Below are 57,671 nucleotides of genomic sequence, written 5' to 3' on the forward strand. Positions count from 1 at the left end.
CCCCCCCCCCCCCCCGGTGGAAGGGCGGCGTTTTATTTATTTCGAAATGGTAAAAAAGAACAGATAAAATGGTATACGCAGGCCTCAGAGGTCGAATTTGAGCTTTTTCAGGATGGTTTATATTATGCTGCTGCCTTTATAAAATATAAAGAGGAGCAACAGCCGATAATAATACATAGCAAGCCTGTACAGGTATTGCATACGGCTATACCGGCGCGATTGCAAAGCAAGGCTACAGTCAGCATATTTGGAAGTTGCGTTTCAAGAGATTTATTTTCATTAGGACAAGCTAATGATTTTGAGCTCCGATGTTATATAGCTAGACAGTCCATTGTTTCAGCCGTATCGCTTCCCGTAACAAAGTCACTCGAACCGATCCAGGGCGTCTCTGCTTTTGAATGGCGACAGGTTCTTAATGATCTAAGGAAATCCGCGTTTTCACAGCTGCGGGATAAGCCCGCGGATTACTTACTGATCGACTTGGTAGATGAGCGGTTCCCGCTTGTTAAATACGAAGACAGCTTGGTTACAATGAGTAACGGTTTTCGAAATAGCAGACTATACGTTCCTTCGTTACCTGTCTTAAAGAAACAGCGACTTGAACTTGAAAATGGAGAAATTGAATATAATGTAGATGGAAGAAGTTTGCGTGAATATGTGCAAAGATTTTGCGAAGAAATCCTATCTATATTTTCGCAAAAACAGATTATTCTGCATCGCGTCCGTTTTACAAATTATTATCAAAATAAAGATGGAGAGATTTGTGAATTTGAACCCAATGTAAAATCATTTAATTGTTCAATCAATCTGCAATTAGATTATTTATATAAGTGCTTTCAGGAGTTTTGGCCTCAAAGTTATATGATTGATTTGAGCACAGGCTATTATGCTGTTGAAAACCATAAGTGGGGGCTGGCAGCCATACATTTTCAAAAAGAATACTATCTAGCTGTATTAGGTGCTCTTTGTGATATAGTGAATTTAAGATATAATACTGAACACTGATTTAGGTGGATCGATCATGTTCTCAAAGGTGGTAACATTTTGAAGAAAATTCCTAGAGGAAAGCAAACACTGCTTTTCTTTATGACGGGTTTAATTGTTATAGTATTGGGCGGATTATATCTGTTTGTCTGGCGCCGCTTTTATCTGTATGACATGGAGGATCCTTTTTATCGGCGTGGAAATTGGCTGTTATGTGCGATCTATATTGCAATATTGTATATTTTTAATCGAATTTATGGAGGATATCGGATCGGTTTTTATCGGGTAACCGAAATCATTTATTCTCACCTTTTATCTTTGGGGTTTGTTAATGCAGTCACATATTTCCAAATTAGCTTAATTGCGCGCCGGATGGTCAATGTTATTCCTATTATCCTTTTGCTTTTTGTTCAAGCTTTGATAGCAGTTGTTTGGGCATTGACCACCAATAAGCTTTATTTTTGGCTTTATCCGCCGCGGCGCATGATTCTGATTCATATTGGTTCTTATTCAGAGTCAATTTTCTGGAAAATGAATACACGGAAGGAAAAATTCAATATTACTCACAGGCTGCGCTTTGAAGGAGAAGTGGAGTCTATTCTCCCATTACTTTCTGACTATGAAGCAGTCGTTTTCAGTGGAATCCCAAGCTATGCGCGAAACAAGCTGGTCCGCTTCTGCTATGAAAATTACATAAGGGTATATATTGTCCCGACAGTAATTGATATCATCAGTGGAAGCAGTGAATATTTAACACTGTTTGATACACCGCTTTTGCTGCTGCGCAATCGCGGTTTGAGTCTGGAAGATTGTGGAATCAAACGAACGCTTGATTTATTAATTTCTTCGATAGGATTATTATTGGCAAGTCCGATTATGTTGATCGTATCAATTTGTATAAAGATTTATGATGGTGGACCTGTTTTGTACAAACAAACACGTCTTACGATTAATGGGAAAAAGTTTCAAATTTATAAATTTCGCAGTATGATTGTTGATGCAGAAAAAGATGGAGTGGCGCGTTTGGCCAGCCACAAAGATGATAGAATTACGCCTATTGGACATATCATACGTAAACTGCGTTTAGATGAGCTTCCGCAACTTATCAATGTCTGGAAGGGCGATATGTCTATCGTAGGCCCGCGTCCCGAGCGCCCGGAAATTGAACAGGAATACGAGAAAATATTGCCGGAATTTCGATATCGTCTCCGTGTAAAAGCAGGGTTAACCGGTTATGCGCAAATCCTGGGAAAATATAATACTACTCCGCAGGACAAGTTGTTGTTGGATTTAATGTATATAGAAAATTGGACGATTCTACTTGATTTGAAATTGATTTTCATGACTCTGAAGGTTCTGTTCATGCCGGAGAGTACGGAGGGGGTACGCCCTGGAAGCGTATTGCCGATTGAAGTATGTGTTCCAACAAAGGAAAAAGAGAAAAAAAATCAAGATTTTGAATCAACCGATAATCAATAAGTTTTATTATTATTTTTTATAGATTGCGCTTTGCAATCTATAAAAAATTGGCCATCCGCGCCGTCTCTGGCGCGGGGCCGCTTGATTAAAATGCGCCTGCCCGCAGAGCGGGCAGATGCGCAAAAAAATAGCTGCCTTGCAGCTATTTTTTATAGATTGCGCTTTGCAATCTATAAAAAATTGGCCATCCGCGCCGTCTCTGGCGCGGGGCCGCTTGATTAAAATGCGCCTGCCTGCAGAGCGGGCAGATGCGCAAAATAAAAATCTCCCATGCAAATTTGGATTTGTATGGGAGATTTTTGCTTTCTGTTCGTATATCGATTAATCAATATAAACATACGTCCGGTAAAGGGGAAGATCCCATTGAACGAATGTTCCATTGAGTCGCCGGCGACATTTATGCGGCAGGACGGGCGATTTCTGCGAGGCGTTTTCAATCGGTTTTTGTTCCCAACGGTTTTGTCCGTTTTGGGCGGGACGGTCAACGTCCTAATCGACAGCGCGATCGTTGGCAATATGATGGGAGCGCAGGCGTTGGCGGCGATCAATCTGTGCGGCCCCATTTTTCTGCTTTGTTCGACGATCGGATCGTTGATTGGCTCTGGAGCAGGACTTTTGGCGGCTGCGCAGATTGGGCGGGCAGAAAGCGAAAAAGGCTGTGTTTGTTATACGCTGTGCGTGGCCTTGCAGCTTTTGTTCGGGACCTTTTTGACAATAGGCGGCCTTTTGTTTTTGCGGCCTGCCGTCAAGCTTTTTGGGGCGGACGACGCGCTGTTTGCGATGGCGCTCGCTTATGCACAGATTGCTTTTTGGGGCGCTCCGGTAAAGTGCCTGCTCTATGTGCCATTCAATTTTTTGCGTCTGGATGGGAAACCAGCCATGGTGAGCGTTTCCCTTCTCACGATGACCGCGCTTAACGGCGTGCTCGATTATCTTTTCATCAAAGCCGGATGGGGATTGGCGGGCGCGTCGCTGGCCAGCGTACTCGCTACCTGTTTGGGTGCGGCGGTCGGATTTATCTGCCTGCATGGCGGCAGTTTCCGGCTGACCATGCCGCGCGGCGGCACGTCGATGCTGCGCGAGATGCTGATGTTGGGAACGCCGCCCGCGCTCAACAACCTGTTGTCCATGGTGCGGATGATTCTGCTTAACCGCATCCTGATGGCAGCAGGGGGCAGTGCTTTTGTGGCCATCTTTACGGTGGTTGGAAGTGTCAGCGACTTTACACTTTGTGTGATTTCGGGCGTTCCACAGACATCTTTTCCGCTGGTGGGCATCTATAACAGCGAACGAAACAATCCTGGGATGCGGCTGTTGATACATATGCAGCTATGCTATGGAGGTATTTTGATTGGGAGCATAGCCGCCGCGATTGCACTGGCGCCCGCCCTAATCTGTACACTGTTTGGCCTTATGCAGACCGCACAGGCTGTTTGGGCGCTGCGCCTGTTTGCGTTGTCCCTGCCAATGGCGATGCTGTGCAGCATCCTGATCTATTTTTATAATGCAAGCGGACAGGTGCCGTTTGCAAATGGGATGACCTTCTGTCGGGTTTTTTTGTTTGCAGTTTTGCCTGCGGCTGTCTTGAGCTGGACAGGCTTTCCTGTTTGGTGGTTTTATCCGCTTTCTGAACTGCTGACCCTGGCGGTGCTTTTTGTGGTGCTGTGGCGGAAAGCACAGTCGGATACGCCGTGTTCTCCGATTCTCTTGCTCGACGAAGCATATGACCGCATGGGCAAGGTTATCGACTTCTCGGTGGAGGCACGGATTGATGAAGCGGTGCGGGCTGCCGGGCTGATCGGCGGCTTTTGCAATCAAAATAGCCTGACAGCCCGGCAGGCGATGGCTGTGAGCCTTTCCATCGAGGAAATGCTCACCATTTTGATAAAGCATTGCTTTCAAGAGCAGGGTCAAGCGACTGTGGATGTACGTGTTTTTGTCATTCAGGGAGAGATCGGCCTGCGCATTCGCAACGCAGGAAAACAGTTCAATCCGATCGACTATTATCAGGCGCATCAGGCAGCGGATGAGATGGGCGAAGCCCTTGGCATCCGTATGATCTTAAAGCTGGCTAAAAGCGTCTGTTATCAACGTACGTTTGGGGTGAACACCCTGACGATCCTGTTATAGGAGGGACAGATATGGAACGACAGCATACGCAAATGGCCGGTCCGGTTTCGATTGTGGATGGGGATGCGGCGTTCTATCGGGACATTCAACAGCTCTGCGATGAACGGTATGGGACAGGCTATTTGCACAGGGACGATTTTACACATTGGATGGAGTATCCGAGGCTTTTAAAGATCGCACTGTTGGACGGTGTGTTTGCAGGCTTTGCGGTGATGCTCCCCGCAAGCGTCGGGCTGGTCATGAAGAAAATGGATATGCCGCGTGCAGATGTTTTAAGTATTTCCGGGGAAAAGCCGTCCCTGATCTATAAAAGCGCGGCGGTACAGAAACGGTTTGAGCATCGCGGGATTATGAAGGCCATGGCGGACGCCGGTCTACGCGAGGCTAAAGCGGAGGGCTTTGGCGCGGTTTATGGTTCAGCCTGGGTTTGCAACGGGGAGCTGCCCATTGAGGGGACGTTTCGTGCATTTGGTTTTCAGCGCCTTTATGAGCGAAAAATGCTCTGGTATGATGATCCGGATTATCGGTGTGTTGTCTGTGGGGGGAGATGTACCTGCGACGCGGTGATTTATTACAAAAAGCTGTGAGGGATAGAGTTGGAAAAAAGAAAACGGGGCCTTGGAGGGAAAATAACGATTCTTTGCCTGTTATTGGCTGGGATTATTTGTGCGAGCGTCTGTACCAGCGGCTATTATCAGTACCGTACTTCAACCTTTCGGACATATAACGACTTTGCCTATAAACTGGCGGAGACGGCCCTTGCCTATGTGGACGGAGAACGGATAGCCGGTTATCTGGAAAGCGGAGAGACGGACGCGGCTTATGACGAGATGGACCATCAGATTTATACGCTCTACAAAAATACCGGTTTGACGAGCATTTATATTTGTGTGCCGGATGAAGCCGCGATGACAGTCACAACGATCTATGATGTACGTAGCCATGACGCACAAAACCCCAAGGCGTATGCCTTGGGAGCGGTCGACCCAATTGGAAGCGACGACCCGCAGAAGGTGGTGGATGTTTATCGGACTGGTAAACGGCCGGATGATTATTTCATCCGCAAAAACAGTTTCGGCTACAACACCTCCGCTATTGTTCCTGTCCGAAACGACGCTGGGGAGGTCACGGCGCTGCTTCTGGCCGATCTGCCGATGCCGTTTATCCTTCAAAATCTCAATGCATACCTGCTTTCCACAGTTGGAATCACAGTTGTGCTGGTTTTCCTGGTTATATTTGGATATCTGCGCTATCTGCAAAAGCGCGTCGTCATGCCGATTGAGTTTTTGACGAAAAACGCGGAGGCGTTCGCAAAATGCCACACAGGCTTTTCGGATGAGATGCTGAACATCCATACCGGCGACGAGATTGAGACGCTGGCGGCCGCATTGGCAAGGATGGAAGTGGATATCACAGAATACATCAAGAATCTGGCGAGGGTGACGGCCGACAAGGAGCGCATAGCAACCGAACTGGCGGTTGCGACACAGATCCAAACCTCCATGCTGCCATGTATCTTTCCGCCCTTTCCGGATTTGAAAGAATTTGATATTTATGCGCTGATGCAGGCCGCGAAGGAGGTCGGCGGTGATTTTTACGATTTCTTCCTGATCGACCGTACCCATCTGTGCGTGGTGATCGCAGACGTTTCAGGTAAGGGCGTTCCCGCGGCGCTTTTTATGGTCATTGCCAAAACGCTGATTAAAAACCATGCGCAGGCGGGCATGAGTCCCAAGCAGGTGTTTGAAACTGTCAATGACCAGCTTTGCGAGAACAACGAAGCGGGGATGTTTGTCACAGCCTTTATGGGCGTTCTGGATGTGACCGACGGCAGTTTTACCTATGTAAACGCCGGCCACAATCCGCCGCTGCTTTCAACAGGGGGCGCCCCCTATGAATGGCTGGAGTCAAAACGCGGGTTTGTATTGGCGGGAATGGAGCATATGAAATACAGCCAGCAGCGGATTACACTTTTTCCTGGCGACAGCCTGCTGTTGTACACCGACGGCGTGACAGAAACCCTCAATACGCACGAGGAGCTATATTCTGAGGCGCGGTTAAAAGCGTTTGTGAATTCGGGCAGGCTGGACGGCTGTACGCTGGAGGGACAGCTTCACTTGCTGCGGCAGGAGCTTGCCAGCTTTGCGGACGGCGCGCAGCAGGCCGACGATATCACCATGTTGATTTTGCGGATCAATGAGAGAGGGGATCAAAATGGCTGAACTGACCGTACCCGCAACGCTGGAGAATCTGGAGCTTGTAACGGGATTTATTCATGAACGGTTGAAACTGGCGGGCTGTCCGGCGAAGATAATGACGCAGGTGAGCCTCGCCGTTGAGGAAATCTATGTGAATATTGCGCACTATGCCTACCATCCAAACATTGGCGAGGCGACCGTTCGTTGTGAGGTGGGGGGCGAGCCGCTTCAGGTGACGATTGGATTCGCCGATGAAGGAAAACCATACAACCCGCTTTTGCAAAAGGACCCGGACGTTACACAGGACGCTGATCAGCGGCAGATCGGGGGCTTGGGGGTCTTTATGGTGAAAAAGCTGATGGATGAAATTACATATGAATTTATCGACGGCAAAAATGTGCTGACAATCCGTAAAAGGATGTAGCAAAAATCAGCCCGATCCACCGAAAAACACCGCCAAGGCAGATCGCTTCAATCTGCTTTTGCGGTGTTGTCCGGCGGTTCCTGCGCAAGCGGAGCCGTATCGTTTTGAAAAATAGAGAACCGGGCGCGCAGGTTTTTCAGAAAGGCCTGCTGTGTTTCCCGATAGTGCCGTTGGCTGATCGGCACCTCGTGACCATCCTCCAAATACGCGCGGTAACGGACCAGACGCACAACATTGTCAAGATTGATAATGAAGCTCTGGTGGCAGCGGAAAAATTCAGCCGGTAAAAGCGGTTCAAGCGCCGAAATTTTGCCTCGATAGAAATGGACGCCGCCTTGATAGCAGATAGCTACCTGCTTACCCTTGATCTCAAAACAATCAATTTTCCAAAGGGGCAGACTGTGAACAGTGGAGCCGATTTTTAATCCCAGATACCGCTTTTTATAGTGGTTGCGGTAATCGTAGAGCAGGGCAGCCCGCAAATCCTCAGAGGACACCGGCTTGAGAAGATATTTGATCGCTTGCACATCGTAGCCCTGCAAAATAAAGTCAGGGCTGGAGGACACAAGGATGATGCTGACCTGCTTGCCCATTTCGCGCATCCGGGCAGCCAGCCGCATTCCACCGTCGCCCTCGCCCATCAGGATATCAAGCAGCACAAGATGAATCTCATCCTGTGAAGCGCACAGCGCGTCATAAAGCTGCGCAGGCTCAAAATAGGTTGAGATCCTGCACGGAATGCCAAGCTGTGCTGTCAACATACGGATCTGATCGGCAATTCCGGCGACAAAATCAGGTTCGTCGTCACAGATTGCGATGTGATACAACTGACATCCCCCCTTTTTGAATGGCCGTACCTACGGCAAATTCTGATATCCACACGGCTACAAACGGCTTTGCCGTTTGTACTGCGCCAATTATACCATGCCGCTTCGCGGACATGGTATAATTGGCCATCGGGGCGGCAGCGGGCCGCGCCCGCGTATCGCCCTGGCCATAATATGGTATAATAACCGCTCCGCGGTTATTATACCACAGCAGCAAGCCCTTTCGGGCTTGTCTGCCGCAAAGCGGCAGAGAAACCGGCTTTGCCGGTTTTGGCTGTGGTGTAACATGCGCAGTCCGCTGCTTTGCAGCGGGTGCCGCCAGACGGCGGCTGCAAACGGCAAAGCCGTTTGCACTGCGCATATTATACCATATTATCCGATCAAAAAAAAGTTTCGAAAGGGCCGCACAGATTCTGCGGTGTTGAAAAGCGGAAGAATATTTATTAATTTTGGCCGTTTTACTGTCAATTTCATCCCTCCTCTTTTTTTCATGTCAAACAAAAGGGTAAAATGGAATTAGTTGCTTTTGCATAAAGAACAGCCGTTTTGAGCTTGCTTCGAGTCTGTTTGAAAATCTGCTATGGACTCATTTTTCAAGCGGCCTGTCGAAGAATGGAGGGGTCTGAATGGCGAACGATATGATCGATCTGGAAGAACTATATAGGAGCTATTTCCCGAAAATTTACAACTTCTTTTTTTATAAGCTGCTGCACAGGGAGGACGCTGAGGACCTTACGGCTAAGACCTTTTTAAAAATTGCGGAGCACTTGCATACATACCATTCTGAGAGGGCAAAAGCTAGTACCTGGGCCTGGCGGATCGCAGAAAATACACTGATCGATTTTTACCGCACACAAAAGCGTCATCTCTCCACCAATGACGAACAGGAGGGCCTTGCCCAGGCGCTCAGCGTTCCCTTTGACGAGCAATATGAGCAGATCACAAGCCCAAAGCGCAGGGCGCTTTACGCCGCGTTGCGGCAGCTTCCTGAGCGGGACAGAATGGTGGTGTATTATAAATACCTGCTTGGATGGAGTTATCGTGAAATTGCAGAGAAGCTTCAGATTAATGAAAGCACGTTGGCTTCGGCGCTCCAGCGCGCCAAGGAAAAGATGCGCAAATATCTTAAGGACGCGCAGATTTGACGCCGGGAGGCTCCATATACCGCCAACTTGTCAAAGGAGCATAGAGCCATGACTCAAATGATTTTTCGCCGGAAAAGCCTGAACCGTATTGCATCACCCGACCAGCTTGACCGATACCTGCAAGTGTCTACCCCTTCGCTGCGGCTGATTCTGTTGGCGCTGTTTTTAATACTGGGCGCGGCCGCCGTTTGGTGTTTTTGGGGCAGTATACCGGTTACGGTATTTGGAACTGGCATTCAGTTGGAAACAGAGGCGGTATGCTTTATCGCGGCTGATGAAGCGTACATGCTTGAACCCGGAATGACGGCGCGCCTGACTGCAAGTGGTGTGGATGAAGCCTTGAGCGGCCGGCTCCTTTATGTGGATGAGCCTGTCCCCGCCGAACAGGCCGCCGAAGCAGTGGGAGCCGCCTGGCTGGCGCAGTCCATGCCCGCAGACTGGGTCTGTGTTGTGCCGGTTGAGCTGGAGGGCGCGCCGGCCAGAACCGGCGCTGTTTTCAGCGCGGGCGTTATATTGAAGCGTCAAAGGCCGATTGATCTGTTGTTTGGAGGTTGAGCGCGCGATGAACCGGATTGCAAAAGTACCGGTAGTCATGCAGATGGAAGCCACGGAATGCGGCGCGGCTTGCCTCGCAATGGTGTTGGCACACTATGGAAAATGGTTGCCACTGGAACAGGTGCGGCTTGCCTGCGGCGTTGGAAGGGACGGCAGCAATGCCGGAAATCTTCTGAAAGCCGCCCGCGGCTATGGGCTGAAGGCGCAGGGCTATCGGTGCAGTCTATCCGGCGTCAGGGAAATGGTCTTTCCGTTGATTATCCACTGGAATTTCAATCATTTTGTAGTGTTGTGCGGCTTTCGAAAAAGAACGGCGGTGATCTGCGATCCCGGCAGGGGACGCGTGGAAGTCCCTTTGCAGGAATTCGACGAAGCCTTCACCGGAGTCGCCATGGCATTTGAAAAAACGCAATCTTTTACACCGGCCGGCCGGCCGCGCAGGGTGTTGGCGTTTGCACGTTCCAGATTGTGCGGGGCGCTCGCGCCGATGATCTGTGTGGCGGCGATCAGCCTGCTTGCATCGTTGTCCGGGCTGGTATCGCCGCTTTTTTCACGTGTGTTTCTTGACGAAATACTCAGCGGAAAAAATCCCGGCTGGCTGCCGCCCTTTTTGACGGCGCTGGGCGGCCTGCTTGTATTTCAAACGATTGCAGTGATCCTGCAATCAATTTATTTGCTGAAGCTGCGTGGCAAGCTTGCCGTTTCGGCCAATGCCCGGTTCATGTGGCATGTGTTGCGCCTGCCGGTGGAATTCTTTTCACAACGGTATGCCGGCGATATTGCGCAAAGGCAGCAGAGCAATGAACTGATCGCGGAAACGTTGATTTCCCAATTGGGACCTTTGGCACTCAATCTGGGGGTTATGGCGTTTTATTTTTGTATGATGATTCGGTATTCCCCGCTGCTGACGGCGATCGGGCTTGCGTCGGCTGTCTGTAACCTGTTCATCACGCAGTATACTTCCCACAGGCGGACCAATTTGTTCCGCCTGCGTATGCGCGATGCGGGAAAGCTTGCATCGGCGACGGTTTCAGGCATTGAGATGATTGAAACCATCAAAGCCAGCGGCGCGGAGAACGGTTTTTTTCAGCGATGGAGCGGTCTGAACGCCAGTGTCAACGGCGCTGACGTGGATACGGCGCAGCTTGAAAGCGCTTCGGGCGCGTTTTTGCAGGCGCTCTCCGGTTTAGCCGGCATAACGGTGCTGTTATTGGGCGTGGCCCTGATTTTGTACGGCCGGTTCACAGCGGGAATGCTATTGGCGTTTCAGTCGTTTCTGACTTCCTTCATGGCGCCGGCCGCCTCCCTGCTTTCTCTGGGCCAGCAGATGCAGGAGATGCGCGTTTCGATGGAGCGTGTGGAGGATGTTGAAAGTTATTCTCCCGATGTGGAGGCGCCAGCGGAGCAAACGCAGGCGCCGGAGGGCCTTGAGAAGCTTTTGGGCGGCTTGGAACTGAATAGCGTGACGTTCGGCTATTCCAGGCTGGCGCCGCCGCTTATTGAGAATCTTTCCTTAAACCTGCGTCCAGGCGGTTCAGTTGCGTTTGTAGGTGCGTCCGGCTGCGGCAAATCAACACTGGCCAAGCTGATTTCCGGATTATATCAGCCCTGGAGCGGGGAAATCCGGTATGACGGACGCTTGCGTCATGAAATCCCCCGTCCGGTGTTTACAGGTTCGCTGGCGGTGGTCGACCAGGATATCACACTGTTTGAGGACAGCATCGCTGACAATATCCGGATGTGGGACCGGTCTATCGAGGATTTTGAGATTATTCTGGCTGCGCGGGACGCGCAGATTCATGAGGACATCGTAGCGCGGGAAAGTGGTTACAATGCGGTGCTCTGTGAGAATGGCAAAAACTTTTCAGGCGGCCAATGCCAACGGCTGGAGATTGCCAGGGTATTGGCGCAGGATCCTACGATCGTTATCCTTGACGAAGCGACTTCGGCGCTTGACGCCAAGACGGAATATGAGGTCATCCGTTCGATTCGGGAACGCGGGATCACCTGTATCCTTGTGGCGCATCGCCTTTCCACCATCCGCGGTTGTGACGAAATCATTGTACTGGAGGATGGCCGCGTGGTGGAACGCGGAACGCATGATGAGCTGTATGCCAAAAACGGAGCTTATACACGCCTGATTTCAATGGAGTAAAGAGGGGGTCAGGGATGGGCCTGTTTGATGATCAATTAAAAACGCGCCTGGAACAGGACCGCGAATCCTTTGCAGACGCTCTTGAGACACTTGGAGAGTCTGTGACGGGGAAAGCGGCAGTCGCAGGCAGAAATGGAGGCCTGGAGGACGCTGTGCATGAAATCCTGACCTGGTTTGGAGTGAAAGCGCCTGAGCCGCCGGGCCTGATGGATGATTTTAACGACCGGCTCGATTATATGCTCAACCCAACTGGAATCCGGCGCCGAACGGTGAAGCTGGATGGAGCATGGTGGAGAAAGGCGGCCGGCCCGATGCTTGCCTATACGACAGAGGGCGGCGCGGTGGCGCTTTTACCGCGCAGGCTTGGCGGATATACGTGGCGTGACCATGCAAACAGGCGGACAGTGCAGGCTGGTGTGAAAACCACCCGGATACTGACCGGAGAAGCGGTCTGCTTTTACCAGCCTTTGCCGCTGCGGGCGCTTACCCTACGGGATTTATTTCTCTTTGCGGTTCAATCGATTGACAGATGGGATTTGACGTCGCTTTTATTGGCCGGCCTGTTGGCGAGCCTGTTTGGAATGGCGGTCCCGTTTGTAACACAGATCCTCTTTGCAACAGTGATCCCAATGGGTGGTCTGGAGAATCTTGCGCCCATTGGGATGCTGGCGGTTGGGGCGCTGTTTTCGCTGACATTGGTTGGCCTGACAAAATCGCTGGCAGTCAACCGTATCGCGCAGAAGGTACGGCTGGCAGTTGAAAATGCAGCTATGAGCAGGCTGCTTAGCCTGCCCGCACAGTTTTTCCGGGATCACAATGCAGGTGAACTGCAAAACCGTGTGGATGCGCTGACGCAAATGTGTACACTGCTGGGAGATACGGTGTTGACAGGCGTCATAAACGGCGCTTTTTCCATCGTATATCTGCTTCAAATCCGGGCGCTGACCCCCGCGTTGTTCGGTCCGGCAGCCGGCGTTTTATTGGCGCAGCTCACGGTTATGATGGCCGGTATTCTGGCAGAGACTCATGTGGCGCGTAAGCGCCTGCATATTGCGGCAGAATTGAACGGCCTGATATTTAGGCTGTTTTCAGGTATTCAAAAAATTAAACTGGCCGGGGCGGAGCAGCGTGCCTTTTCGAAATGGGCAAGGTATTATGCAGAGAATGCGGCGCTGCTTTATAATCCGCCGCCTCTGCTCAGGATACAGCCGGCTTTGTCGGCACTGATTGCTCTGGGAGGGTCCATCCTGATTTATTCCTTGGCTGCCAAGTCCGGAATGCATACAGCCGGCTATATGGCGTTCGCCTCCGCATACGGCCTGGTGAATGGAGCTGTGCTGTCATTGGCTTCGCTGACGGAAGGCCTGGCGGCGCTGAGACCGCTGGCTGAACTGGCGGAGCCGATTATGAAGGCCGTGCCGGAAATCAGCGGCAACAAAAAACAACTTCACAGAATGAGCGGCGGTGTGGAACTGGCGAACCTGTCGTTTCGCTATGCACAGGACGCGCCCTGGATTCTTGACCATATCAATTTAAAAATCCACCCTGGCCAATATGTGGCGATTGTGGGCAAAACCGGCTGTGGCAAAAGCACGCTGCTGCGGCTGCTGCTTGGCTTTGAAACGCCTGTCTCCGGCGCGGTTTATTACGATAACCGCGACCTGCAAACGTTGGACCTGCCCGCCCTGCGGCGCAATATTGGTGTTGTACTCCAACAGAGCCGTCTGTTTGCCGGGGACGTCTATTCCAACATCACCATTTCCGCCCCGTGGCTTACCTTGGACGAGGCGTGGGAGGCGGCAGAGCTGGCCGGTATGGACGAGGATATCAAAAAAATGCCGATGGGGATGTATACGCTCATCGGCGAGGGCGGCGGCGCGCTTTCCGGCGGGCAGCGGCAAAGGCTGATGATCGCACGGGCGATCGCTCCAAAGCCCAGAATTTTAATGTTTGATGAGGCAACCTCAGCGTTGGATAATATCACCCAGCGAATTGTATCCGATTCGCTGGATAAACTGAAATGTACCCGCATTGTGATTGCCCACCGTCTTTCCACAATCCGCCAATGTGACCGTATCCTGGTGCTTGACGGGGGGAAAATTGTGGAGGATGGCGCTTATGATGAGTTGATTGCCGCCAAAGGCCTTTTTGCAAAGCTGGTCAGGCGTCAGACGCTTGACATGGCGCCTCTGCAAAACTGATAAGATTTATAAAGCAAAGCCCTGCTTCCTGTATAAGCAGGGCTTTGCCTGTGCCGCCGGGTAGATAAAATAGAGAATTTTAAGCTGCCGCCAAAGGCTTGCCGAAACCGGGGTGAGCTTTCAGAGCCTTTTTCGTGAGGAAACATCCCTTTCATTTGTTTTACCTGGTTTCGTCGTTTGGAATGATATTCAGGATGTCGGAAAAGCCGGTCATGTCGAATACCTCCATAATTTCGCCGCATACGCCGCGCAGACGCATGCATACGCCGGCGGCCTTACTCTGTTTTTGAGCGGCCAACAGGACGCGCAGCCCAGCGGAGCTGACATAGTTAAGCCCGGTGAAATCGAGCAGGATGTCGCAGGCGCCGTCGAACGCCGGAAGCAGAACGTCATGCAGTTGAGGACTTGTGGCAGTATCCAAACGGCCTGCCAAGACAAAGACCGTCATTCCATCCTGACTGGTTCGGTTGATTGTCATAGAAAAGTCCTTCCTTTCATTGTTTTCTGGAAGTTTTATTCCTGTGTATACATACGACGCAGGCCGCAAAATCTCCCGCATCATTTTATTTGCTTTGCAGCAAATATTTTCAAAGAAACTATTTTTTAATTTTGTGGGAGATTTCCCGCATTACTTCGTATTATACTTATGGAAAGGAGGAAGTCGGGGATGACATATGAGGCGAGTAACAATTTTGAGCTGACAACATCCGATTTTGACTTTTCTCTGGAGTGCGGTGCGTTTAAGGACGCGTTGCACCAGGCATTTATGCAGGCGGCGAATCCGCAGGGGGTGGTGCCGCTCTTTGACACAGAGCTTGATGGGCTCAACGCCGCAGGGGATGGAATGCGGCCCGACCAACAGGGGAAAAAGCCGGTTTGAGATGCGATTGGGCAATCGTGGGTTCATGTTGCGATGAATTGGCCAAATATCCAGGGGTTTAGGTTGGGTATTATGATTTATTTTTAATTGTATTGAAAAGGGCGTATTATAAAAAGCGTCCCCAACATAAAAAACGGCGGAGCAAAGGCGTTGGTCAGAGACCCGCCCTTGCAGTCTGCCGTTGTTTATTATGCTCGGAGAGGATGAAGGCGAAAACGGGGTTCCGCCGCTTGGACGGAACCCCGTTTTCGTATAGAGAGTTGATAAGAGGATGTCAAAAGAATTCGGGCGGGACTGGCGTTGCATCAGATACCTGAGGCTGCTCGCGCCGGTTGCGGCGGAGCAGAGAACGCTTACCGGTCTTATGGTCTTTCCTGCGGCGGTCCTCGCCGTCAAACAGAAGATAGACGGTCGGGACAAGAATCAATGTGACAAGCGTTGAGAGCGTCAGGCCGCCGATGACGACAACAGCCATGGACTGCATCATTTCGACGTTTCCTCCAAATCCGCATGCGGATGGAATCAGGCCCAGGACTGTGGTCAGTGTCGTCATAAGGATTGGGCGCAGGCGGGAACGTCCTGAATTGACAAGCGCGTCGTGCGCCGTGAGGCCCTGTTCGCGCCGCAGCATATTGGCATAATCAACCAACACGATTGCATTGTTGACGACGATACCGACAAGCATGATCAGCCCAATCAGAGAGGTCATGCTGATCGACATATCTGTGATCAGCAGGGCCAGAAACGCGCCTGTCATGGCGAATGGGACGGAGAACATGACGACCAGAGAGAAACGCATGGACTCAAACTGAATGGCCATGACCACAAACACCAGGAAAATTGAAGTGGCCAGCGCGCTGTAAATGGCGCTGAATTCCTCATTCATGGTGCGCATGTTGCCGCCCTCCTCAACTGTAACGCCATCCGGAAGATCCATTTGCCGGACACGCGCAAGAACCTGGCTGGAGAGGCTGCTTTCAGACTGGCCGATGGCCGCCTGTGCGGTGACGGAAACCTGATAGTCGCCATCCTCGCGCTGAATCTGAGAGGGGCTGTTGTTGTAAACAATGGTTGCAACGTCGGTCAGCGGGATCTGGCCGCCAAAGGAGGTGCGGATCATCAGGCCCGAAAGGTCGCTGACATCATAAAAACGGTCCTCAGGATACATAACCTTGACGGAATACTCCTGATCGCTTTCCTGAAGTTTGGTGGCTTCAATGCCGGAAAGCATATTTTTGACAGTTGAAAGTATGGCTGACGGCGTGGTGCCGATAGCGGCAGCCTGTACAGAATCCACAACGATTTCAGCGCGCGGATCGCCGTCGGACAGGCTGGTTGAAACGGAATCGATACCGTCAAGCCCCTGTATAAGCGTTCTGATCTCGTTAGCCGTCTGTTCAAGCACATCGAGGTTGCTGCCGGACAGATTGATCTGTACGCCCCGGCTGCCGAACGACATGCTGCTGCGCTGCTCAACCTCAACGCTGGCATTTTCAACATAGGCTGTTTCCTGGCGCATCAGGGCGATGAATTCGTCCGTCTGCATGGAACGGTCGTCTTTGAGCGTAACGGTAATGCTTGCGGAACCGCCGCCGCCACGCATGGAATAGCTTTCTACGTCGGGCTGTTTGGCTACCAGAGCCTCGAGCTGTGTCATGATCTGATCTGTTTCTTCGATATTAAGCCCGGTTTTTGTCGTGACAGAGATGCTGATGGAGCCTTCATCAGACATCGGCATCAGTTCGGAGTCAATCTGTGTAAACATGACAAAGGTTCCGGCAAGCATAACAATGGCGATGGCGACAACGATCAGCTTGTGATGCAGCGCCTTGTCAAGCAGGGCGCCATACAGGCGTTCCAGCTTATGCAGGCCGCGGTTGACAACCGAAGTCTGTTTTTCCACAGGCCGGAATTTTGCAAAGAGCACGGGAACAAGTGTCAACGCGGAAATCAGGGAAGCGGTCAGGGAAAAGACGATCGTAAATCCGACCTCTTTAAAGAGCTGGCCGGCCATGCCCTTCATCAGCGCGATCGGCAGGAACACGACAATGGTTGTAATCGTCGATGCAATAACGGCTCCGTTGACGAGGTTCGCGCCGGCGATCGCGGCGTCATTATAGCTGCGTATACCGTCTCGCATTTTAAAGCAGCTGTCGATGACGACGATGGAGTTATCAACCATCATACCAATGCCGACAACAAGGCCGCCGAGCGACATGATATTGAGAGTCATACCAAACGCGGCCATCAGCACAAGCGCCGCGAAAACAGACAGCGGCATCGATGTTGCAACGATCAGCGCCGCGCGCCAGTCGCCCAGGAACACCACCAGGACAAGCATGGAGAGCGCGAGACCCTGGATAAGGGTGGAAACGACGTTCATAATGTTTTCATAGATTGTTTCGCCGCTGTTGTTCGTGATCTCAATCACAAGGCCAAGGCCTTGCTGGTTCAGCTCGTCGATTACCTCTGAAACCTCGTTGCAGATTTCAATCGTATTGGCGCTTTGGTTCTTCGAAACGGACAGGCTGATATTTTCCATGCCGTTGTAACGGCTGATATTGTTCATCTGTTCCTCAGCCATGGTGACGGTCGCCACGTCGGAAACATGGATAATGTCGCCGGAGGCCAGGGAGATCGGGATCGTCTCAAGGCTTTCATAGGTGTCATAGCTGACGCCGCCCTGAAGCGTCAGAGAGACGTTGCCGCGGTTGATTTCACCCGCGGTCGTCGTAAAGTCGGCCGAGGAGATGGCGCCAGCCACATCGCTCATCGAAAGGCCATACTGCTCCATTTCCTCCTCGCGCAGCTCAACCTTGACATATTCGCGCGTACCGCCGCGCATCTCGACCGCTGAGACGCCGGAAATTCTCTCCAGCTCCGGGACGACGGTACTTTCAATGTAGGAGTACACATTGTCGTCCGCATTTGTGCGGATGGAAAGATCCATGATCGACGACGAATCCATGCTCATTTCCATGATTGTCGGATCGTTTGCCGAATCCGGCAGGCGCAGGCGGGTCATCGCCTCGTTGATCTCGTCATATTTTTCATCCATATCGGTGCTGTAATCAAATTCCAGCATTGTCATCGACGAGCCTTCCGAGGAGCGTGAGGTCATGGTTTTGACGTCGCTGATCGAGGAAAGCGCCGATTCGACAACATCGGTAACAAGCTCGTCGACCTCCTCGGGGGAGGCGCCTTCGTACCTTGTCATGACCATAAACACAGGCATAGACATTTCGGGGGTCGATTCCATCTCCATACCAAAGACGGAGGAGATACCAAATACCACCAGCATCAGCACGCACATGAGGACCGCGACGGGCCTTGTAACAGACAGTTTTGGAAGCGTCATCCTGTGTTAGCCCTCCTGACCCGACGCTTCGGCGCCGTTTGCGGCAAAAGATGCGGCGTCCGCCGGGATATCATCGGATACGGTGTCAGCAGACACGGTCTTTGCGCCATCATCGTCCGCCGGGGTACGGCTGTCTATAGACGCACTGTCCACGGGAGTGCTGCTGTCCGTGGGCAGGTTGTCTGCCGGCGGGATGCTTTCAGACGAACCTGCGTCGGGATCCGCCTGGCCGTCGGCCAGTGTGACAGACGCGCCGTCTTTAAGGTCGGGATGCCAGGTTGTGATGATCTGGCTGTCCATATCAAGCCCGGATTCGACAACAACTTCGTCGCTGCTCGCCATGCCGGTGACAATATCCGTGCGGTGCGCCACGCCGCCTGCATATGTAAAGACATATGGCTGGCCTTCATCATAGTAGATCACGTCGATCGGGATGAGCATTGCATCTTCGGCCTTCTGTGTCGCAGCCGTTACCTTGATGGACACGCCCGAAAGCAGCGATCCGTCTGCGTCCTGTATCTGCGCCTCGATCGGGAACAGGCCCGTCGATTCATTTGCCTTTGTATCGATAGAGGTAATCACCGCGGTATATTCTGCGCCGCTTTTTGTGAGCGTGACTTCGCCGCCCAGTGAGAGCGCGACAGCCGCGTCCGCGGAGGCGTTGAACTTGACCGACATGGTATTCTTATTGGAGATCGTATAGGCGGCCGTACCGGCCGAGGCCATCTCATACGGCGCGACGGATTTTGTTTCGATCACGCCGCTGATGGGGGAATAGACCTTGTATTTATCCAGCGTCGCGGCGCTTTGCTCCAACGAGAGCTGCGCCGATTTCAGCTCGGCTTCGGTGGCGCGCTGTGTATCCTCCAATGAACCGCCGAGCAGGAGGTTATAGTTTTCGAGGGCCTGCTCATAGCTTGTTTGGGCATTTTTATAGGAGTTGCGCAGGTCGCGCGCCTCGCTGTCCTCGCTGTCCTCCAGCTCGTTGATTTCAGAGCGGAGGAGCAGGTATTCCTGTTCCGCTCTGGTGAATTTGTCAAGCAAATCCCTGAGTGTGTCCTCATCCGTATTGGGATCGTTCTTCGCGTCCTCATATGCCTGTTCAGCCGCTTTCATCGCTGTTTCAGCTTCATCGCGGCGCTTTTCCGCGTTGATCAGGCTGTCGTCATAACCGTCGTTATAATCCTTAAGCTTTAGGCGCGTGTTGTTCAGGCTCTGCTGCGCGGAATCAAGCTGTGCTTTGGCAGACAACAGCTTGGATTCATAGCCGCTTCCAAGTGTTGTGTCGGCGGAAATGACTTTTTGCTCATAGCTGGCCTGCGCCATCTTATAGGAGAGGGCGGCGTCGCTGTCGTCGAGAGTAAACAGCAGATCGCCTGCCTGTACGGTGTCGCCCGCTTCAAAATAAACCTCGCTGACCTTTCCGCTGATCTCCGGGTAAACATTCACGCTTTCTGACGGTTCAATTTTACCAATAAAATCGGTTGTGCGCGACAGGCTGCCTGTTTTGGGCGTCTGAAGCTTGACCTGGATGACGCTCTCCGACATTTCAACAGAGCCAATATCCATACCGCCGCCGCCCGGGCCACCGCCGGGCCCTCCTCCCGGGCCTCCGCCTGCGGCAAAAACGACGACGGTTGAAAGAGCGACGGCGCCCGCCGCCACCAGAAGGATTCCGGTTGATAATTTCTTTTTGTCCATCGATCCAACTCCCCAATCTCCGGCCATAGAAGCCGGTTTGCTGTGGTTCATTCTACGGGCTGAATGTGGGGACAACACAAGAAAAATGTGAACAAATTGTGTGGAAAAATGAAACAGTTTATGTTATAGAAATGTGTTGGCTTGTCCATGATATCAAGTGTGCGCGAACCTGCTGCCCTGTGGGAACTTGAGATGTGGAAAATATTTTATTTGATTCGGATATACCGTTCGCGTGTGAAAGATGGAACGGCCGAATGCCGTTTTGCTGTGCATTCGCACAGCAAAAAAGAGAGCCGTCTCCTACAAAAAACGGCTCTCTTTGCACATCGTCAGAAATCCCGCTTACAGCGCGGCAAAGACCGCGTCCACGGACTCCAGTGTTTTTTGTAAATCCTCTTTTGTGTGTGCGGTGGAAATAAACATCGCTTCAAACTGGGCGGGCGCAAGATAGACGCCGCGCTCAAGCATTCCCCGGAAGTAACGGGCGTATCTGTTCACATCGCTGCCCTTGGCATCCACAAAGGTGGTCACGCTGTTCGGTGTGAAGAACGGCGCGATCAGGGAGCCGATCTGGTTGATGCTTACATTGGTTTCATGCGCTGCCGCCGCCTCGCGCATTCCGGCTGCAAGCATTTTTGTGTTATGTTCAATTGCGGCGTAAAGCTCCGGATGGGAGCGGATATACCGAAGCTGCGCCAGGCCCGCCGCCATAGCTACCGGGTTCCCGGACAGCGTTCCAGCCTGATAGACAGGCCCGCAGGGCGCCACCTGTTCCATCAGGGCACGGCTGCCGCAATAAGCGCCCACAGGCATCCCGCCGCCGATGATCTTGCCAAAAGTGACAAGATCGGCCTTAACGCCGAAGTATTCCTGCGCGCCGCCAGGTGCCAGACGAAATCCGGTGATGACCTCGTCAAAGACAAGCAGCGCGCCATACCGATCGCAAAGGGCGCGCAGCCCCTCCAAAAAGTCGGGAGCCGGCGTGACGACGCCCATGTTGGCCGCGACAGGCTCCAGGATGACACAGGCGATCTGCCCCGGCCACTCGTCAAAGAGGGCTTCCACTGTATCCAGACGGTTAAACTGTGCGGTGAGGGTGTGCTTGACGATGTCCTCGGGCACGCCGGCGGAGGACGGATGTCCCCCGGCCAGGGCGGAGGAACCGGCGTTTACCAGCAGGCAGTCGCTGTGCCCATGGTAACAGCCTTCAAATTTAATAAGCTTATCCCGGCCTGTGGCCCCGCGTGCCAGCCGGATAGCGGACATGACCGCCTCCGTGCCGGAATTGACCATACGGACCATCTCAATATTGGGGACCATATCCACCATGAGTTCAGCCATTTCGACCTCCGCCTCGGTTGGCGCGCCGAAGGAAAGGCCGCGCTGTACCGCCTGTTCCACTGCTGTGCGGATGGCGGGATGATTGTGCCCAAGCAGCATGGGACCCCAGGAACAGACATAATCGATATACTGCCTGCCGTCCGCGTCATAGATATAAGGCCCGTCAGCCCGTTCAATGAAACGAGGGCAGAGATCAACGGCCCGGAAAGCGCGGACTGGAGAATTGACGCCTCCGGGCAGAACCTTTTGGGCGCGGTCAAACAGTTTTTCTGAACGCAGCATCAGCCGATATCCCCCCTTCGTATGGCCTGCGCAAGCTCTTTGGCAAAGTAGGTGATCAGCATATCGGCTCCGGCCCTGTAAACGGAAAGCGCGCTTTCACACATAATCCGGTATTCGTCGATCAGTCCGGCAGCGCCGGCGGCCTTGATCATAGCGTATTCGCCGGAGACGGAGTAAGCGCACATGGGCAGATCAAAGGCGTCCGAGCATTCCCGGATCACATCGAGATAGCTGAGCGCGGGTTTTACCATCAGGATGTCCGCACCCTCCGCCGCATCGAGCGCACATTCCTTGATGGCCTCCCTGCGGTTATGAGGGTCCATCTGGTAGCCCTTGCGGTCCCCGAACGCAGGAGCCGAACCGGCCGCCTCGCGGAAGGGGCCATAAAAAGCGGAAGCATATTTGGCTGAATAGGCCATGATAGGGACATTCGAAAAGCCGTGCGCATCAAGAGTGGTCCGGATGGCGGCGATACGGCCGTCCATCATATCGGAAGGGGCGACCATATCGGCCCCTGCTTCGGTATGCGACAGAGCTGTTTTGGAAAGGACCTTCAGGGTTTTGTCGTTGTCCACGTCATGACCGCAAAGAATACCGCAGTGGCCGTGGTCTGTATATTCGCACATACATACGTCTGTAATCACATAGAAACCGGGATATTTGGCCTTGATGGCGCGGATAGCCTCCTGTACAACACCCTTGCTATCCCAGGCGGAGGAACCCTGCGCGTCTTTTTTGGCCGGCAGTCCGAAGAGGATACACCGGCCTACGCCGGCGTCAATACAGGACTTTACCGCCTCATCGACAGCGTCTAGCCCATAGTGAAACTGGCCATCCAGAGCGGGGATGGGACGTTTGCCGCTGAGGGTTTCATCCACAAAAACAGGATAGATCAGGCTGTCAGGCGACAGGCGTGTTTCCCGGCACATGCGGCGGACTGCATCGTTTTGCCGCAGACGGCGGGGGCGGTTGATCAGGTCCATAACAATCAGATCCTTTCAAAAAAGGCGGGCGCAGCTTTTTGGCGCGCCCGCCGCTTTTAGAACCTGTATTCACAGTCGTTGAACAGCATCTCCGGCTGTGAGTACAGGTTCTTATACATGGAGGATGGCGTCCACCAACGCGTCAATGTCGGCTCTTTGGGCCACAATGGCCGGAATGCCGTGGCGTTTGGCCTCGGCAGCGGTCTGCCCGCCAATACAAACGCCGGTGATGTGGGAAAAATCCAGATCCCCTACCGAAGCAGCGAACCCCTTCACTGTGGATGCGCTGGTGAAGGTAACAAGATCGAGCTTCCTGGACTGAATCAGAGTCTTCAGACTGGCGGCATATTCGCTTTCATAAACCGTGGTGTAGCAGTGGATATCGTCATAAGAAATCTTACCGCGATCGAGCGCCTCTGTCAAGGCCGGGGAACCAAGCTCCGCCCGAAGGATGAGGACCCGGCCGGCACAGATTTCAGCAAGACCCGCGCCCAGATGGGCGGCGTCGTAGACTGCGGGGATATAATCCGCCCGCAGGCCGTGCTTACGCAGCTCACGATCTGTCCCCGTTCCAATGGCGGCCAACTTTACGCCGCCGAGCGCGCGGGCGTCCAGCCCCTGACGCTCCAGCATATTCCAAAGGCAGTCGACGCCCACGGGGCTGGTGAAAACCAGATATTCATAGTCCGCAAGCCGGGCCGCCGCCGCTTCCATTTCGGGGCAGGGAACGAGGGGGACGGTACGGATACAGGGGTATTCGAACACATCGGCGCCCAGGCTTCGAAGCCGTGCGGCCAAGGTCCCAGAGCGCTCCCGGGGACGCGTGACAACGATCCGGCGGCCCTTGAGCGGCAGAGAATCAAACCAATCGAACCGCCCCGCGAGCGAACAGACCGGCCCGACGATGCTGACAGCGGGACTGGCCACACCATTTTCCGCCGCCATACGGGGCAGCGTTTCCACAGTGGCGTTCAGACGCCTCTGATCAGGCAGGGTACCCCGTTCCACGATGGCGGCGGGGGTATCGGGAGCCATCCCGGCTGCCAACAGGCCGTTGCAGATATCCGGCAGGCTGTGAACTCCCATCAAAAATACAAGGGTTCCTTTGGTGCGGACAAGCGCCTCAAAGTCGATCTCGAGCGGCTTGCCGGCGCGGGCGTGCCCGGTGATGATATGCAGCGAGGAGGTGAAATCCCGATGCGTCACGGGGATACCGCCGTAGGCTGGCGCCGCGATGGCGGAGGTGACGCCGGGCACCTCTTCAAAGGCAACGCCTCGCGCGGCCAGCAGCTCCAATTCCTCGCCGCCGCGGCCGAACAGAAAGGGATCCCCGCCCTTGAGGCGCACCACTTGCTTGCCTTCCAGCGCCTTGTCAAGCAGAATTTGATTGATCTGATCCTGCGGCACGGGGTGATGGTTGGCCTGTTTGCCCACGTTGATCCGTTCAGCCCGCTCCGGAATCAATGCCAGAACAGCGGGGCTTACCAGACGGTCGAATACCACCACATCGGCTGTCTCCAGCGCCTCCCGGCCTTTGATGGTCAGCAGGCCGGGATCGCCAGGTCCGGAGCCGACAAGCGTCACTTTTCCAACCATGGTTTAAGCATCCTCCGTCCGTTTTTGTAAGATCCGTTTTGCAAGCTCGATTCCCAGAGCTTCGCCTTGGCTGCGCGGCCCAAGAATCGTATCGAACACCGGCGCGCCTTTGGCGGTGACGTCCATGCCGCGCAGGGTGAGCGTCTCACCCTGTACAGTGGCATAGGCCGCTGTTGGCGAGGAGCATCCGCCGTCGAGCCGCCGCACGAACGCGCGTTCCGCCAAGGCGCAGTCGGCGCTGTCCTGATCGAAGAAGGCCGACAGATAAGAGGTGTTTTCGCCGGCGCGCGCCTGTACAGCCAATATGCCCTGGCCAGCGGCAGGGAGCATCTCATCCGTGGAAAAATAGCGGGCAATCCGGCTTTCAAGCCCCAGACGGACAAGCCCCGCCGCAGCGAGAACAAGCGCGGCATACTGTCCGTCATCCAGCTTTTGAAGGCGCGTCTGAACGTTGCCGCGCACGGGGGCGACAGACTGACCGGGGAAAAGCTTTTTGAGCTGAACAGCCCTGCGGGCGCTTGCGCAGCCGATGGGCTTGGCCGGGTCCAGCTCACAAATGCCCTTGGGCAAGACAAGCGCATCCCGCGGATCGGCCCGTTTTGAAAAACCAGCCAACGGAAGGCGCGGGTCGAGATCCATGGGCAAATCCTTACAGCTATGAACTGTGAAGTCAACTGTTCCGTTTAATAAAGCGGCGTCAAGCTCCTTGACGAACAGCCCTTTTCCACCGATCTTGTCCAGGGTGCGGTCCAGAATTTTGTCGCCGGTTGTTTTCATCGTAACAAGCTCGAGATCAATTGCAGGGTCCCACTCCCGGACTGCGTCCATGGCCAGTTCCGCTTGGATGACGGCAAGCCGGCTTTCCCGGCTGCCAACCTTCAAATACTTCAATCCAACCCCTCCAATGCCGTACGGATTGCCCGGGCCGCTTCAGCAGCCCGCTGATGATCGTTTCCTTCCAGTGAAACGACCCCAGCCACTGCTCCGCCACCCTCGCAGACTGCCGGAAAGAAAAAGGTACATTCATCCCGGCAGTCAGCCACGGTGACAGGGATTCCAAGAGCCCTGGCGTCACGGCCTACCTGGCGGTTCACATCACGGTTGTCAGTAGCCGCCACAGCGAGATATGCGCCATCAAGATCGCCGGGGACGTATGGACGCCGGAGCCACTGGATGTTTCCGGCGCTGCCGCCCCAAACAGGAGAAACCACCGTGATCACCGCTCCGAAACGTGCAAGAATATCTGCCCGCCGGGCGGCGACGGGTCCGCCGCCGACGACCACGCACCGTTTGCCGGTCAGATCAACAAACAGCGGGAAATGAGGCGTGTTCTGTGTCATTGGCGTTCTCCTTCTCCCGGCCCCTGGCTGCGGTATGTGTGTTGATTTTTTTGACGCACCGCTCCAGCTCCTGTGGATTGATCAATTCCTTAAGTCCTCCGGTGATCAGTTCGACCGTCCGGCCGACGGCAAGCTCCACCAGTTCGTTGCATTCCAGCTCATCCCCGAGCTCCGGATACGTGAGCAGACGCTGCGTGATGGCTTCCTTTAAAGCTTCAATCGCTGGCAGACATCTGCGGTAGTTGTTCCAGTCATAGAAGCGGTTCATATAATCGTCCAGAATATCGAGCGCTTCCTGTGGAATTTGTCCCCGGTGTTGTTTCGCGCCCAAAGTATCCACATTGTAAAGCTTGATGCCGGGGAGATCACTGACGCATGGATCCACATCACGGGGCATTGCCAGGTCGACCACATAGGCGGGTTTTGATGACAACATGCTGATCTGCTCTGCTGTAACGGTATAATGAGGGCTTACAGTGGCGGACAAAAGAATATCCACGTTTTCCATGGCAGCAAAACGGTCGTCATAGGGTGTGGCGGCACAGCCAGCCGGAATGACGGTCATTCCATGACGATAGGTGCGCAGCGTTACAGTGACCCGGCAACCCTCCGCACGAAGCAGGGAGGCGGCCAGCCGTCCCATTTCCCCGTTTCCAATGACCAGCGCGCTGCGCCCATGCAGGCCGCCGAGGTCGCGCTTGAGGACCTGGACAGCCTGTCCGGCGGCGGAAACAGCGACATCGGTGAGATGCACCCGCGTCTTGATTGCCTTTCCGGCCGCTACAGCGTTGCGAAACAGTGTTTCCAGAACAGGGTCCGCCGCACCGGCTTTACGGGCAATGGCAATAGCCGATTTGACCTGGGAAAGAATTTGATCCTCGCCCCAAATTTGAGATTTCAGGCCGCCGGCTACCTCCATCAGGTGGCGGACGGCGTCGCTGTCCCGTCTGGTCACGAATGCTCCGGCAAATGAGGTGTGACTAAGTTTTACGGCATGACATAAAATCTGATCGGGATACAGAGTGCTGTCCGAAGTGCAGGAGAGGTAAAGCTCCGTGCGGTTGCAGGTGGAGACAAGAACACAACCGAGAACGCCCTTGATATCACGGCGAATCCGCTCTGTCAACGCCTCCACCTGGGCTTTGGTGAAGGAGAGCAGCTCACGCAACTCGATGGGCGCTAGATTGTAATCCAGCCCGGACATAATGATCTGCATGTGATTGGAACACTTCCTTTACGCCAGGCTTTTTTGAAAAAGCCTGGCAAAAAACTTTAAGCGGCTGCGCCGCGAACAGCGGGGCAGCCGGCAGGGAAAAGGTTTATGTGACGGACGGCTTGGCAACTACGCCGATCAAAAGAGGGATTGCCCGTTCAATAGACGAATCGCTTGTAATGGCGAATAAAAAGGGACGGTCAAAAGTAAGCTCGGTTGTCTTGCTGGCTGGCCGTATATTTGTTTTCACCTCGGTATTGGAATTTATTCCAATACCATATTCCCCAATGCTGATGGCGCACTGTTGGCGCACATCGGTGAGCGCCGTTTTGCCGCCGGAGATCATAGCGGAAAAATCAGCGTGCTCAGAAAATGGAGTGAGAATACCCATGGATTTAAGCGCATTGTCAAGGGTGAGATCTGAGGAAAAAGAAAATTTAGGAAGCGACAATGTGACCTGTTGATTTTCACCGCCTGGCACAAACAGAGCGGTCGTTGTTTCAGGCGAGGTCAGAAGCTGATCGACGCCAACGCCTTCATCCGGGAGAATGAGCACCATACTGCCGCCGCTCTTTAGCGGAACACGCAGACGCGTAAATTTGCCCTCCGCCTTGTAGACCTCCGCAGAAGCGAGCGTACCATTCATAAAGCTGCCGATCGCCGTATTGCCATTGGCAAGGGCAAAGGGACCAACCGCCGTATTGGCGGGGTCAAAGGCGTAGAGCCATTCGTCTTCAAAATAAGGGACATTGATGATGGAAAGCTGCTGTGAAGCTACGATTTTGACTGGAGGAATGACGTTGCCGCTGGAGTTTTTGGCGATCCATTCGGAGATCTGCCGTGCAACCGACAGGCGTGCAAATTCCACATTCATTGTCTCTGTATAGAACTGGGAAGCTGCGGCATCGTTGAAGTCACTGCGGAAGATTGCGTTATCATGCAGCCAAAAGGAGCTTGCGATCCGAAAAACGCCGATGCCGTTATTTGTATAAAGCCGGCGGAACAAATTACCGTTTTGCTTGGAAAGATAGGAAATAGTCTTATTTTTCATACCAAGCGCTTCCAAAAGCTCCTGGCGTGTATCGCCGCGTGCACCAGCCGCTGCAAGCGAAAGCGACATATACAAGGCGGTCGGACTGTAGATTGTATTACCTGCCTGGCCATATAAAATTTCCGGGGAACAGGTATAGGAAAATGTGTTGATTGCGTCGAGCAAATCGGGTTCAAGCGGGTTTTCCTCAATCCGTGTTTTCTGCGCCTTCTCATCTCCGTAAACCGGAGCATTTGGATAGGTTGGCGCGGCTGCTGCGCCTGGGATGCATAATCCGGCGCAAATGAGTACGGCCATTGAAAATGCGATCGCCTTTTTCATAATAACTTCCTCCTCAATAGAGGGCTTGCCCAGCCCCGTAGAGCCTGTCCAATTTCCAATAAGAGGTTATCACAGGTCTTATAAACACAGTGGCAAAAAAAGCGGGAATTATTTCATAGAAACCACTTTTCCCTTAGGGCTTGTTTGAAAATAGAGGAATTGCCGGATTGTTCGCAAACAGCAGGAGAACGCAAGGCAAAAAGCGCAGGAATCCTTTTGGATTCCGAGGCTTTTTAACGCGGCGTCCGCCGCTGTTTGTAGAAAAAGATGGGTATTTTGATTTTTTAAACAGCCCCTAAAAAAGGAGAAAGAAAACGCCGGTCCAAAGGCCGGCGTTTTCTTAAAGGCCAATTTCAAAGAGAACGATCAAATATCATGCATTTTCAGATAGACAAGATAAGCGGCTCCACCCGCGCACGCCAGGATAACCGCCGCCGCTAATACGCCAAACAATGGGAACGAACGGCGCTGGTTGGAGACAGGCTGCGTGACCTCGGGAACCGTTGGTTTGGTCACGTCAAGCTGTCCGGTCTGTGCGGTCTCACGCTCAGGCTCGGAGGATTCCGCCGGTTCGCTCCCGGCAGGCTCTGTGGCTGAGGAAGTCTCGCTTGAGCCGCTGGCCGTGGGCGGCAGGATTGTCTGTGTGACGGGCGGCGTATAATCGCCGCCGGTCGAAGGATTGACCTTGATCTGCTCCTCATAGGGGTCTGAGGCATTATTGTCAAGATCAATATCATAATCCTGCTCTAAATCCAATTCCGTGTCTGAAACAATATATGTGCCGAGCGTACGGGTCCTGGTGGTCCATCCCGGAATTTCCCGCTCGCTGCGGCTGTAGGAGAAGCTGTTTGTGATATCGGTCAGATTGCCGCGCGAATCGACCTCATAGATATAGCAGTTATTGGGATTGGGGGTGTAATCATCATCCTTATCCCACGGGATACCGAGCGTCAGATATGCACGGGAGGAGGAGGGAACTTCAGGATGGCCGACAAAGTCGTAGAACCAGAGGTTCGCATCCACTGGATCACCATATTCGCTGTAGATATCGACGTTGGCCTTTGTGGACAGACGCGCATAGAAGCTGTCGGCGTCGTCAGAGGCATAAAATTCAAGCGCCGCACGGTCGTTGCCCCATACATAGACGTTCCAGTCGTTGTCGTCGGGATCGAGGTAGACGTTATCGCCTGTATTGATATTATGATCAGAGCCGGAGGTCTTGGCGTTGGCAATCCACATGGTGATATCAAGCGTTGCAGAATCGCCGGAATGCCAGTCGCCCTCGTCGCCGTCAGCGGTTTTCAGCGTGTTGCGCGCCTTAAAGGTGACGGACGCAGTCGCTTTCTTTTCATTGGTTGAGGTCGAATCCTTGAGCACGACCTTGAGATAACTGCCGCGTGTGGACGAGCCACCCAGGCGTTTTTCACTGACTTGTGTGATGGAACGGATCAGAGATTTGCCGTCTCCATCCTTGTCGACTGAAATCCGGAACAGGCTGTCGTTAGCCAACTGACTTGCGGTCGCTGTGCAACCATCGTCAAGAACTGTTGCCGGATCAAAGCTGTCGTCTCCAAGCTGGATGTAGAAAGTACGGTTCGGACGCACGCCGTCGAGCGTAATACGCCCGTCGCCCGCGATGGAATCGATATCGAAAGCGTCGCCGTCCTTATCCTCGAGCGTGTCGCCGTCATCGTCAAAAACGCCGGTCGGCATGGCGACGCTGCCCTTGTCGCCGTTCGGCGCATAGGCGCCAAACGAGGCCGCGACCGTCAAAGCTGTCGCATCGCTTTTGACGGCGGCGGTAAATGCCAGCGCGCGTCCGGGATTCGGCAGGGCGGGCATGGCTTCGCTGACGCCGGTCACATCGAAAGCGGTGATCTGATAACCGCTTTTCGGAGTTAACTCAAATTGCAGCCGGTCGCCTGTCTGAACGGTGCCGGTTCCGGCGGCGACGATCTTGTTCTGCGTCAGGTTGCGCACAGTCAGCGTTCCCTGTTCAGCCGCAAGTGTAGGAAGCGTGACGGTAATGTCGCGCTTTGCAGCCGCCTGGAAGGTGGCTGCAATACTTTTGACCGCTTCCTTGACGGTATAGGAAACAGTGATCATATCACCGGTATAGGCGGCAGCGCGGGCCGGGCTGTTGAGGTCATAGATGGTTTCGCCGTTGACGGCGAGCGTTACAAGCTCCTTGCCGTCATTGGGCACGATCCGGAATTCGAGCTGCGCTCCAACAGGCAGCGTCGTATCGGCCGTCAATGGCTGGCCATTGTAGTAAATCGTAAGCTTACCGTCGGCCGGCTGCGTGTCAGGGATTTCAACCGGCACGCTGTCAGCGGCCTTAAAAGCAGCCGCAAAAAGAATGTCGCCCTTGAGGGTGTACGGCGCGCCGCTGGCAATTGGCGTACCGCCGGCCGTCAGCGTATCGAGCACATAGCCGTCGTTGGGCGTTGCCGTGACGGACAGCTCCGTACCCCAATCGAGCTTCGCGCCGCTTGCGACGGGCTGGCCGCCGTTCGTGACGGACAGCGTGCCGTTAACGGGCGCGTTGTATGTGACGGAGTGCTGGAGCGGCTCAAAAACAAGCGAGATGGTTTTATCCATGTCAGAAGGCTGGAAGGTGATCATGTACGGCAGCGGCTGCTGCACCAACTCCCCCTTGGCGGAAAGGCTTACAAACTGGTGGCCTTCGTCGGCGATGGCATTGAGGCGGAGCGGGGTGTTTGCTGGGACAACTGCCCGACCGTCAACGACAGGATATGGAACGTCGCCAGTGCGATCGTCGGTCAGAGCGATTTCGCCGCTGCCTGTGATTGAAACAGCAATAACGACGCCGCTGTCAGCGGCTGGGCTGGCCTCGCCTTCCGCGAGCACCACCGCTGAGATACAGCCTGCCAGCAGAACGCAGGCAAGCAACAATGAAAGGACACGCTTCATGGTGGGTCCTCCTTTTCTTTTGGTCGGCCAAAGGGCAGACGCATCCTTATTATATTCATAATTATTTTACCTGAGAAACATGTACGAATCATGTCGTAGATATGTCTAAAATGTGAACAGGGCGTCGGAGTCCCGACGCCCTGTTGTTTGTTTGCTTATTCCGGGTCGTTAACGATCCATTGATTGATGTGTTTAATAAAGGTGGAATCCTCAGTGACGACCTTGACCGGCTTTGTATAATCGAGCGCCATCAGGCCCAGAATCGATTTGGCGTCCGCGATTTTACCATCTGCTGTGTGCACGCCGATATCTTCAGACGACTGCATAGCCTGATACATAAACTGGCGAAGATCCTCGGCCGAATGGAGCATGACATTTTTGATAATCATAATGATGACCTCCTTATTGAAGTGTCTGTATAGCTTCCTCTTTTTACACCCTTATTAAACTACATTTTCCGGCAAATGTCAATATGTATAATAAAATTTTTGTTAATTGTGCATATTGAGTAACATTAGCAATCGATATAATTGAGTGATAAAAAACTGTAAACATTTCGTGAATTTGCTTGACATCTCTGGAAAATGTGGTACATTAGAATTGTTAGCAATCAAAAAGGATGAGTGCTAAAACAAGCGGGGTGAGATCGTTGAAGCTCGATATCAGGAAATTAAAGATCCTGACGGCTATCGTTGAAATATATATCGAGACTGGCGAGCCGGTCAGCTCGAAGATGCTGACTGAAAAGCTTGGATTGCAGGTTTCGTCGGCCACGATCCGCAACGATATGGCGGCCCTTTTTGAGATGGGCCTGCTCGAACAGCCGCACACATCCGCGGGCCGGGTGCCTTCGCACCTGGGATACCGCATTTATGTCGATCAGCTCATGCGCTGCCAGCCGCTTTCCAATGAGGAACGCCGCGAGATCGACGCGCTGTTTAATGTGCGCGACCCCGATCCTGATAAACTGCTCGAGGACGCGGCCGAGGCGCTGGCCGATTATACAAATTGTGCGACCGTCTCTACAACGATCACGCCGCGCACGGTCCAGGTCAAGCGGATTGAAATCGTGCCGGCGGGGGCGCGTACCGTCGTCGTGCTGGTCATCGCGACAAACGGCGTGATCAAAAATAAGGTCTGCCGTGTGGATTTCAGGCTGACAAACGAGCTGGTCGGGTTTTTAAACCAGTTTGCGAACGGACGCCTTGTCGGCAAGCCGGTGAGCGAGATTTCGCAGTATTATGTCAACTCGATCGCCGTCACGCTCGGCGAATATTCTGCGCCGTTTGTCCCGGTGCTCGCCACGATTTACGAGCTCTGCCGCGAGATCAGCGAAGGGCAGTTTTATACGTCGGGCGGTGCGAACCTGCTTGGCTACAAGGAGTTTGGCGACATCGCACGCGAGCTGCTTTTGACGATGAACAGCCGCAGCGATCTGCTCGGGGTGCTCGCCTCGCGCGACGACGCGGTATTCATCAGCATCGGCAAGGAGAATTCGAAAAGCGAACTGGCCGACACCTCTGTCGTGGTGACGCACTACAAGATCGGGGAACAGAACTCGGGGGCGATCGGTGTGATCGGACCGGTTCGCATGGATTACGCCAAGATTATTCCGCATCTCGAATATTTTTCACAGACGCTCGGGAAGCTTTTGGCGGAAACCTTTGAACAGGAATAGATATTACAATAACACAAACAGATAGGTAGTGATCAGAATGCCGGATACCACCACGAACGACCAGAACGATCAGATGGAACAGGAGCCGCAGGCGCAGGACGCGCCCGAAAGCGATCCTGTGCAGGAACAGGCCGCGCAGGATGGCGAGGCGCAGCTCCAGGCTCAGGTGGCCGATCTGAACGACCGTCTGCTGCGCACCATGGCGGAGTACGATAACTTCCGCAAGCGCAGCCAGCGTGAAAAGGAATCCATTTACCCGCAGGCGACTGCCGCGGCTGTCGCGCAGTTCATACCGGTCGCCGATACGATTGAGCGGGCGCTAGCGGCGCCGTGCACCGACGATGAGTATAAAAAGGGCGTCGAGATGATTTTGCAGAATTTCAACGACATCCTTGCAAAGATGGGCGTCGAGGCGTTCGGCGCGCCGGGCGATGCATTCGATCCGGAGGTGCACAACGCTGTGATGCATGTTGAGGACGAGGAGGCTGGGGCCGGCTCGATCGTCGAGGTGTTCCAGAAGGGATACCGTTTGGGCGAGCGGATCATCCGGCACGCAATGGTGAAGGTAGCCAATTAATCAGGGCGGGCTGTGTTGCCGCGGATATAAATTTTGTTACATTTTATTTTTCAATATTTGGAGGGCTTCTTTTATGGGAAAAATTATTGGTATTGACCTTGGTACAACAAATAGCTGCGTGGCAGTTATGGAGGCGGGCGAGCCTGTTGTAATCGCGAACGCGGAAGGCTCCCGCACGACGCCGTCGGTCGTCGCGTTTTCCAAGACGGGCGAGCGCATGGTCGGCCAGGTGGCCAAACGTCAGGCAATCACGAACCCGGACCGCACGATCGCTTCGATCAAGCGCCACATGGGCTCCAATTATAAGGTAGCGATCGATGACAAGAGCTATACGCCGCAGGAAATCTCAGCGATGATTCTGCAAAAGCTGCGCAGCGACGCGGAGGCGTATCTCGGTGAGAAGGTTACGGAGGCCGTCATCACCGTGCCGGCGTACTTCTCCGACGCGCAGCGCCAGGCGACAAAGGACGCCGGGCGCATCGCGGGGCTTGATGTCAAGCGCATTATCAACGAACCGACGGCGGCCGCGCTGGCCTACGGCATCGACAAGGAGAACGACCAGAAGGTTATGGTCTACGACCTGGGCGGCGGTACGTTCGACGTTTCAATCATTGAGATGGGCGACGGCGTACAGGACGTCCTTGCAACAAACGGCGACACGCGTCTGGGCGGCGACGACTTCGATGAGCGCATCATCAATTATCTCGCGGACACCTTCAAAAGCGAAAGCGGCATTGACCTGCGCGGCGACAAGATGGCTATGCAGCGTTTGAAAGAGGCTGCCGAAAAGGCGAAAATCGAGCTTTCCGGCGTGACGACGGCCAACATTAATCTGCCGTTCATCACCGCTGACGCGACTGGTCCAAAGCATCTGGATGTGACGCTGACACGCGCAAAATTCAACGAGATGACAGCCGACCTCGTCGAGCGCACGATGGAACCTGTGCGCAAGGCGATGGCTGATTCGGGGCTGAAGGTTTCCGAGATCGACAAGGTGCTGCTGGTCGGCGGCTCCACGCGTATCCCGGCCGTTCAGGAGGCTGTCAAGGCGTTCTGCGGCAAGGATCCGTTCAAGGGCATCAACCCGGACGAGTGTGTGGCGGTCGGCGCGGCTATTCAGGGCGGCGTGCTCGGCGGCGATGTCAAGGGCCTGCTTCTGCTCGACGTTACCCCGCTTTCTCTTGGCCTTGAAACGCTCGGCGGCGTCTGCACGAAGATCATCGAGCGCAATACGACGATTCCAACGAAAAAGAGCCAGATCTTCTCAACGGCCGCCGACGGGCAGACCTCGGTTGAGATCCATGTGCTCCAGGGCGAGCGTGAGATGGCGCGCGACAACAAGACGCTTGGAATGTTCCGCCTTGACGGTATTCCGGCGGCTCCGCGCGGCGTTCCGCAGATCGAAGTCACCTTTGATATCGACGCCAACGGCATTGTCCATGTGACGGCCAAGGACCTCGGCACCGGCAAGGAGCAGAACGTCACGATCACCGCTTCGACAAATATGTCCAAGGAGGATATCGACCGCGCCGTCAAGGATGCGGAGGCGTTCGCTGAGGAGGACAAAAAGCGCCGCGAGGAGATCGATGTGCGCAACGGCGCCGACCAGATGGTCTATCAGTGCGAAAAAACGCTGACAGATCTGGGAGACAAGGTCTCTTCTGATGAGAAAGCGGCCGTCCAGACCAAGATTGACGCGCTCAAGGAGGCTCTCAAGGGGACGGACACCGCGGCCATCAAGGAAAAACAGGAGGCGCTTCAGAAGGACTTTTACGATATGTCCGCCAAGATGTACCAGCAGGCGCAGCAATCCGCGCCGGACGGCCAGGCCGCCCCGCAGGACAACGGCGGCGCCGGCGGCGACGGGTATGTCGACGCTGATTTCCGCGAGGTTGACGAGGACGATAAAAAGTAATAAAATAGGCAAGGTATGCAGGCGGGCGCGTACACGCCCGCCTTTGCTTAGAGCCGCTTGAAAATGAATCCGACAGTTTGTTTACAGGCGGCTTGCAGTGTCAACAGAGGTGAGGAAATTGGCTGATAAGCGGGATTACTATGAAGTGCTTGGCGTCGCGAAGGATGCATCCGCGGACGATTTGAAAAAAGCATACCGCAAGCTGGCGAAAAAGTACCACCCCGATATGAATCCCGGAGACAAGACGGCCGAGGCGAAATTCAAGGAGGTCAATGAGGCGTATGAGGTCCTCAGCGACTCCACGAAGCGGCAGCGGTACGATCAGTTCGGCCATGCGGGCGTAGACCCGTCCTATGGCGCGGGCGCAGGCGGCGCGGGAGGTTTTGGCGGCGGTTTCGGCGGCTTTGACGTGGGGGATATTTTTGAAAGCTTTTTTGGCGGTGGTTTCGGCGGGTTTGGAGGCAGCACGCGCACGCGCAATCCCAACGCGCCGATCCGCGGCAACGATGTCAATGTAACAATCGGGTTGTCCTTCATGGAGGCGGCCAAGGGCTGTAAACGTCAGATACAGGTGCAGCGCCTGGAAAAGTGCGAGACATGCAGCGGCAGCGGTTCTAAAAGCGGCACCACGCCCGAAACATGTCCCGACTGCGGAGGCACAGGCCAGGTCAAGGTTCAGCAGCGCACGCCGATCGGCGTGATCCAGACTTCGCGCACCTGTCCGAAATGTTCGGGTAAGGGCAAGATCATCAAGGAGCCGTGTCCCGACTGCCGTGGAATGGGCCGTGTGCGCAAAACACGCACGCTTGAGGTTTCCGTCCCGGCCGGCATCGACGACGGACAGACCTTTGTGCTGCGCGGACAGGGCGATCAGGGCGTCAACGGCGGACCGGCCGGCGATGTGAATATCATGGTTACGCTGCGTCCCGACACGCTGTTCGAGCGCGACGGCTTTGACGTGTGGTGCGATATCCCGATTACATTCTCGCAGGCTGTGCTCGGCGACGAGATCGTCGTGCCCACGATTGACGGCAAGGTGAAGTATACGGTACCCGAGGGCACGCAGTCCGGGACGGTGTTCCGCCTGCGCAACAAGGGCATCCCGTACGTCAACGGCCGCGGCCGTGGCGACCAGTATGTAAAGGTCAATATCGAGGTCCCGCGCAATCTGAATGCAAAGCAGAAGGATGCGCTTAAAAAGTTCGAGGAGCTTTCCAGCGAAAAAAATTATGAGAAGCGAAAAAGCTTTTTTGAAAAGCTGCGGGACGCTATGAAATAAAAATGGAATATTCTTCAATTTAAATTGTTTACAAAACCGCTCTTTGAAACAGGGCGGTTTTGTTGTATACTATAAAGTACAGCGTGTTCGGCTGTGGACAGAGAGCAGGGAGGACGGTTTATGCAGTACAGTGAAATCAGGATTCGGGTGCGCACGCAGGATGTGGATACAGCCGGCGCGATTGCCGGGCTGGTTGTGCCATATGGCTTTTATATTGAGGACTACAGCGATATCGAGGAGCTGGCCCCGCAGATTGCGCATGTTGATCTGATCGAACAGGAACTGCTGGAACGCGACCGCACGCACGCGGTCCTCCATTTGTATATATCCCCTGATGAAAATCCGGCGGAGGCTGTTTCGTTTCTGCGCGAACGTTTCGATGCGGCCGGGATCGCATACACGGCCCAAACAGATCTTGTCGACGAGGAGGACTGGGCCACCGCCTGGAAAAAATACTACTTCCCGACGAAAATCGGCGAGCGGCTTGTGATCTGCCCGTCGTGGGAAAGCTACGCCCCCGCGCCGGGAGAAACTGTTCTGACCATGGATCCCGGCATGGCTTTCGGAACCGGCACGCATGAGACGACGCGTTTGTGCATACAGCTTCTTGAGGAGGCTGTTACGCCCGGCGCAGATCTGCTCGATGTCGGGACTGGAAGCGGTATCCTGGCGATTGCCGCGCTGCTGTTCGGCGCGCGGTCGGCTGTCGGGGTAGATATCGACGAGGTGGCGGTGCGTGTTGCGCGTGAAAATGCTGACGCCAACGGCGTCGGGGACAGAGCGCGTTTTTTTGCGGGCGATCTGGCCGCGAAGGTCGAGGGGGTATTTCCGGTTGTGACGGCCAATATTGTCGCCGATGTGATTATCCGCCTGATCCCTGACCTTGGGCGTTTTCTGGCAGCGGGGGGCGCGTTTATCGCCTCCGGGATCATCGATGCGCGCGAACAGGATGTAACGTCAGCATTGGAAGCGGCCGGATATCGCATTGAAAAGCGGTGCGAATCCGGCGGATGGGTCGCGCTTTTGGCGCGCCGGGCTTGAGGGGGATGCGTATGCCGCGCTTTTTTTGCGGGCAGGTCTGCGGTGATACAGCGGTCGTAACCGGTGAGGACGCGCGCCATATGGCGCTTTCGCTTCGCATGAAAACCGGTGAGGCGGTGACAGTGTGCGACGGAGCAGGGCGTGACTATCAGTGCCGGATCGAAACGATTTCCCCGGAGCAGGTGTTTTTGCGTGTTGAGGAGTCTGCGCCGTCAGCCGGGGAACCGTGTGTGGAGATCACCTTGTATCAGGCGATGCCAAAAGGCGATAAATTTGAATCGATCGTGCAAAAGGCCGTCGAGCTTGGCGCTGCGCGCATTGTGCCGGTGCTGACGCACCGGTGCGTGTCGCGCCCGGACGAAAAGGCGATGCGCAAAAAGCTTGAACGCTACAACCGTATCGCGTTGGAGGCCGCCAAGCAGTGCGGCCGCGGCCGCATTCCGCAGGTGGAGCCGATGCTCCATTTTTCTCAGGCGGTCGAACGTATGAAATGCGAACCTTTGGCAATCCTTTTTTATGAGAACGCAGACCGGCCGCTGCACCAGGCGCTTAGGCCGGGCATCGGCGGCCGGATTTCGTTGATGGTAGGCAGCGAAGGCGGCTTTGAGCCATCGGAGGCGGCGTTCGCCGTTGAAAACGGGCTGGCGGCTCTGTCGCTCGGCAGCCGCATCCTGCGCTGTGAAACAGCACCGGTTGCGGCGCTTGCAGCGGTTCTGTATGCTGCGGGGGAGTTTTGATCATATACGTCCCAATCAAATATTTTGGAAGGATGTTGGCATCGTATGAGTCGAAGGAGAAAGCGTTCGGGCGGCAGCCGTCTTGCGGCAGCGATTACAACGCTTTGTATGATTTTTCTGATGAGTATGGTTCCGCTTGTATTGATCGCTGCGGCACGGCAGCCCGGGGCGGAGCAGGAGAAGGAGACCGCCGTACAGACTGAGGAAAAGATTTCCAATCCGGAATCCGTACCAGTGCAAAGCATTGATCCGGATGCCCATGAAGGGGAGGATATCCCTGCGCAGGGGGGAGACAATCTGCTGATTCTTGTAAACGCACAGCATCCCATGCCTGAGGATTATGCGTCGCTTGAGCTTGAAAAGGTACAGGGCGACTATCAGATGGATAGGCGCGCTGCCGGGCCAATGCGCCAAATGATCTCGGATGCCCGCACGCAAGGGGTGGAGCTGCTGCTTTGTTCGGCGTATCGTACACGTGCGCGGCAGGAGGTCAATTTTCAAAACAGCGTGAACAGCTATATGACAATGGGCTACAGCGAGGATCAGGCTGTTATGGCGACGGCGCGGCTGATTGCAGTACCGGGCACAAGCGAGCATGAGACGGGGCTTGCGGCTGATATCGTGACGCCGTCCTATCAGCGTCTGGATGCAGGATATGCCGGTACGGCGGCCGCAAGGTGGCTTTTGGAAAATGCGGCGTCATACGGCTTTGTTCTGCGCTATCCAGAGGACAAAACGGAAATCACCGGCATTGATTTTGAGCCATGGCACTATCGCTATGTCGGTGCGGAGGCGGCGAAGGAGATCATGTCGCAGGGCCTCTGCCTGGAGGAATATGTAGCGTTGAGGGAGCGTCAGGATGCTTGATAAGCAAAAGCTTGCATATAAGACGGCGCGGCTGCTCGGCGGCGGCAGCGGTCAAAAACGGGCCGCCGCCGCACTCTGTGCGCTCCTGGCTGTGGTCGCCGCAGGCGTTTTGCTGGCTTGGCGCGCAGCGGGGCTGCACAAGGAGCTGATGAACAGCCAGCTCGTGCGATTAGCTTCCGTACAGCCGGATGGATCGCTCACACGCCTGTTGACCGATCCGGAGCGATCCGCCCTGTTTATGAAATATATCGATTCGTTTGCCGATGCGGCCGGGAATTTGGAAATCCCAATGAGAAAGCAGCTGACCAGATTTTCCACATTGTCACAAGCCGCGCAGGACACAGGCGTAACCTTGGAGACTTTTTCTTACGACTGGGCGCAAAAGACGCTGTCCATTGGGTGTACTGGCGATTGGCAAAGCGCCGAAGCGTTTGCGGTGCATTTGACCGAAAGCGGCGATTTCCAGTCTGCAAGGGCAAATCGTTCAGATGATTATAAATATTATATAGTTTTTTGTAAATTTGATTAAAAAAATCGTTGATTTGTACGGAAAATTTGCATGTTTACATAATTATCACAACCCCCAACAGATTTTTAAAAAAGGTTGTGATAAAATGAAGACGAAAGCATGGATGTGAACATGAAACAACCTATAAACACTGGCGGGCTGCGCCTGTCAAAAAAAGATACGCATTTACTGATTGGTACGCTCACCCTATTCGCGCTGATTTTGCGATTGATGGTCGCCTATACGTCCGTACACTATTATGACCTGAGTTTTTATGTCGATTGGTCGACAGGTGTTACGCGGGACTTTTACGGCGCTTACAATAATATTGAGTCGCTCGATTATCCTCCGCTGTTTTTGTTCCCCCTGTTTTTGACGGGAAAGCTGCTTTCGGTGGATGTGTTTACAATCTTTGAACCCTACAGGATGCTGGCTCTCAAGGGCTGGCAGCTCTTGTTTGATACCGCTTGTGTCCCGCTTTTCTATACGGTTCTGCGCCGGTGGGGTGTTTTGGCCTCAATCGCAGGCGCCGCACTCTGGGCGGTGAACCCAACCGCGCTGCTAAACAGCGCATATTGGGGTCAGACAGACGCGATTATGATTTTTCTGGTAGTCGTGGCTTTTGCGCTCCTGGAGCAAAGGCGGGCCGTATGGTCCGGCGTCGTGATGACGCTCGCGTGCCTGATGAAGTTCCAGTCCCTTTATTTCGCGCCGGTTTACGCCTTGGTGTTACTCACTGCTTACCCGCCGCGCAAGAGCCTGCAAACCATTGCCGCCGGTTTGGGAACAGCCGCGGCTGTATTTCTTCCGTTTATGGCGCGTTCAGGGTTTGCACTGCCGGCGCGCATCTATTTTGGCGGATTTGAAAAGTATGCCGGCACCTCGCTCAACGCGTTTAATCTTTATGGGGCGCTCGGCTTGAATTATCAGAGCATTGATACAGAATTGATAGGCGGTGTGACCGCGGGGTTGATTTCCGTAATTGCCAGTGTTCTGGCGTGCGCGCTTTTGGTTTATCTCTTTTTTACCGCGACGACCCGCAGCCTGTGGCTGCTTGGCTTTGTCTTTATGCAAACGGTCTTTCTGTTTTCGGCCCGGATGCATGAACGTTATCAAATTCCGGTGCTCGCAATGGCATTGGCCGCATGCTTCTGCCATAAAAGCAGAAAGCTGTTTACAGGCTTTGCGGCGCTCACTGTGATGACCTTTTTAAATCACTTTTTTGTCATTGAGGAAATGTTCACCGCAGATAAAAGCCTTGCCTGGATCGCACATTACGACCTCATCGTAATCATCCTATCATGGGTGAATCTGCTGCTTTATATATGGACGCTTGCAATATCCATCCGGATTTTCTATAAGCATGGTAAAAAACCTTTTTTACAGACGCTGCGCGCCGGACTGCCATATTTCGGCAGCAGCCGGCCGTTACCAGGACAAGGATCGCCTTGATTGGCCTTGAATATGATGAAAGCGGTGTTTCCAATGAACTTATTTTCACACATAACAATGGGCAGGTATCTTTACACTTATTTCACCGAGCAGCTTGGTGTGGAGCTTGACAAGGCAAGCTTTGTAAGTTGGAATGTTCTGCCCGATGTCGCGCCGAGCCTGTTGAAGCTTTCCCACTTCAAAAAGGACATTTATGACCTTGTGATGGAGCGTGCGGAACGCCTGGCCCGGGAAGGGGACACCATGACGCTTTCTGAATACAGTAAACAGTTGGGTATCCTGTGCCACTTCATGTCAGACTTTTTCTGCTATGCGCATTCTGAAAGCTTTGACGGAAGTAAGATCGGCCATTTGAAATATGAAATTTGTATGCAGTTCTATGGTTACAGACGCCGCAGTATGCTGCATGCAGTCGACTTGATCTCAAACACGGCGGAGGTGGACCACAGCGCCGCTTTGTATGAGCAGATCAATGAGCTGCATGACCGGTACATGGAGACGACGCCGTCATATGGCGTTGACTTCGTATTTTCTCTGACAGCATGTGTGGATCTGCTGATGGGCGTAACGCGCCGTCAGGCCGCAGTCGTAGCGGTGTAAAACAACGGACATATTGAAAAAGGATGGAAAGGCCCATTGGCCTTTCCATCCTTTTTCAATATGGATTTGAAGTTTTCTGTCGCATTCACTCGTTTGATAAACAAAACACACTGAGCAGAAATCGGGTGGATTTTATGGATCTGTACATTGTAGTCAGCCAGACGGGCACATATTTTTCGCGCCTTTTGCGCGCAGTCAACCGGGAACCGTATAACCATGTTTCAATCGGCTTGGAACCGGAGCTGAAACGCCTGTACAGCTTTGGGCGCCAATGTCTATTTTTCCCGCTTGCAGCCGGATTTGTCCGGGAAGAACCAGGACATGGCGTCTATTGCCGCTATTCAGATACGCGATGCGTTATTTATCGGCTGCCTGTGGAACAGCGCGTCTATGAACAGGCGCGGCAGTTGATCCGTCAGTTTGAACAGAATGAATGGCGTTATCGCTATAACTTCGCGGGACTGCTTGCGATGCTTGTCAATATCCCCATTGAACGGGACCGGCATTTCGTTTGTTCACAGTTCGTGGCGTATGTGCTGGAGCAAAGCGGCGCATACAGCTTTGAGCATGATTTTTCATTGGTGCGGCCACATGATTTTATGCGTTTAAAGGGCGCGCGGCTGATCTACGAAGGGCGCCTCAACGACTATGCGTATCCGGCGCAGGCACGCCTGCTGCCGTATGCGCTGTAAATATAGGGCCGGGCCTGCATTTTTTGGAGAGAGCGTGGAGGTCCGGGAAAACGCAGAATAAAAGGAAGGCGCCGCCTATCGGGCGGCGCCTTCCTTTTATTGGATTTACAGAACTTTATTGAGAAAATCGATCGTACGCTTTTCACGCGGATTGGTGAAGATATCGGTTGGATCGCCTTGTTCAACAATTACGCCTTCATCCATAAAGATCACGCGGTCGGCCACCTCGCGGGCAAATCCCATCTCATGCGTGACAACGACCATGGTCATACCGCCATCGGCCAATTGCCGCATAACTGCGAGCACCTCGCCGACCATCTCGGGATCAAGCGCGGAAGTCGGTTCGTCAAACAGCATGATATCCGGGTCCATGGCAAGCGCGCGGGCAATGGCCACACGCTGCTGCTGGCCGCCGGAAAGCTGCGCCGGATAAACAGATTCCTTGTCCGCCAGGCCGACACGTTCAAGCAGGGTGCGCGCCTTCTGTTCGGCGGCCGCTTTATCAAGCTTCTTGCGGTCGAGCGGGGCCATGATGATGTTGTCGAGAACATTCAGATGCGGGAACAGATTGAACTGTTGGAACACCATGCCGATATTTTCACGGATTTTGTTTAAATCGGCCTTTCCGTCGGTCAGAATGTAGCCATCAACCTCAACCTCGCCGGAGGTGGGCATCTCAAGAAAATTCAGACAGCGCAGAAAGGTGCTTTTTCCAGATCCGGAGGGACCAATCAGACAAACGACCTCGCCCTCGCGCACCTCCAGATTGATGCCGCGCAGCACCTCAAGTTTGCCAAAGCTTTTATGCAGGTTGTCAACCCTTACCTTTGCCATTCGACAGCCTCCTCTCGATCATTCTGGACAATCGGGACAACAGGAAAATGATGATGAAATACATCGCCGCTACCGTGGCCCAGATTTCGAACGAACGGAAATTGCGCGCAATGATCAGACTGCCAGCTTGTGTCAGCTCCGGCATACCAATCGCATAAAGGATCGACGTGTCCTTGAGCGTTATGATAAACTGGTTGACCATCGAGGGAATGACAATCCGCACCGCTTGGGGAAGAATCACCTTGCGCATCGCGCGGCCATAGGGCAGCCCCAGGCTGCGGGCGGCCTCCATCTGGCCGATGTTGACAGCCTGGATGCCGCTGCGGAAGATTTCAGACAGATATGCGCCGGCGTTTAATGAAAGCGTCAGGATACCAGCGATTTCCGCACTCATACGGACGTTGAGCGCGCGTGTCACGCCGAAATAGATAAAGAACGCAAGAACCATGACCGGAACGCCGCGCATGATATCGATATACGCCTGAGAAATAAATTTCAGCACACGGCTGTGTGAAATTTGAAACAGGCAGGAGATCAAGCCCAGGACAGTGGCAAAGATCAGGGAAATAACGGTCACTTTGACCGTACCTTGCAGCAAACCTACCAGTAGTTGTGGAAATGATTGTGATAGCAGCTCGAAGTAGCTCAAAGCAACCGTCCTTTCTTGTGACAAATCCAAAAGATGCATGGGATATACGGCCGCATACCGCGGAAAACCGGAATACGCAGCGGGACAAGCTCCGACCCGCTGCGTAAAATACCCGTCAAGCTGTTACTCCTGAATATAGGTGTCGAGGATTTCCTGATATTTGCCGTTTCCCTTGAGATTGGCAAGGCCCTTGTTGAACATATCAAGCAGCTCGGTGTTTTGTCCTTTATTAACCGCGAAGCCATAGGACGAACCTTGTTCCTTCTCCGTGACGATCTTTAGCCCGACATTCTGCGAAACGGCGTAACCAAGAACCGGGTAATCCTCAAAGCAGGCGGCGGAGTTGCCGGAGATCACATCCTCGTACATATTGGACGAATCTTTGAAATATGTGGTGGTAAAGCCGTATTCCGCCTTGATGGATTCAGCGAAAGCGGAACCCTCCGTACCGGTTTTGACAGCGACGTTTTTACCGCGCAGATCCTCATAGCTCTTGATTTCCTCGTTATCGGCCTTGATACCCATGACAACGCCGGAATCAAAATACGGTTCGGAAAAATCGAATGTGTCCCGACGCTCCGGCGTGATGCTCATACCGGCGATCACCGCGTCGGACTGCCCGGCCTGGAGCGACTGGACAGCAGCGTCGAAGCCGAGCACCTGAATTTCATAGGAAAATCCCTGATCCTTGGCGATCGCCGCGAGAAGATCCATGTCGATACCGACAAATTCGCCGCTTTCATTCTGAAACTCGAAGGGAGCAAAGGTTGTGTCGGTCGCGATCAGATAGGTCTTACCGGCGTCCGGGCCGGCAGAGGATGCAGTGCCGGAAGAAGCGGTTTCCTTTGGGGCGGGACTGCCGCAGGCGGCGAACGAAGCGGCCACCACGCAAGCAAACGTCAGGGCAAGAAGCTTTTTTATGGATTTCATTGTGTGTACCTCCTGTGATCAATAAATGATGGGTTTAGCCTGATTGCAGGATGTGAAAATATATCCTGCATAAAGCAGGCCAAAAGCTGGACGGTTTTTTGAAGTCTGCGATATGCTTAATAGTATTATTCTATAGTAAGTATACGGATATGTCAATCCCTGTTGAAAAGCTGGGACAGAGAAAATGTAAAATCCAAAGAAAGATCTTAATGCGCATAACATGCAGCTTTATTAAAACCATTATGCAAACAGATTCAACCGAGCGATACAGGCGAAACGCCCCGCGCCTCGATCTCGCCGGAGAGCACGCGAACCGAGGATGCGATAGAAAGCGGCGTTGATTCCCACGCGCAGAGGATCGCGCCCGCCTGCGGGAACAGGTTGGCATCATAAGGCAGCCCCATACACACGACGATCGTGCTGGAATTGGCCGCACAGACGGCGTTGACAAGCGCCTGTTGCGATGGATCAAATATCGCATCGCGGCAGGCTATGATTACATAGCGGCTCTTAGCAGCCTGCGCGGCGCATATTCCAATCTGTTCGGAGGTGGGCGAGGCGTCTACAAGTATTTCAGTACCGTTAAAGCGCCGCGCAGCCTGAAGGGCGAACGCTCCGTTCTCCTGCTCCGCCTCCCCAGGGAAGGCGCGCGCCGCCGAGATTGCAAGTACACGCTCCCCTTCCGCGGGCTTTAATGGTATCAGGCCACGCGTATCGCGGATAAGCGTTATGCTTTTTTCGCTGACTGTCCGAGCAAAAGCGGCATGCAGAGACGGATAGTAGCCGCTTTGAGGTGCGGCTTGTCCGTCTAAAATACCAAAGCGTTCCTTATATAATAGGATGCGTCCAACACGATCGTCAAGCGTTTCCCGGGATATCGAGCCGCTTTTAACGGCGGCAAGCACTGCATCGTAAGCAGCGCGTTGAAGCGCCAACCCCTGTATGTTATCGCCGCCTGCGCCGGTCGTAATAAGATCGGCTCCGGCGTTGATTGCCATCACGCACGCCTCGCCAAATCCAAAGTTCTGTATGATCGCGCCCATACGCATGGAATCGGTGAAAATCAGACCGTCAAAGCCATCCTCACGGAGAACACCGGTCAGGACAGGTTTTGAAAGTGTGGCTGGCAGGCCGGCGCTGTCAATCTGTGGGAAAACGATGTGCGCAGCCATGACAGCCCCAATATCCGCATTTTGCACAGCGTTAAACGGAATAAGCTCCTGCGAGTGCAGCTCATCCAATGTTTTGTTGACAGAGGGCAGGCCGTGGTGAGAATCAATAGAGGTGTCTCCGTGGCCTGGATAATGCTTGGCAACCGCGAGAATGCCCGCCTCCTGTAAACCGGTGGCGAAGGCGACGGCATCAGCCGCGACCCGCTCGGCGTCGTCGCCATAGGAGCGCGTACCAATCACCGGGTTGACGGGATTGCTGTTGACATCGGCGACAGGGGCGAGGTTGCAGTTAATGCCGGCTGCGCGCAGTTCCTGGCCCATATAAAGCCCTGCTGTGCGCACCGCGTTGAATTCTGGGACAGGTTCCCTGGCGGTCGGCGCGCCGCCGGAGGCGGCAATGGCCATCGCACATGGATAGAGAAACGTCTCAATACCTGCGCCAAGGGGGATTTCACCATATTTGATCTCGTTTTCGTCGGGGGCATACCCATAGGCATTGCCAATTATACGCGAAATCTCCCCGCCTTCCTGATCGATTGCAATGATGGCGGGAACGCCGGTATTTTGCGAAACACAGCCTTGGAGCGCCGCGGTCAATTCAGAGGTTTGAACAGCGGAGGGCGTGTTGTTTGAAAATAAAATGATATTTCCAATTTTCGTTTCATTGAGGAATGCGGTGGTTTGTTCATCGAGCGCATCACCGGGAATGGATACCAAAAAAAGCTGGCCAACCTTTTGCTCATCGGTCATCGTTGACAGCAGACGCGCCGCATGCGCGCCTGTGAGCTTGCCGGAGGACGTGGGCTTGTTATCCTGCGGTGCGGCATTGTGGGATTCGGAGGACGGCGGCGCGGCGGGATCGGAAATTACAACCGGACCGCTGGACGATGAGCAGGCGGAAAGAAAAAGCAGAACGGAGCAGAGCAGACAAGCGGCAAAACGTTTCATATTGAAAACCTCCGTATATCAACAATCAAATTCATCCGGAATATATGCGGTTTGGGGCATGATAACAAAGGATGGCCAAAGTGTACCACAAAAAAACGCCTTTGCCAATGCCGGCTTTGATTGAGCGACGATTGTTTTCACCAAGCGGAAAAAAATAAAAATCAGGTGAAAATACTTGTGTAAGATGCCCGTGTCAATGTTGAAACGTATAAAAATAACGTTAAATTTTTATCTATTAGGTCAAAATATTGAAAAAATACAAAAAATTTATGAATAATCCTAAAACGAAACGTTTTTGTCGGATGATGATTGGCGAAAAAGTCTATGGATTTTACAGGATTTTTGCAATATACTTTTTAACACATGAATGTGCTACTTTAAAGCAATGGGAGCCGGTTTTGAGGCTCCCGGGCTGATATTTAGGAGGAACATAAAATGAAAAAGCTTTTGGCAGTAACGCTGGCGGCCGCTCTGGCCGCGGGTTTTGTCGGCTGCGGCGGTTCCGGGACTACAAGCGGAACCACGAGCAATGCCGCTTCCGGATCTGCGGATGCCGGCGAAACCATCAAGGTTGGATCCCTTGCACCGCTGACCGGTTCTGTTTCAGTATACGGAATTACAACTGTTAACGGCATTAAAATGGCAGTCGACGAGATCAATGCCAATGGCGGCGTTATGGGCCGCCAGATTGAACTTTTGACCGAGGATGAAAAGGGCGAGGTTCAGGATGCCGTCAACGGCTACAACAAGCTGATCAGCGACGGAATGGTATTTTTGATCGGCGATGTTACCTCGAAGCCGTGCGATGCTGTAGCGAAAATTGCGGCCGGCGACGGCACGCCGATGCTCACCCCGACCGGTACCGCGCCGTCGATCACTCAGAATGGGGACAACATTTTCCGCACCTGTTTCCTGGACCCGTTCCAGGGCCAGATTATGGCACAGTTTGCGGCTGAAAAGCTTGGCGCGAAAAAGGTCGCTGTCATGGCCAACTCCTCCGACGATTACTCCGACGGTATTGCCAAGTCATTCGTAGCCAAGGCGCAGGAGCTGGGGCTTGAGGTTGTCGGCGATGAGCGTTACGGCGCGGATGATACCGACTTTAAGACGCAGCTGACCAAGATCAACGCAGCTGGTCCCGACGTGATCATGTTCCCGGATTATTATGAGAAGGTGGCGCTGATCACAAATCAGGCCCGTCAGATTGGCTTTACAGGCCAGATGCTCGGCGGCGACGGCTGGGACGGCGTTTTGACTTCCCTGGGTGAGAATGCTTCTGTCGTAGATAACTGCTACTTCTCCTGCCATTACTTCATTGGCGATACAAACGAGCAGGTTGCCAATTTCGTCAACGGCTATCGTTCCCTCTACAGCGAGGACCCGACCGCTTTCTCAGCGCTGGGTTACGATTCGGTCTACATCATGAAGGCCGCGATGGAAAAGGCCGGCTCCACGGATAAGGCCGCTGTGCTGGAAGCTCTGCGCGCTACGGATTACACAGGCGTGACGGGCCATATGACTTTCGATGAGAATGGCGACCCGATCAAGAGCGTCGCGGTGCTGCGCCTTGAAAACGGCGCGACGGTTCTCGACACGATGATGACGGCTGACGGTGCTGAGGATTCTGCGCCTGTAGCCTCTGAGTCCGCGTCCTCTGCGGCTGCTGCTTCTGAAGCCGCCGCGTCCTCCGAGGCAGCTTCTTCCGCTGCCGCGTAAGGCGTTCATAAACGATGCAATCAGGGGCAGGGCGATAGGTCCTGCCCCATTGCGATTTTCATATAACAAAAGGGCGGCCGGTTTTTTAACAACTGGGGCCGCTGAATGGGTTTCCGGCATATGCCGGATCAGAAAGAAAGGTGAGATGCGAAATGGACGGCCTGTTTGTTTTTATCAACCAGTTGATCAACGGATTACAGGTAGGCAGCATCTACGCCCTCGTCGCTCTTGGTTACACAATGGTTTACGGCATTGTGAAGCTGATTAATTTCGCGCATGGCGATTTTATTATGGTGGGGGCTTATCTGGCGCTGTTTTCGGTGCCAATGCTGCTTGGTGCAGGACTGCCTGCGATACTTGTCATTGTATTGGTCATTGTAATGTCGGTCATTGGCTGTTCGCTTCTCGGTATGGCGACCGAGCGCATCGCCTATAAGCCGCTGCGCGGTTCGCCGTCGCTGTCGGTTCTGATTACGGCCATCGCGGTCAGCCTGTTTTTGGAAAACCTGTTCATGATCCTGTTTTCCTCCGCCTCAAAGCCGTTCCCGGCGATCATCAGCGCCAATCCGATCAGCATCGGCAAAATCCAGACAAACGCCGTTACGATCATTACAATCGCGTTGTCGATTGTCTGTATGATCGGGTTGCAGCTCTTTGTCAAGAAAACGCGTATGGGCAAAGCGATGCGCGCTGTCTCCGAGGACGCTGGCGCCGCAATGCTCATGGGCTGCAACAGCAACGTGACGATTTCCATGACGTTTGCAATCGGTTCCGGCCTGGCGGCTGTGGCGGCCGTTATGTATTGCTCCGCTTATCCGCTGGTCAACCCTTATATGGGTTCCATGCTCGGCCTCAAGGCGTTTATCGCGGCGGTGCTCGGCGGCATCGGCATCATCCCGGGCGCGATGCTCGGCGGTTTTGTGATCGGCCTTGTCGAGAGCCTGACAAAGGCGTATATCTCCTCCTATTTGGCGGACGCCGTCGTGTTTGGTATTCTGATTGTCGTGCTGCTCGTCAAGCCGACGGGCATCCTGGGCAAAAATGTCGGTGAGAAAGTGTAGGTGAATGGCATGGCTTCAAAACGCGGCAAAACTTATTTTTCCTATCTCGTCAACCTTGTTTGTGTCGTCCTGCTGTTCATCGTACTGACTGCATTGATGAAGGCGGGTGTGATCAACACCTATTGGGCGGGCGTGATCATGCTGATTATGATCAACATCATCCTGGCGACCTCGCTCAACCTGACCACCGGTGTGCTTGGCCAGATCGCGCTTGGCCACGCGGGGTTCATGTCAGTCGGCGCTTATGCGGCCGCGCTCTTTTCCATGAAGATCGCCGAGGCGGCAAAGCTCGTTGAAAACGGCGCGCCGACGGCGGCCGGTTTCGGGACGTTTCTGGCGTCGCTTGTCGTCGCTGGCATCGTCGCCGCTGTTTTCGGTCTGATCGTCGGCATCCCGGCGCTTCGCCTCAAGGGCGATTATCTGGCGATTATCACGCTCGGTTTCGGCGAAATCATCCGCGTTATTATTGAAAACGTCAAGTTTACCGGTGGTGCGCAGGGGCTTTCCGGTATCCCGAAGCTCTCCAACTTCAACACAGTCTACTGGGTGACCGCCCTGACCATCGCCGTGCTGTTTGCATTTGGACGTTCCCGTCATGGCCGTGCGATCATTGCGATCCGTGAGGATGATATCGCTTCGGAGGCGTCAGGCATCCCGAATACGTATTACAAGGTGCTTGCGTTTACGATTTCAGCATTTTTTGCCGGGGTGGCGGGCGCTGTCTATGCGCAGCAGATGCAGGTGCTCGGCGCCAAAACATTCAATTTCATGCGCTCCATCGATATTCTGGTCATCGTTGTGCTCGGCGGACTCGGCTCGCTGACCGGCTCAATCATCGCAGCCGTCGGCTTGACTGTATTGCCCGAGGCGCTGCGCGGCTTCTCCGAATACCGGATGCTGATCTATTCCGTAGCATTGATTATTGTCATGATTTTTAAACCCTCCGGCCTGCTTGGTACGCGTGAATTCTCCATGTCTGCATTTCTGCGCTGGCTGCGCCATCCGCAGATTAAGCGAAAGAAAGCGGCGGCTGAAAGGGGGAGCGGTAAATGAGCAATCCTGTTTTGAAGGCCGATCATCTCGGCATCTCCTTCGGCGGACTCAAGGCGGTCGAAGGATTTGATCTGGAAATCCGTGAAAATGAGCTTGTCGGCTTGATTGGACCAAATGGCGCGGGCAAGACAACCGTGTTCAATATGCTGACGGGCGTTTATCAGCCGACCGAGGGCGCCGTTTATCTTGAAGGGAATCTGATGGCAGGTAAAAAACCGCATCAGATGGTAAAGGCAGGTATTGCGCGCACCTTCCAGAATATCCGTCTGTTTAAGAAGATGACGGTAATCGACAACGTGCGCGTCGCATTCAATCTGCATATGAAATATTCCGTCCTCCAAAGCATTCTGCGCACGCCGCTTGTTTGGAAAGAGGAGGAGGAGATCGATCGCAAGGCGCACGAGCTGTTGTCCGTATTTCATATGGAAGGGCTTGCCGATCATATAGCGGCCAATCTTCCGTATGGACAGCAGCGTAAGCTTGAAATTGCACGTGCGCTTGCAACCAATCCAAAGGTGCTTTTGCTTGACGAACCAGCCGCTGGCATGAACCCGACTGAAACGGCGGAATTGATGGAGGCGATCTCCATCATCCGTGAGCGATTTCATGTATCCATCCTGTTGATCGAGCATGATATGAGCCTTGTTATGAAGATCTGTGAGCGTTTGGTCGTGATCGACTACGGCCAGATTATTGCCGCAGGTACGCCGCAGGAAGTTGCGCGCGATCCAAAGGTGATCGGCGCATATCTTGGAAAGTAGGAGGGGAGCCAATGCTGATCGTCAAAGATTTGAATGTGTCGTATGGCGCCATCCATGCGATCCATGATGTGAGCCTAGAGGTCAATGCGGGCGAAATCGTCTCGCTGATCGGTGCAAACGGCGCGGGTAAAACGACGACGCTGCACACAATCACAGGTCTGAAGAAGGCGTCGTCCGGTTCTGTCGAGCTTGAAGGGCACAACCTTCTGACAACCGAGCCGTCAAAGATTGTCGGCCTTGGGATGGCGCATGTTCCGGAGGGACGGCGTATTTTCGCATCGATGACGGTTGAGGAAAACCTTGAGATGGGCGCCTTTACCATCCGTGACAAGGCGCAGATTTCAACGGACATAGAAAATGTATATAAGCACTTCCCACGCTTGCGGGAACGATATAAGCAGGCGGGTGGCACGCTGTCAGGCGGCGAGCAGCAGATGCTCGCTATTGGACGCGCGATGATGTCTCGGCCAAAGATCATGCTGATGGATGAACCGTCGATGGGCTTATCTCCGCTTCTGGTGGGCGAGATCTTTGAGATTATCCAGGAGCTGAACCGCAGCGGCATGACCATTTTGCTTGTTGAACAGAATGCCAAAATGGCGCTGTCCATCGCAGACCGCGCATATGTGCTGGAGACAGGGCATGTCGTTATGGATGGTCAGGCGAAGGATATGCTGGAGGATGATAAGGTTCGGCGGGCATATCTCGGCATGTAAAAACAGATACCGTCCGGCTGTCAAGGTGTTACAGCCGGACGGTTTTGCAATGGAGGGAAAATGAATGGCGGAGGTAAAAACGAATGCAATGCGTATGTTGGATCGTGCAAAAATCCCATATCAGATTCACACATACGATCATGCAGACGGAAAAATTGATGGCGTCAGCGTTGCGGCAAAGCTTGGGCAGGATATCAACGCCGTCTATAAAACGCTTGTCACCAAAGGCGCGGGCGGCGGTTATTTTGTGTTTGTGATTCCGGTTGACCGGGAGCTTGACCTGAAAAAAGCGGCGCGGGCTGTCGGCGAGAAGTCAGTTGCAATGATTCCCGTTGCGGATATCAATAAAGCGACCGGATATATCCGGGGCGGCTGCTCACCAATTGGAATGAAGAAGCTGTATCCAACAGTATTCGATGCGGCCGTCCTCAATTTGCCGGCTGTGATTGTCAGCGGCGGCCGGATCGGCTGCCAGATTGAAGCCTCGCCTCGTGATCTGCTGCCTCTTGTCAAGGCTGTAACAGCACGGATTACGTATGATTAAAAAAGTATAAAGCAAACGCCCCAGCCTTCGCTGGGGCGTTTTTTTATTCTCCAATATACGTAAAGCGTTCGACACGTTTTCCGTCTCGTTCGATTTCCTCCATGAACATGTCGAGCGGGCGCACCCATAGATCACCCTCGCCATATAAGGCCCGATAGACGACAAGCTGTTCAAGTGTTTCGCTGTGGCGCGCTAAACCGATGGCCTCATATTCATTACCCTTAAAATGGCGGTATCGCCCAGGACGGAAGGCGCGCGGCTGGTCCGGACGCGCCGTGGGCGCGTCCGGCGCCTGGACCGGCACAGCCGGTTCAGGCGTTCCCGGCGCGGCATGCGCCGCGCCGGCCAGCCGCGCGCAGTCCTCCGGTGAAACAAGGATACGCGCGCCAAAGGCGGGTAGCTCCAGCTTGAGATTGCCGTCATTCGTTTCAAAGACTGTTCCGGTGAACAGATCCGTAAGCGGCGCGGTGCGCACATGAAATTCAACATATTCCGAATGATCGGAAAGATTGAGCGCAGTATAGACATACTGGCCATCATAAGCGCGTTCAAAGACAAATTGTTCGTTTTTGACAAGCCTCTGTTCATATGCTCCGTACTGGAGAGCAGGCAGGCTGCGCCGGATCATTCCCAAACGTGCGATATGGGTGCAAAGAGGTTCGTCTGCTTCGACAATTTGTCCAAGCTCCAGGCAAGGGCGCAGCGGTGCGTCAGAACCGCCCTGTTTAGCGCCTGTAATGCCCCATTCGCTGCCATAATAAACAGATGGTACGCCAGGCATTGTATAGAGCAGTGTATAGGTATTGCAGAGATGGGCACGGTTTCGCAGCATGGTAGCGAGACGATTGATATCGTGATTATCGACAAAATTATAAAGGCACAGATTTTTATAGATGCCGCCGTTCCCAAACTGACGGTTCAGGGAATAGGCAATTTCAAAATAGTTTTTGTCATTGTGCGAAGAATAAAGCCCCTTCTCACACTCATAGTTGGTGACAGAATCAAGCATATCGGGATTGGCCCAACGGTTATAATCACCATGGATAATTTCTCCCATCAGCCAAAAGTCAGGACGTTTTTCACGACAGAAGGTGCGAAGGCGACGGAAAAAAGCTGGATCAACACAGTCAGCCGCGTCAAGCCGCAGACCGTCGATTCCAAATTCATCCATCCACATGCCGACCGCGCCAAGCAGATGGTCGACGACCTCAGGATTTTGCAGATTCAGCTTTACAAGATTGAAATGTCCTTGCCAGCCTTCGTACCAAAAAGGATCGCCCATTGGGCTGCCGCCGCCGAAGTTGAGATTATGAAACCATCCGCAATATCTGGATGCTTGTCCATTTTTACGCACATCTTCAAAGGCCCAGAAGGAACGGCCGACATGGTTAAAGACGCCATCAAGCACAATGCGGATTCCATGTTTATGAAGCGTCTCGCAGATCTTTTTAAAATCTGCGTTGCTTCCAAGCCGCCGGTCAAGCGTATAATAATCAATTGTATCGTATCCATGCTCGCTCGATTCAAAGACCGGGCCGAGATAGACGGCATTAATATTCAGCTTTAAGAGATGCGGAAGCCACTCTATGATTTTCGCAATACGGTTTTGCGGCTCTCCACCGCTGTTTTGCTGCGGTGCGCCGCAAAACCCAAGCGGATAAATATGATAAAAAACGGATTCATTGACCCAATTCATAGGCGATATCCCCCTCATGCCTTTTCGGCGAAGCCCGGACAATGGATGCCCTGAGCAAATTTGTATGTTAACAGTATACACTGATTTGTAAAAAATAGCAATTGTAAGAAGGACATTCCTTGATCATCTTGGGGAAATGCTAAAGGCGCAATGAAAGAACTTATTCAATTCTGCAAAAGTCATAGCGCGGCAGGTAAACTGCGAAAAAAACGGAGTCCCCACTGCAAATCGCGGGGACTCCGGTATAACCGTAAGATGTGCTTGGAAACAAATTAATAATTTTTGGCCTGAAGCTGGAAATACGCCTGTGGATGTGTGCAGACAGGGCAGACAAGCGGAGCAGACTCGCTAACATGAATATGACCGCAGTTGGAACACTGCCAAATCACGACGCCAGTTTTCTTAAAGACCTGTTCAGTGTCAACATTTTTCAAGAGAGCCAGGTAGCGCTCCTCATGTTCTTTTTCGATCTTGCCGACTTCCTCAAAGAGGTAAGCGATCTTGTCAAAACCTTCTTCGCGGGCCTCAGCGGCAAATTTCGCATACATATCGGTCCATTCATAATTTTCACCGGCGGCTGCATCTTTGAGGCAGGCGGCCGTATCGGGAATACCATCATTCAGCAGCTTGAACCAGATTTCAGCATGTTCCTTTTCATTGGCTGCCGTCTCCAAAAAGAGGTTTGCAATCTGGACAAAGCCTTCTTTTTTCGCCTTGGAGGCATAGAACGTGTACTTATTGCGTGCTTGGGATTCACCTGCAAACGCGGCGGCAAGGTTGGCGGCTGTCTTAGTTCCTTTAAGCTCTTTCATGTCATGGTCTCCTTTCAATCTTACAAACAATCAGGATTTTTCTGCACACATCTGACAGATTCCTGTCAGAGTGAGCAAGATGCCATTTACAGTGATATCGGGTAGGGAACGCAATTCCTCCTCGAGCGCGCCAAGAGAAAGCAGATTGACATCATAGATACGTCCGCATTTTTCACAGAGCAAATGTGAATGTGCGTCTATACGACCGTCAAAACGATCCGGCGTGCCGGATAGCCCGATCTTCTTAATCACGCCAGTCTGCGCAAGCAGATTCAAATTCCGGTAAACCGTTCCCAAGCTGATAGTTGTCTCCTGTGCGCGTGCGAGCGCATAAACCTCATCAGCCGTGGGATGGATAGGGTTCTCCAGAACGATCCGGTGGATAAGCTCCCGTTGCCTGGAATAATTCATAGGGTTCCTCACAAAGAATAAAAATGATAATTATTATTATATTATAAGTATTATAACAGAAGAAACCGATTTGTCAAGCGTTTTTTCGCAAAAAAACCGCCGCTCTATTTTACAGAGCGGCGGTTTTGACCTTAATTGGGCGGGGTACAAGCGGTCGGACCGCTTTGGCGCTCCTTGTAATGATGCGCTTCCTCCAACATCATATCCTTGACCTTCATTAGACGGATCTGTGTACTGCGCTCATTTTCATCAAGCTTCATGGTGATGTACTTGATGTTCTCCCGCAATTCAGGAATCATGACATGCTCAAGCGCGTTGACACGCCGGCGGGTCTTTTCAATCTCAGCAGCCATGAGCTGGCATGATTTTTCGACCTCCGCCAGACGCAGTAGATCAGGCAGCACATCTGAGAGTGATTTGATCGCGCCATCGAGATCGGCGGAAGTAAACGCGAATCCGTAGGAATAGATGTTGTTTGCGTCGGCAGTGCGTGTTTTATACTCAAATATGGGAATCTCAACGCTCATAACGTTGCGTTCGGACGCCTCAAGATAGACTTCCTGCATCGGCGCCATCATTGCGACATTGAGCGTTTCGTCCGTCATACCGGCACGTGCCAGAACAAAATTTTTGTTCGCGGCAGCGATTCCGGATTCCACTTTTTCACGCAGCGCCTTGTTCTCGCGCACGAGATCGAGAAACTGACGCATCAGTTCATCACGCTTATCCTTGAGCAGCTTATGGCCGCGCACAGCGGTGACGAGCTTCTTTTTGAGCCGGGTAAGCTCCATGCGCGTCGGGTTGACCTGCGTCTTTGCCAAAGCGCATCACCCCTGCTTTCCGTAATACTCGTCAAGGAACTTGTCGTCGATACGCTTTAACTCGCTGCGCGGCAGGATGCGCAGCAGCTTCCAGCCGATATCAAGCGTTTCCTCAATATCGCGGTTGGCGTCGTAGCCCTGTGAAACATACTCCTGCTCGAACGCGTCCGCAAACTTGGCATAGAGCTTGTCGATGTCGGTCAGAGCGGCTTCGCCAAGAATGACCATCAATTCTTTAGCGTCTTTTCCGCGCGAATAAGCGGCAAAGAGCTGGTTCATCGTATTAGCGTGGTCGGCGCGTGTTTTGCCGGTTCCGATGCCCTTATCCTTCAGTCGCGACAACGACGGAAGCACGTCGATCGGCGGCGCAATGCCCTTGCGGTACAGCTCGCGCGAGAGGATGATCTGTCCCTCGGTGATATAGCCGGTGAGGTCGGGGATCGGATGCGTTTTGTCGTCTTCCGGCATGGTCAGAATCGGGATCAGCGTAATCGAACCGTTTTTGCCCTTTTGACGCCCCGCGCGCTCATACAGCGAGGCCAGGTCGGTGTACATATAACCCGGATAGCCACGGCGGCCTGGGACCTCCTTGCGCGCGGCGGAAATTTCACGCAGCGCATCGGCATAGTTGGTGATGTCGGTGAGAATGACAAGCACGTGCATGTTTTTCTCAAACGCCAGATATTCGGCGGCCGTCAGCGCCATTTTCGGCGTTGCGATACGCTCAACAGCGGGGTCGTTAGCAAGGTTGATAAACATGATGGAGCGATCGAGCGCGCCTGTTTCACGGAAACTGTCGGTAAAGAAGTTCGCTTCCTCAAATGTGATACCCATCGCGGCGAATACAACGGCAAAGGGCTCGTCGGTGCCGCGCACCTTCGCCTGACGCGCGATCTGTGCAGCGAGATTGGCGTGCGGAAGGCCGGACGCTGAGAAAATCGGCAGCTTCTGGCCGCGCACAAGCGTATTCAGGCCGTCGATGGCTGAAACACCTGTCTGAATAAATTCCTGCGGATAGTTGCGCGCGGCCGGGTTCATCGGCAAGCCATTGATATTGAGCCGCTTTTCCGGCAGGATCTCCGGGCCGCCGTCAATGGGACGGC

General features: G+C 53.5%; 50 protein-coding genes (1 of these 50 running past the window's edge). 28 read left to right on the forward strand and 22 right to left on the reverse strand.

Annotated features, from left to right (window positions below):
- From FMM72_RS12035 to FMM72_RS12060, 6 genes are all read left to right on the forward strand, one after another.
- On the forward strand, positions 1-1,005 hold a 1,005-nt coding region (locus tag FMM72_RS12035; RefSeq protein ID WP_207710349.1), incomplete at its 5' end, for a DUF6270 domain-containing protein.
- Positions 1,006-1,044: 39 nt separating this feature from the next.
- On the forward strand, positions 1,045-2,463 hold the full coding sequence (locus FMM72_RS12040; protein ID WP_243157805.1) for an exopolysaccharide biosynthesis polyprenyl glycosylphosphotransferase: 1,419 nt from the start codon (positions 1,045-1,047) through the stop codon (positions 2,461-2,463).
- Between the two features lie 363 nt (positions 2,464-2,826).
- Positions 2,827-4,593: an MATE family efflux transporter gene (locus tag FMM72_RS12045; RefSeq protein ID WP_162221571.1), complete on the forward strand. Its 1,767-nt coding sequence runs from the start codon at positions 2,827-2,829 to the stop codon at positions 4,591-4,593.
- An 11-nt stretch (positions 4,594-4,604) separates the two neighbouring features.
- Positions 4,605-5,180 (forward strand): hypothetical protein, encoded by a 576-nt coding sequence (locus FMM72_RS12050; RefSeq protein WP_162221572.1) that lies wholly within the window; start codon positions 4,605-4,607, stop codon positions 5,178-5,180.
- A gap of 9 nt (positions 5,181-5,189) precedes the next feature.
- Positions 5,190-6,815 (forward strand): PP2C family protein-serine/threonine phosphatase, encoded by a 1,626-nt coding sequence (locus tag FMM72_RS12055; protein WP_162221573.1) that lies wholly within the window; start codon positions 5,190-5,192, stop codon positions 6,813-6,815.
- On the forward strand, positions 6,808-7,215 hold the full coding sequence (locus FMM72_RS12060) for an ATP-binding protein (RefSeq protein ID WP_162221574.1): 408 nt from the start codon (positions 6,808-6,810) through the stop codon (positions 7,213-7,215). Before FMM72_RS12055 ends, FMM72_RS12060 begins: the two co-directional genes overlap by 8 nt.
- 47 nt (positions 7,216-7,262) lie before the next feature.
- Here the strand turns inward: FMM72_RS12060 and FMM72_RS12065 are convergent, their stop codons facing one another.
- Entirely contained in the window at positions 7,263-8,042 is a 780-nt protein-coding gene (locus FMM72_RS12065; RefSeq protein WP_162221575.1) for a LytR/AlgR family response regulator transcription factor, read from the reverse strand.
- 626 nt (positions 8,043-8,668) lie between these two features.
- Between FMM72_RS12065 and FMM72_RS12070 the strand changes: the two genes are divergently transcribed.
- The 4 genes from FMM72_RS12070 to FMM72_RS12085 are packed head-to-tail and all read left to right on the forward strand — an operon-like array spanning position 8,669 to position 14,098.
- Positions 8,669-9,187, forward strand: coding sequence for an RNA polymerase sigma factor (locus tag FMM72_RS12070; protein ID WP_160208987.1), 519 nt, complete (start codon positions 8,669-8,671; stop codon positions 9,185-9,187).
- 48 nt (positions 9,188-9,235) lie between these two features.
- On the forward strand, positions 9,236-9,742 hold the full coding sequence (locus FMM72_RS12075; RefSeq protein WP_162221576.1) for a hypothetical protein: 507 nt from the start codon (positions 9,236-9,238) through the stop codon (positions 9,740-9,742).
- 7 nt (positions 9,743-9,749) lie between these two features.
- Positions 9,750-11,897 carry an NHLP family bacteriocin export ABC transporter peptidase/permease/ATPase subunit gene (locus FMM72_RS12080; protein ID WP_162221577.1) on the forward strand — a complete coding sequence of 716 codons (2,148 nt, stop codon included), beginning with the start codon at positions 9,750-9,752 and terminating at the stop codon, positions 11,895-11,897.
- A gap of 14 nt (positions 11,898-11,911) precedes the next feature.
- Complete coding sequence (locus FMM72_RS12085) at positions 11,912-14,098, forward strand: NHLP bacteriocin export ABC transporter permease/ATPase subunit (RefSeq protein WP_162221578.1); 2,187 nt, start codon at positions 11,912-11,914, stop codon at positions 14,096-14,098.
- Between the two features lie 160 nt (positions 14,099-14,258).
- Here FMM72_RS12085 and FMM72_RS12090 read toward each other — a convergent pair whose 3' ends face one another.
- Positions 14,259-14,576 carry an STAS domain-containing protein gene (locus tag FMM72_RS12090; protein ID WP_160208991.1) on the reverse strand — a complete coding sequence of 106 codons (318 nt, stop codon included), beginning with the start codon at positions 14,574-14,576 and terminating at the stop codon, positions 14,259-14,261.
- A 189-nt stretch (positions 14,577-14,765) separates the two neighbouring features.
- Between FMM72_RS12090 and FMM72_RS12095 the strand changes: the two genes are divergently transcribed.
- The gene (locus FMM72_RS12095; protein WP_162221579.1) at positions 14,766-14,978 is read left to right on the forward strand and encodes a hypothetical protein; all 213 of its coding nucleotides are present in this window, start codon (positions 14,766-14,768) and stop codon (positions 14,976-14,978) included.
- Positions 14,979-15,252: 274 nt separating this feature from the next.
- On the opposite strand, the gene FMM72_RS12100 is transcribed toward FMM72_RS12095, so the two are convergent.
- The 11 genes from FMM72_RS12100 to FMM72_RS12150 all read right to left on the reverse strand — a co-directional run bounded on the left by FMM72_RS12100 (position 15,253) and on the right by FMM72_RS12150 (position 31,487).
- Complete coding sequence (locus FMM72_RS12100; protein WP_162221580.1) at positions 15,253-18,336, reverse strand: efflux RND transporter permease subunit; 3,084 nt, start codon at positions 18,334-18,336, stop codon at positions 15,253-15,255.
- Positions 18,337-18,342: 6 nt separating this feature from the next.
- Complete coding sequence (locus FMM72_RS12105) at positions 18,343-20,037, reverse strand: efflux RND transporter periplasmic adaptor subunit (RefSeq protein ID WP_243157806.1); 1,695 nt, start codon at positions 20,035-20,037, stop codon at positions 18,343-18,345.
- A gap of 342 nt (positions 20,038-20,379) precedes the next feature.
- Positions 20,380-21,660 (reverse strand): glutamate-1-semialdehyde 2,1-aminomutase, encoded by a 1,281-nt coding sequence (gene hemL / locus FMM72_RS12110; protein WP_162221582.1) that lies wholly within the window; start codon positions 21,658-21,660, stop codon positions 20,380-20,382.
- Positions 21,660-22,643: a porphobilinogen synthase gene (hemB, locus tag FMM72_RS12115; protein WP_162221583.1), complete on the reverse strand. Its 984-nt coding sequence runs from the start codon at positions 22,641-22,643 to the stop codon at positions 21,660-21,662. The genes hemL and hemB overlap by 1 nt, the downstream gene beginning before the upstream one ends.
- Before the next feature lie 111 nt (positions 22,644-22,754).
- Positions 22,755-24,239, reverse strand: a complete 1,485-nt coding sequence (gene cobA / locus FMM72_RS12120; protein WP_162221584.1) for a uroporphyrinogen-III C-methyltransferase — start codon at positions 24,237-24,239, stop codon at positions 22,755-22,757.
- Between the two features lie 3 nt (positions 24,240-24,242).
- On the reverse strand, positions 24,243-25,130 hold the full coding sequence (hemC, locus tag FMM72_RS12125) for a hydroxymethylbilane synthase (protein WP_162221585.1): 888 nt from the start codon (positions 25,128-25,130) through the stop codon (positions 24,243-24,245).
- On the reverse strand, positions 25,127-25,579 hold the full coding sequence (locus tag FMM72_RS12130) for a precorrin-2 dehydrogenase/sirohydrochlorin ferrochelatase family protein (protein ID WP_160208999.1): 453 nt from the start codon (positions 25,577-25,579) through the stop codon (positions 25,127-25,129). The genes hemC and FMM72_RS12130 overlap by 4 nt, the downstream gene beginning before the upstream one ends.
- Positions 25,542-26,795 (reverse strand): glutamyl-tRNA reductase, encoded by a 1,254-nt coding sequence (gene hemA / locus FMM72_RS12135; RefSeq protein WP_160209000.1) that lies wholly within the window; start codon positions 26,793-26,795, stop codon positions 25,542-25,544. The genes FMM72_RS12130 and hemA overlap by 38 nt, the downstream gene beginning before the upstream one ends.
- A gap of 103 nt (positions 26,796-26,898) precedes the next feature.
- Positions 26,899-28,164, reverse strand: a complete 1,266-nt coding sequence (locus FMM72_RS12140; RefSeq protein ID WP_162221586.1) for a serpin family protein — start codon at positions 28,162-28,164, stop codon at positions 26,899-26,901.
- Positions 28,165-28,530: 366 nt separating this feature from the next.
- A complete protein-coding gene (locus FMM72_RS12145; protein ID WP_162221587.1) occupies positions 28,531-31,098 on the reverse strand; it encodes an InlB B-repeat-containing protein in 2,568 nt (855 codons plus the stop codon).
- 155 nt (positions 31,099-31,253) lie between these two features.
- Entirely contained in the window at positions 31,254-31,487 is a 234-nt protein-coding gene (locus FMM72_RS12150; protein ID WP_160209003.1) for an HPr family phosphocarrier protein, read from the reverse strand.
- A gap of 260 nt (positions 31,488-31,747) precedes the next feature.
- Here FMM72_RS12150 and hrcA point away from each other — a divergent pair, with 260 nt between their 5' ends.
- The 11 genes from hrcA (at position 31,748) to FMM72_RS12205 (ending at position 42,444) form a co-directional block, all read left to right on the forward strand.
- Complete coding sequence (gene hrcA, locus FMM72_RS12155) at positions 31,748-32,776, forward strand: heat-inducible transcriptional repressor HrcA (RefSeq protein WP_162221588.1); 1,029 nt, start codon at positions 31,748-31,750, stop codon at positions 32,774-32,776.
- A gap of 37 nt (positions 32,777-32,813) precedes the next feature.
- The gene (grpE, locus tag FMM72_RS12160; protein WP_162221589.1) at positions 32,814-33,353 is read left to right on the forward strand and encodes a nucleotide exchange factor GrpE; all 540 of its coding nucleotides are present in this window, start codon (positions 32,814-32,816) and stop codon (positions 33,351-33,353) included.
- Positions 33,354-33,426: 73 nt separating this feature from the next.
- The gene (gene dnaK, locus FMM72_RS12165; RefSeq protein ID WP_160209006.1) at positions 33,427-35,268 is read left to right on the forward strand and encodes a molecular chaperone DnaK; all 1,842 of its coding nucleotides are present in this window, start codon (positions 33,427-33,429) and stop codon (positions 35,266-35,268) included.
- A gap of 118 nt (positions 35,269-35,386) precedes the next feature.
- On the forward strand, positions 35,387-36,547 hold the full coding sequence (gene dnaJ / locus FMM72_RS12170) for a molecular chaperone DnaJ (protein ID WP_160209054.1): 1,161 nt from the start codon (positions 35,387-35,389) through the stop codon (positions 36,545-36,547).
- Between the two features lie 120 nt (positions 36,548-36,667).
- A complete protein-coding gene (prmA, locus tag FMM72_RS12175; protein WP_160209007.1) occupies positions 36,668-37,588 on the forward strand; it encodes a 50S ribosomal protein L11 methyltransferase in 921 nt (306 codons plus the stop codon).
- Between the two features lie 11 nt (positions 37,589-37,599).
- A complete protein-coding gene (locus FMM72_RS12180) occupies positions 37,600-38,325 on the forward strand; it encodes a 16S rRNA (uracil(1498)-N(3))-methyltransferase (protein ID WP_160209008.1) in 726 nt (241 codons plus the stop codon).
- A 45-nt stretch (positions 38,326-38,370) separates the two neighbouring features.
- Positions 38,371-39,192: a M15 family metallopeptidase gene (locus FMM72_RS12185; RefSeq protein ID WP_162221590.1), complete on the forward strand. Its 822-nt coding sequence runs from the start codon at positions 38,371-38,373 to the stop codon at positions 39,190-39,192.
- The gene (locus FMM72_RS12190) at positions 39,185-39,721 is read left to right on the forward strand and encodes a hypothetical protein (protein ID WP_162221591.1); all 537 of its coding nucleotides are present in this window, start codon (positions 39,185-39,187) and stop codon (positions 39,719-39,721) included. The genes FMM72_RS12185 and FMM72_RS12190 overlap by 8 nt, the downstream gene beginning before the upstream one ends.
- Positions 39,722-39,832: 111 nt before the next feature.
- Positions 39,833-41,152: a glycosyltransferase 87 family protein gene (locus tag FMM72_RS12195; RefSeq protein WP_162221592.1), complete on the forward strand. Its 1,320-nt coding sequence runs from the start codon at positions 39,833-39,835 to the stop codon at positions 41,150-41,152.
- A 33-nt stretch (positions 41,153-41,185) separates the two neighbouring features.
- Positions 41,186-41,752 (forward strand): zinc dependent phospholipase C family protein, encoded by a 567-nt coding sequence (locus FMM72_RS12200; protein WP_160209012.1) that lies wholly within the window; start codon positions 41,186-41,188, stop codon positions 41,750-41,752.
- 134 nt (positions 41,753-41,886) lie between these two features.
- On the forward strand, positions 41,887-42,444 hold the full coding sequence (locus tag FMM72_RS12205) for a hypothetical protein (protein WP_160209013.1): 558 nt from the start codon (positions 41,887-41,889) through the stop codon (positions 42,442-42,444).
- Positions 42,445-42,549: 105 nt separating this feature from the next.
- On the opposite strand, the gene FMM72_RS12210 is transcribed toward FMM72_RS12205, so the two are convergent.
- The 4 genes from FMM72_RS12210 to FMM72_RS12225 all read right to left on the reverse strand — a co-directional run bounded on the left by FMM72_RS12210 (position 42,550) and on the right by FMM72_RS12225 (position 46,977).
- Positions 42,550-43,278, reverse strand: a complete 729-nt coding sequence (locus tag FMM72_RS12210) for an amino acid ABC transporter ATP-binding protein (protein ID WP_160209014.1) — start codon at positions 43,276-43,278, stop codon at positions 42,550-42,552.
- Entirely contained in the window at positions 43,259-43,927 is a 669-nt protein-coding gene (locus FMM72_RS12215; RefSeq protein ID WP_160209015.1) for an amino acid ABC transporter permease, read from the reverse strand. Before FMM72_RS12215 ends, FMM72_RS12210 begins: the two co-directional genes overlap by 20 nt.
- A 123-nt stretch (positions 43,928-44,050) precedes the next feature.
- On the reverse strand, positions 44,051-44,857 hold the full coding sequence (locus FMM72_RS12220) for a transporter substrate-binding domain-containing protein (protein ID WP_160209016.1): 807 nt from the start codon (positions 44,855-44,857) through the stop codon (positions 44,051-44,053).
- Between the two features lie 254 nt (positions 44,858-45,111).
- Positions 45,112-46,977 (reverse strand): glycoside hydrolase family 3 protein, encoded by a 1,866-nt coding sequence (locus tag FMM72_RS12225; RefSeq protein ID WP_162221593.1) that lies wholly within the window; start codon positions 46,975-46,977, stop codon positions 45,112-45,114.
- A gap of 435 nt (positions 46,978-47,412) precedes the next feature.
- On the opposite strand from FMM72_RS12225, the gene FMM72_RS12230 reads away from it, so the two are divergent.
- From FMM72_RS12230 to ybaK, 6 genes are all read left to right on the forward strand, one after another.
- Positions 47,413-48,693: an ABC transporter substrate-binding protein gene (locus FMM72_RS12230; RefSeq protein WP_162221594.1), complete on the forward strand. Its 1,281-nt coding sequence runs from the start codon at positions 47,413-47,415 to the stop codon at positions 48,691-48,693.
- Positions 48,694-48,845: 152 nt separating this feature from the next.
- On the forward strand, positions 48,846-49,754 hold the full coding sequence (locus FMM72_RS12235; RefSeq protein ID WP_160209019.1) for a branched-chain amino acid ABC transporter permease: 909 nt from the start codon (positions 48,846-48,848) through the stop codon (positions 49,752-49,754).
- Positions 49,755-49,763: 9 nt separating this feature from the next.
- Positions 49,764-50,807 (forward strand): branched-chain amino acid ABC transporter permease, encoded by a 1,044-nt coding sequence (locus FMM72_RS12240; RefSeq protein ID WP_160209020.1) that lies wholly within the window; start codon positions 49,764-49,766, stop codon positions 50,805-50,807.
- Positions 50,804-51,568: an ABC transporter ATP-binding protein gene (locus FMM72_RS12245; protein ID WP_160209021.1), complete on the forward strand. Its 765-nt coding sequence runs from the start codon at positions 50,804-50,806 to the stop codon at positions 51,566-51,568. Before FMM72_RS12240 ends, FMM72_RS12245 begins: the two co-directional genes overlap by 4 nt.
- 11 nt (positions 51,569-51,579) lie before the next feature.
- Positions 51,580-52,284, forward strand: coding sequence for an ABC transporter ATP-binding protein (locus FMM72_RS12250; RefSeq protein ID WP_162221595.1), 705 nt, complete (start codon positions 51,580-51,582; stop codon positions 52,282-52,284).
- A 64-nt stretch (positions 52,285-52,348) separates the two neighbouring features.
- Positions 52,349-52,828 carry a Cys-tRNA(Pro) deacylase gene (gene ybaK / locus FMM72_RS12255; protein WP_162221596.1) on the forward strand — a complete coding sequence of 160 codons (480 nt, stop codon included), beginning with the start codon at positions 52,349-52,351 and terminating at the stop codon, positions 52,826-52,828.
- Between the two features lie 43 nt (positions 52,829-52,871).
- On the opposite strand, the gene FMM72_RS12260 is transcribed toward ybaK, so the two are convergent.
- From FMM72_RS12260 to FMM72_RS12280, 5 genes are all read right to left on the reverse strand, one after another.
- Positions 52,872-54,524 carry a DUF1653 domain-containing protein gene (locus tag FMM72_RS12260; RefSeq protein ID WP_162221597.1) on the reverse strand — a complete coding sequence of 551 codons (1,653 nt, stop codon included), beginning with the start codon at positions 54,522-54,524 and terminating at the stop codon, positions 52,872-52,874.
- A 272-nt stretch (positions 54,525-54,796) separates the two neighbouring features.
- Positions 54,797-55,336, reverse strand: a complete 540-nt coding sequence (gene rbr, locus FMM72_RS12265) for a rubrerythrin (protein ID WP_162221598.1) — start codon at positions 55,334-55,336, stop codon at positions 54,797-54,799.
- Between the two features lie 30 nt (positions 55,337-55,366).
- Positions 55,367-55,747: a Fur family transcriptional regulator gene (locus tag FMM72_RS12270; protein WP_160209026.1), complete on the reverse strand. Its 381-nt coding sequence runs from the start codon at positions 55,745-55,747 to the stop codon at positions 55,367-55,369.
- Between the two features lie 131 nt (positions 55,748-55,878).
- Positions 55,879-56,568 (reverse strand): V-type ATP synthase subunit D, encoded by a 690-nt coding sequence (locus FMM72_RS12275; protein WP_162221599.1) that lies wholly within the window; start codon positions 56,566-56,568, stop codon positions 55,879-55,881.
- Between the two features lie 6 nt (positions 56,569-56,574).
- Positions 56,575-57,671, reverse strand: partial view of a V-type ATP synthase subunit B gene (locus FMM72_RS12280; protein WP_160209028.1) — the 3' portion only. It continues 280 nt past the right edge of the window; the window shows 1,097 of its 1,377 coding nt (coding positions 281-1,377); its start codon lies off the right edge, out of view — the gene reads right to left on this strand; it ends in the stop codon at positions 56,575-56,577.

The organism is Anaerotruncus colihominis (assembly GCF_010206195.1).
GTDB classification, from domain to species: Bacteria; Bacillota; Clostridia; order Oscillospirales; family Ruminococcaceae; genus Anaerotruncus; species Anaerotruncus colihominis_A.

Bases quoted from the DNA above. Each gene is read 5' to 3' on its own strand.
- FMM72_RS12050 (WP_162221572.1), top strand. From the start codon at position 4,605: ATGGAACGACAGCATACGCAAATGGCCGGTCCGGTTTCGATTGTGGAT.
- FMM72_RS12060 (WP_162221574.1), top strand. From the start codon at position 6,808: ATGGCTGAACTGACCGTACCCGCAACGCTGGAGAATCTGGAGCTTGTA.
- FMM72_RS12070 (WP_160208987.1), top strand. From the start codon at position 8,669: ATGGCGAACGATATGATCGATCTGGAAGAACTATATAGGAGCTATTTC.
- FMM72_RS12075 (WP_162221576.1), top strand. From the start codon at position 9,236: ATGACTCAAATGATTTTTCGCCGGAAAAGCCTGAACCGTATTGCATCA.
- FMM72_RS12080 (WP_162221577.1), top strand. From the start codon at position 9,750: ATGAACCGGATTGCAAAAGTACCGGTAGTCATGCAGATGGAAGCCACG.
- FMM72_RS12085 (WP_162221578.1), top strand. From the start codon at position 11,912: ATGGGCCTGTTTGATGATCAATTAAAAACGCGCCTGGAACAGGACCGC.
- FMM72_RS12090 (WP_160208991.1), bottom strand. From the start codon at position 14,576: ATGACAATCAACCGAACCAGTCAGGATGGAATGACGGTCTTTGTCTTG.
- FMM72_RS12095 (WP_162221579.1), top strand. From the start codon at position 14,766: ATGACATATGAGGCGAGTAACAATTTTGAGCTGACAACATCCGATTTT.
- FMM72_RS12100 (WP_162221580.1), bottom strand. From the start codon at position 18,336: ATGACGCTTCCAAAACTGTCTGTTACAAGGCCCGTCGCGGTCCTCATG.
- FMM72_RS12105 (WP_243157806.1), bottom strand. From the start codon at position 20,037: ATGGACAAAAAGAAATTATCAACCGGAATCCTTCTGGTGGCGGCGGGC.
- hemL (WP_162221582.1), bottom strand. From the start codon at position 21,660: ATGCTGCGTTCAGAAAAACTGTTTGACCGCGCCCAAAAGGTTCTGCCC.
- hemB (WP_162221583.1), bottom strand. From the start codon at position 22,643: ATGGACCTGATCAACCGCCCCCGCCGTCTGCGGCAAAACGATGCAGTC.
- cobA (WP_162221584.1), bottom strand. From the start codon at position 24,239: ATGGTTGGAAAAGTGACGCTTGTCGGCTCCGGACCTGGCGATCCCGGC.
- FMM72_RS12130 (WP_160208999.1), bottom strand. From the start codon at position 25,579: ATGACACAGAACACGCCTCATTTCCCGCTGTTTGTTGATCTGACCGGC.
- hemA (WP_160209000.1), bottom strand. From the start codon at position 26,795: ATGCAGATCATTATGTCCGGGCTGGATTACAATCTAGCGCCCATCGAG.
- FMM72_RS12140 (WP_162221586.1), bottom strand. From the start codon at position 28,164: ATGAAAAAGGCGATCGCATTTTCAATGGCCGTACTCATTTGCGCCGGA.
- FMM72_RS12145 (WP_162221587.1), bottom strand. From the start codon at position 31,098: ATGAAGCGTGTCCTTTCATTGTTGCTTGCCTGCGTTCTGCTGGCAGGC.
- FMM72_RS12150 (WP_160209003.1), bottom strand. From the start codon at position 31,487: ATGATTATCAAAAATGTCATGCTCCATTCGGCCGAGGATCTTCGCCAG.
- grpE (WP_162221589.1), top strand. From the start codon at position 32,814: ATGCCGGATACCACCACGAACGACCAGAACGATCAGATGGAACAGGAG.
- dnaK (WP_160209006.1), top strand. From the start codon at position 33,427: ATGGGAAAAATTATTGGTATTGACCTTGGTACAACAAATAGCTGCGTG.
- prmA (WP_160209007.1), top strand. From the start codon at position 36,668: ATGCAGTACAGTGAAATCAGGATTCGGGTGCGCACGCAGGATGTGGAT.
- FMM72_RS12180 (WP_160209008.1), top strand. From the start codon at position 37,600: ATGCCGCGCTTTTTTTGCGGGCAGGTCTGCGGTGATACAGCGGTCGTA.
- FMM72_RS12185 (WP_162221590.1), top strand. From the start codon at position 38,371: ATGAGTCGAAGGAGAAAGCGTTCGGGCGGCAGCCGTCTTGCGGCAGCG.
- FMM72_RS12190 (WP_162221591.1), top strand. From the start codon at position 39,185: ATGCTTGATAAGCAAAAGCTTGCATATAAGACGGCGCGGCTGCTCGGC.
- FMM72_RS12195 (WP_162221592.1), top strand. From the start codon at position 39,833: ATGAAACAACCTATAAACACTGGCGGGCTGCGCCTGTCAAAAAAAGAT.
- FMM72_RS12200 (WP_160209012.1), top strand. From the start codon at position 41,186: ATGAACTTATTTTCACACATAACAATGGGCAGGTATCTTTACACTTAT.
- FMM72_RS12205 (WP_160209013.1), top strand. From the start codon at position 41,887: ATGGATCTGTACATTGTAGTCAGCCAGACGGGCACATATTTTTCGCGC.
- FMM72_RS12210 (WP_160209014.1), bottom strand. From the start codon at position 43,278: ATGGCAAAGGTAAGGGTTGACAACCTGCATAAAAGCTTTGGCAAACTT.
- FMM72_RS12220 (WP_160209016.1), bottom strand. From the start codon at position 44,857: ATGAAATCCATAAAAAAGCTTCTTGCCCTGACGTTTGCTTGCGTGGTG.
- FMM72_RS12225 (WP_162221593.1), bottom strand. From the start codon at position 46,977: ATGAAACGTTTTGCCGCTTGTCTGCTCTGCTCCGTTCTGCTTTTTCTT.
- FMM72_RS12230 (WP_162221594.1), top strand. From the start codon at position 47,413: ATGAAAAAGCTTTTGGCAGTAACGCTGGCGGCCGCTCTGGCCGCGGGT.
- FMM72_RS12235 (WP_160209019.1), top strand. From the start codon at position 48,846: ATGGACGGCCTGTTTGTTTTTATCAACCAGTTGATCAACGGATTACAG.
- FMM72_RS12240 (WP_160209020.1), top strand. From the start codon at position 49,764: ATGGCTTCAAAACGCGGCAAAACTTATTTTTCCTATCTCGTCAACCTT.
- FMM72_RS12245 (WP_160209021.1), top strand. From the start codon at position 50,804: ATGAGCAATCCTGTTTTGAAGGCCGATCATCTCGGCATCTCCTTCGGC.
- FMM72_RS12250 (WP_162221595.1), top strand. From the start codon at position 51,580: ATGCTGATCGTCAAAGATTTGAATGTGTCGTATGGCGCCATCCATGCG.
- ybaK (WP_162221596.1), top strand. From the start codon at position 52,349: ATGGCGGAGGTAAAAACGAATGCAATGCGTATGTTGGATCGTGCAAAA.
- FMM72_RS12260 (WP_162221597.1), bottom strand. From the start codon at position 54,524: ATGAATTGGGTCAATGAATCCGTTTTTTATCATATTTATCCGCTTGGG.
- rbr (WP_162221598.1), bottom strand. From the start codon at position 55,336: ATGAAAGAGCTTAAAGGAACTAAGACAGCCGCCAACCTTGCCGCCGCG.
- FMM72_RS12270 (WP_160209026.1), bottom strand. From the start codon at position 55,747: ATGAATTATTCCAGGCAACGGGAGCTTATCCACCGGATCGTTCTGGAG.